The organism is Virgibacillus sediminis (genome assembly GCF_042643265.1).
In the GTDB taxonomy this organism is placed as follows: Bacteria; Bacillota; Bacilli; order Bacillales; family Amphibacillaceae; genus Virgibacillus_O; species Virgibacillus_O sediminis.
In genome coordinates this window covers 1-57,671 of the sequence record NZ_JBHRRZ010000005.1, presented here as the reverse complement: position 1 = coordinate 57,671, position 57,671 = coordinate 1, and the positions used below count along the sequence as shown (strand labels likewise).

Annotated in this window: 50 protein-coding genes, 1 rRNA gene and 2 riboswitches (1 of these 53 running past the window's edge); of the genes, 12 read left to right on the top strand and 39 right to left on the bottom strand. The window is 44.9% G+C overall.

Translation table 11 applies throughout. The features are described from left to right. The 3 genes from ACFODW_RS03355 to ACFODW_RS03345 all read right to left on the bottom strand — a co-directional run. Nucleotides 1-937, bottom strand: partial view of a carbon starvation CstA family protein gene (locus tag ACFODW_RS03355; protein WP_390302978.1) — the 5' portion only. Its footprint begins 806 nt before the window's first position; 937 of the gene's 1,743 nt are visible here — the first part of the coding sequence; the start codon lies at nucleotides 935-937; its stop codon lies beyond the left edge, outside the window. A 208-nt stretch (nucleotides 938-1,145) separates the two neighbouring features. After that, nucleotides 1,146-2,528, bottom strand: coding sequence for a Glu/Leu/Phe/Val family dehydrogenase (locus tag ACFODW_RS03350; RefSeq protein ID WP_390302975.1), 1,383 nt, complete (start codon nucleotides 2,526-2,528; stop codon nucleotides 1,146-1,148). 89 nt (nucleotides 2,529-2,617) lie between these two features. Then, nucleotides 2,618-4,036 carry a hypothetical protein gene (locus ACFODW_RS03345; RefSeq protein ID WP_390302972.1) on the bottom strand — a complete coding sequence of 473 codons (1,419 nt, stop codon included), beginning with the start codon at nucleotides 4,034-4,036 and terminating at the stop codon, nucleotides 2,618-2,620. Between the two features lie 130 nt (nucleotides 4,037-4,166). On the opposite strand from ACFODW_RS03345, the gene ACFODW_RS03340 reads away from it, so the two are divergent. Continuing rightward, nucleotides 4,167-4,517: a general stress protein gene (locus ACFODW_RS03340; RefSeq protein WP_390302969.1), complete on the top strand. Its 351-nt coding sequence runs from the start codon at nucleotides 4,167-4,169 to the stop codon at nucleotides 4,515-4,517. A gap of 164 nt (nucleotides 4,518-4,681) precedes the next feature. Here ACFODW_RS03340 and ACFODW_RS03335 read toward each other — a convergent pair whose 3' ends face one another. Together ACFODW_RS03335 and thiT are read right to left on the bottom strand one after the other, a co-directional pair. Beyond that, nucleotides 4,682-4,807, bottom strand: a complete 126-nt coding sequence (locus ACFODW_RS03335; RefSeq protein ID WP_390302966.1) for a hypothetical protein — start codon at nucleotides 4,805-4,807, stop codon at nucleotides 4,682-4,684. Between the two features lie 93 nt (nucleotides 4,808-4,900). Then, nucleotides 4,901-5,473: an energy-coupled thiamine transporter ThiT gene (gene thiT / locus ACFODW_RS03330; protein WP_390302963.1), complete on the bottom strand. Its 573-nt coding sequence runs from the start codon at nucleotides 5,471-5,473 to the stop codon at nucleotides 4,901-4,903. Between the two features lie 96 nt (nucleotides 5,474-5,569). Further along, a riboswitch (TPP riboswitch) is annotated at nucleotides 5,570-5,669 on the bottom strand. 363 nt (nucleotides 5,670-6,032) lie between these two features. Between thiT and ACFODW_RS03325 the strand changes: the two genes are divergently transcribed. Both ACFODW_RS03325 and ACFODW_RS03320 read left to right on the top strand, forming a co-directional pair. Next, nucleotides 6,033-6,569 (top strand): YceI family protein, encoded by a 537-nt coding sequence (locus ACFODW_RS03325; RefSeq protein ID WP_390302960.1) that lies wholly within the window; start codon nucleotides 6,033-6,035, stop codon nucleotides 6,567-6,569. 216 nt (nucleotides 6,570-6,785) lie between these two features. Beyond that, entirely contained in the window at nucleotides 6,786-8,729 is a 1,944-nt protein-coding gene (locus ACFODW_RS03320; protein WP_390302957.1) for an aconitate hydratase, read from the top strand. A gap of 197 nt (nucleotides 8,730-8,926) precedes the next feature. On the opposite strand, the gene ACFODW_RS03315 is transcribed toward ACFODW_RS03320, so the two are convergent. The 3 genes from ACFODW_RS03315 to ACFODW_RS03305 are packed head-to-tail and all read right to left on the bottom strand — an operon-like array spanning nucleotide 8,927 to nucleotide 12,542. Beyond that, entirely contained in the window at nucleotides 8,927-10,945 is a 2,019-nt protein-coding gene (locus ACFODW_RS03315) for an iron ABC transporter permease (protein ID WP_390302954.1), read from the bottom strand. A gap of 6 nt (nucleotides 10,946-10,951) precedes the next feature. Next, nucleotides 10,952-11,947 carry an ABC transporter substrate-binding protein gene (locus ACFODW_RS03310; RefSeq protein WP_390302951.1) on the bottom strand — a complete coding sequence of 332 codons (996 nt, stop codon included), beginning with the start codon at nucleotides 11,945-11,947 and terminating at the stop codon, nucleotides 10,952-10,954. A gap of 19 nt (nucleotides 11,948-11,966) precedes the next feature. Then, on the bottom strand, nucleotides 11,967-12,542 hold the full coding sequence (locus ACFODW_RS03305; RefSeq protein ID WP_390303008.1) for a nitroreductase family protein: 576 nt from the start codon (nucleotides 12,540-12,542) through the stop codon (nucleotides 11,967-11,969). Between the two features lie 153 nt (nucleotides 12,543-12,695). Here ACFODW_RS03305 and ACFODW_RS03300 point away from each other — a divergent pair, with 153 nt between their 5' ends. Beyond that, entirely contained in the window at nucleotides 12,696-13,058 is a 363-nt protein-coding gene (locus tag ACFODW_RS03300; RefSeq protein WP_390302948.1) for a thiol-disulfide oxidoreductase DCC family protein, read from the top strand. Here ACFODW_RS03300 and ACFODW_RS03295 read toward each other — a convergent pair. The 5 genes from ACFODW_RS03295 to ACFODW_RS03275 form a co-directional block, all read right to left on the bottom strand. After that, a complete protein-coding gene (locus ACFODW_RS03295; RefSeq protein WP_390302945.1) occupies nucleotides 13,055-13,927 on the bottom strand; it encodes a VanW family protein in 873 nt (290 codons plus the stop codon). The genes ACFODW_RS03300 and ACFODW_RS03295 overlap by 4 nt on opposite strands. Nucleotides 13,928-14,002: 75 nt before the next feature. Next, a complete protein-coding gene (locus ACFODW_RS03290; RefSeq protein ID WP_390302942.1) occupies nucleotides 14,003-14,833 on the bottom strand; it encodes an ABC transporter ATP-binding protein in 831 nt (276 codons plus the stop codon). 118 nt (nucleotides 14,834-14,951) lie between these two features. Further along, nucleotides 14,952-15,203, bottom strand: coding sequence for a hypothetical protein (locus ACFODW_RS03285; RefSeq protein WP_390302939.1), 252 nt, complete (start codon nucleotides 15,201-15,203; stop codon nucleotides 14,952-14,954). A gap of 487 nt (nucleotides 15,204-15,690) precedes the next feature. Further along, nucleotides 15,691-16,899, bottom strand: a complete 1,209-nt coding sequence (locus ACFODW_RS03280) for an NAD(P)/FAD-dependent oxidoreductase (protein ID WP_390302936.1) — start codon at nucleotides 16,897-16,899, stop codon at nucleotides 15,691-15,693. Between the two features lie 197 nt (nucleotides 16,900-17,096). Further along, entirely contained in the window at nucleotides 17,097-17,807 is a 711-nt protein-coding gene (locus ACFODW_RS03275) for an SDR family oxidoreductase (protein ID WP_390302933.1), read from the bottom strand. A 247-nt stretch (nucleotides 17,808-18,054) separates the two neighbouring features. Between ACFODW_RS03275 and ACFODW_RS03270 the strand changes: the two genes are divergently transcribed. Beyond that, nucleotides 18,055-18,564: a class I adenylate-forming enzyme family protein gene (locus tag ACFODW_RS03270; protein WP_390302930.1), complete on the top strand. Its 510-nt coding sequence runs from the start codon at nucleotides 18,055-18,057 to the stop codon at nucleotides 18,562-18,564. Nucleotides 18,565-18,748: 184 nt separating this feature from the next. On the opposite strand, the gene ACFODW_RS03265 is transcribed toward ACFODW_RS03270, so the two are convergent. The 5 genes from ACFODW_RS03265 to dacB all read right to left on the bottom strand — a co-directional run bounded on the left by ACFODW_RS03265 (nucleotide 18,749) and on the right by dacB (nucleotide 26,537). Next, nucleotides 18,749-20,905, bottom strand: coding sequence for a type IA DNA topoisomerase (locus ACFODW_RS03265; RefSeq protein ID WP_390302927.1), 2,157 nt, complete (start codon nucleotides 20,903-20,905; stop codon nucleotides 18,749-18,751). 154 nt (nucleotides 20,906-21,059) lie between these two features. Continuing rightward, on the bottom strand, nucleotides 21,060-22,244 hold the full coding sequence (locus ACFODW_RS03260) for a cation:proton antiporter (RefSeq protein ID WP_390302924.1): 1,185 nt from the start codon (nucleotides 22,242-22,244) through the stop codon (nucleotides 21,060-21,062). Nucleotides 22,245-22,265: 21 nt separating this feature from the next. Further along, the gene (locus ACFODW_RS03255; RefSeq protein ID WP_390302921.1) at nucleotides 22,266-23,669 is read right to left on the bottom strand and encodes a sodium/glutamate symporter; all 1,404 of its coding nucleotides are present in this window, start codon (nucleotides 23,667-23,669) and stop codon (nucleotides 22,266-22,268) included. A gap of 391 nt (nucleotides 23,670-24,060) precedes the next feature. Next, on the bottom strand, nucleotides 24,061-24,921 hold the full coding sequence (locus ACFODW_RS03250) for a manganese catalase family protein (protein ID WP_390302918.1): 861 nt from the start codon (nucleotides 24,919-24,921) through the stop codon (nucleotides 24,061-24,063). Between the two features lie 209 nt (nucleotides 24,922-25,130). Beyond that, a complete protein-coding gene (dacB, locus tag ACFODW_RS03245; RefSeq protein WP_390302915.1) occupies nucleotides 25,131-26,537 on the bottom strand; it encodes a D-alanyl-D-alanine carboxypeptidase/D-alanyl-D-alanine endopeptidase in 1,407 nt (468 codons plus the stop codon). A 294-nt stretch (nucleotides 26,538-26,831) separates the two neighbouring features. Here dacB and ACFODW_RS03240 point away from each other — a divergent pair, with 294 nt between their 5' ends. Both ACFODW_RS03240 and ACFODW_RS03235 read left to right on the top strand, forming a co-directional pair. Next, on the top strand, nucleotides 26,832-27,095 hold the full coding sequence (locus ACFODW_RS03240) for a hypothetical protein (RefSeq protein WP_390302912.1): 264 nt from the start codon (nucleotides 26,832-26,834) through the stop codon (nucleotides 27,093-27,095). 152 nt (nucleotides 27,096-27,247) lie between these two features. Beyond that, nucleotides 27,248-28,501, top strand: coding sequence for a DNA polymerase IV (locus tag ACFODW_RS03235; protein ID WP_390302909.1), 1,254 nt, complete (start codon nucleotides 27,248-27,250; stop codon nucleotides 28,499-28,501). A gap of 45 nt (nucleotides 28,502-28,546) precedes the next feature. Here the strand turns inward: ACFODW_RS03235 and ACFODW_RS03230 are convergent, their stop codons facing one another. The 5 genes from ACFODW_RS03230 to ACFODW_RS03210 all read right to left on the bottom strand — a co-directional run bounded on the left by ACFODW_RS03230 (nucleotide 28,547) and on the right by ACFODW_RS03210 (nucleotide 32,727). Beyond that, the gene (locus ACFODW_RS03230; protein WP_390302906.1) at nucleotides 28,547-29,350 is read right to left on the bottom strand and encodes a hypothetical protein; all 804 of its coding nucleotides are present in this window, start codon (nucleotides 29,348-29,350) and stop codon (nucleotides 28,547-28,549) included. A 222-nt stretch (nucleotides 29,351-29,572) separates the two neighbouring features. After that, a complete protein-coding gene (locus ACFODW_RS03225) occupies nucleotides 29,573-29,929 on the bottom strand; it encodes a hypothetical protein (RefSeq protein ID WP_390302903.1) in 357 nt (118 codons plus the stop codon). A gap of 136 nt (nucleotides 29,930-30,065) precedes the next feature. After that, complete coding sequence (locus tag ACFODW_RS03220; protein ID WP_390302900.1) at nucleotides 30,066-30,446, bottom strand: hypothetical protein; 381 nt, start codon at nucleotides 30,444-30,446, stop codon at nucleotides 30,066-30,068. A gap of 190 nt (nucleotides 30,447-30,636) precedes the next feature. Then, a complete protein-coding gene (locus ACFODW_RS03215) occupies nucleotides 30,637-31,608 on the bottom strand; it encodes a glycosyltransferase family 2 protein (protein WP_390302897.1) in 972 nt (323 codons plus the stop codon). Between the two features lie 36 nt (nucleotides 31,609-31,644). Next, nucleotides 31,645-32,727 (bottom strand): tetratricopeptide repeat-containing glycosyltransferase family 2 protein, encoded by a 1,083-nt coding sequence (locus tag ACFODW_RS03210; RefSeq protein ID WP_390302894.1) that lies wholly within the window; start codon nucleotides 32,725-32,727, stop codon nucleotides 31,645-31,647. A gap of 196 nt (nucleotides 32,728-32,923) precedes the next feature. On the opposite strand from ACFODW_RS03210, the gene galU reads away from it, so the two are divergent. Beyond that, on the top strand, nucleotides 32,924-33,799 hold the full coding sequence (gene galU, locus ACFODW_RS03205; RefSeq protein WP_390302892.1) for a UTP--glucose-1-phosphate uridylyltransferase GalU: 876 nt from the start codon (nucleotides 32,924-32,926) through the stop codon (nucleotides 33,797-33,799). A 313-nt stretch (nucleotides 33,800-34,112) separates the two neighbouring features. On the opposite strand, the gene ACFODW_RS03200 is transcribed toward galU, so the two are convergent. Beyond that, a complete protein-coding gene (locus ACFODW_RS03200) occupies nucleotides 34,113-34,478 on the bottom strand; it encodes a hypothetical protein (RefSeq protein ID WP_390302889.1) in 366 nt (121 codons plus the stop codon). Between the two features lie 138 nt (nucleotides 34,479-34,616). Between ACFODW_RS03200 and ACFODW_RS03195 the strand changes: the two genes are divergently transcribed. The 3 genes from ACFODW_RS03195 to ACFODW_RS03185 all read left to right on the top strand — a co-directional run bounded on the left by ACFODW_RS03195 (nucleotide 34,617) and on the right by ACFODW_RS03185 (nucleotide 39,121). After that, on the top strand, nucleotides 34,617-36,338 hold the full coding sequence (locus ACFODW_RS03195) for a putative bifunctional diguanylate cyclase/phosphodiesterase (protein WP_390302886.1): 1,722 nt from the start codon (nucleotides 34,617-34,619) through the stop codon (nucleotides 36,336-36,338). Nucleotides 36,339-36,743: 405 nt separating this feature from the next. After that, on the top strand, nucleotides 36,744-38,147 hold the full coding sequence (locus tag ACFODW_RS03190; RefSeq protein ID WP_390302883.1) for an FAD-binding oxidoreductase: 1,404 nt from the start codon (nucleotides 36,744-36,746) through the stop codon (nucleotides 38,145-38,147). Next, a complete protein-coding gene (locus ACFODW_RS03185; RefSeq protein ID WP_390302880.1) occupies nucleotides 38,144-39,121 on the top strand; it encodes a bile acid:sodium symporter family protein in 978 nt (325 codons plus the stop codon). The genes ACFODW_RS03190 and ACFODW_RS03185 overlap by 4 nt, the downstream gene beginning before the upstream one ends. A gap of 92 nt (nucleotides 39,122-39,213) precedes the next feature. On the opposite strand, the gene cysC is transcribed toward ACFODW_RS03185, so the two are convergent. The 14 genes from cysC to ACFODW_RS03115 all read right to left on the bottom strand — a co-directional run bounded on the left by cysC (nucleotide 39,214) and on the right by ACFODW_RS03115 (nucleotide 54,156). Next, complete coding sequence (gene cysC, locus ACFODW_RS03180) at nucleotides 39,214-39,813, bottom strand: adenylyl-sulfate kinase (protein ID WP_390302877.1); 600 nt, start codon at nucleotides 39,811-39,813, stop codon at nucleotides 39,214-39,216. 10 nt (nucleotides 39,814-39,823) lie between these two features. Further along, nucleotides 39,824-41,602 carry an SLC13 family permease gene (locus ACFODW_RS03175; protein WP_390302874.1) on the bottom strand — a complete coding sequence of 593 codons (1,779 nt, stop codon included), beginning with the start codon at nucleotides 41,600-41,602 and terminating at the stop codon, nucleotides 39,824-39,826. A 17-nt stretch (nucleotides 41,603-41,619) separates the two neighbouring features. After that, nucleotides 41,620-42,798, bottom strand: coding sequence for a sulfate adenylyltransferase (sat, locus tag ACFODW_RS03170; RefSeq protein WP_390302871.1), 1,179 nt, complete (start codon nucleotides 42,796-42,798; stop codon nucleotides 41,620-41,622). Between the two features lie 54 nt (nucleotides 42,799-42,852). Continuing rightward, on the bottom strand, nucleotides 42,853-43,674 hold the full coding sequence (locus ACFODW_RS03165; protein ID WP_390302868.1) for a uroporphyrinogen-III synthase: 822 nt from the start codon (nucleotides 43,672-43,674) through the stop codon (nucleotides 42,853-42,855). After that, a complete protein-coding gene (locus tag ACFODW_RS03160) occupies nucleotides 43,671-44,300 on the bottom strand; it encodes an NAD(P)-binding protein (protein ID WP_390302865.1) in 630 nt (209 codons plus the stop codon). Before ACFODW_RS03160 ends, ACFODW_RS03165 begins: the two co-directional genes overlap by 4 nt. 24 nt (nucleotides 44,301-44,324) lie before the next feature. Then, nucleotides 44,325-45,074: a sirohydrochlorin chelatase gene (locus ACFODW_RS03155; protein WP_390302862.1), complete on the bottom strand. Its 750-nt coding sequence runs from the start codon at nucleotides 45,072-45,074 to the stop codon at nucleotides 44,325-44,327. A 12-nt stretch (nucleotides 45,075-45,086) separates the two neighbouring features. Next, entirely contained in the window at nucleotides 45,087-45,863 is a 777-nt protein-coding gene (gene cobA / locus ACFODW_RS03150) for a uroporphyrinogen-III C-methyltransferase (RefSeq protein WP_390302859.1), read from the bottom strand. A 32-nt stretch (nucleotides 45,864-45,895) separates the two neighbouring features. Beyond that, a complete protein-coding gene (cysI, locus tag ACFODW_RS03145; protein ID WP_390302856.1) occupies nucleotides 45,896-47,632 on the bottom strand; it encodes an assimilatory sulfite reductase (NADPH) hemoprotein subunit in 1,737 nt (578 codons plus the stop codon). Between the two features lie 30 nt (nucleotides 47,633-47,662). Then, nucleotides 47,663-49,513 (bottom strand): assimilatory sulfite reductase (NADPH) flavoprotein subunit, encoded by a 1,851-nt coding sequence (locus ACFODW_RS03140; protein ID WP_390302854.1) that lies wholly within the window; start codon nucleotides 49,511-49,513, stop codon nucleotides 47,663-47,665. Between the two features lie 286 nt (nucleotides 49,514-49,799). Further along, complete coding sequence (locus ACFODW_RS03135) at nucleotides 49,800-50,525, bottom strand: phosphoadenylyl-sulfate reductase (protein WP_390302851.1); 726 nt, start codon at nucleotides 50,523-50,525, stop codon at nucleotides 49,800-49,802. A gap of 97 nt (nucleotides 50,526-50,622) precedes the next feature. Then, nucleotides 50,623-50,731, bottom strand: a riboswitch (SAM riboswitch). 222 nt (nucleotides 50,732-50,953) lie between these two features. After that, complete coding sequence (locus ACFODW_RS03130; RefSeq protein ID WP_390302849.1) at nucleotides 50,954-51,343, bottom strand: ectoine synthase; 390 nt, start codon at nucleotides 51,341-51,343, stop codon at nucleotides 50,954-50,956. A 76-nt stretch (nucleotides 51,344-51,419) separates the two neighbouring features. Next, entirely contained in the window at nucleotides 51,420-52,697 is a 1,278-nt protein-coding gene (gene ectB / locus ACFODW_RS03125; protein WP_390302846.1) for a diaminobutyrate--2-oxoglutarate transaminase, read from the bottom strand. Then, complete coding sequence (gene ectA, locus ACFODW_RS03120; RefSeq protein ID WP_390302843.1) at nucleotides 52,697-53,224, bottom strand: diaminobutyrate acetyltransferase; 528 nt, start codon at nucleotides 53,222-53,224, stop codon at nucleotides 52,697-52,699. Before ectA ends, ectB begins: the two co-directional genes overlap by 1 nt. A 494-nt stretch (nucleotides 53,225-53,718) precedes the next feature. Beyond that, entirely contained in the window at nucleotides 53,719-54,156 is a 438-nt protein-coding gene (locus ACFODW_RS03115; protein WP_390302840.1) for a CBS domain-containing protein, read from the bottom strand. A gap of 1,383 nt (nucleotides 54,157-55,539) precedes the next feature. Between ACFODW_RS03115 and ACFODW_RS03110 the strand changes: the two genes are divergently transcribed. Next, nucleotides 55,540-56,841, top strand: a complete 1,302-nt coding sequence (locus tag ACFODW_RS03110; RefSeq protein WP_390302837.1) for a S8 family serine peptidase — start codon at nucleotides 55,540-55,542, stop codon at nucleotides 56,839-56,841. Between the two features lie 564 nt (nucleotides 56,842-57,405). On the opposite strand, the gene rrf is transcribed toward ACFODW_RS03110, so the two are convergent. Then, nucleotides 57,406-57,521, bottom strand: a 5S ribosomal RNA gene (gene rrf / locus ACFODW_RS03105). Nucleotides 57,522-57,671: the final 150 nt, after the last annotated feature.

Sequence of the window (57,671 nt, the reverse complement as noted above, 5' to 3'; positions counted from 1 at the left end):
CTCCACAGGCGATGGTAATGAACAATAACGGCAGCCACGGAGTATCGGCATTCGCATTGGTGACTGGCGCGGTAATCTCGGGATTGGTAAAAAGCAAACCAAGATACAGAATTGCCAGTCCTACTACCAATTGATGAGAATTAATGAAGTCCCGGGGCTGCAACAGCTTCCAAACTGGAAGAGTAGATGCAATATAAACGTAAGCCATCAGGATGACAATCCAAATGAGAAATGCCGTTGATACAGCACCAAGCCCGAATAAGCCGGTACCGTCTTCGCCACCCATATATCTAACTAGATCAATCTGCAGAAATTCTGTTCCACTTGCCACAATCGCTGTAAAATACATGACAGCAAGTGCAATCAGTGATGGTACAAGCATTTTCATATTGCGTTTATATGCCGCATATCCAATCCAAATGGCCAATGGAATTTGAATAAACACAGGCAGTACACTAGCCGGATATGTGATAAATAGATTGGAAATAACCCAGGCAAATACAGCATTTACCATTAATACAAGAATAAGAATAATGAACAAAAACAGGATTTTCCCCCGTTGGCCAATCAGTTTATCCGCTATTGTACCTACCGACTGACCTTTATTCCGTACCGACAGGGCAAGTGTACCAAAGTCATGGACACCCGCAGCGAACACTGTTCCGAGTATTACCCAAAGAAAGGCCGGCAGCCATCCCCAATAGACAGCTATCGCAGGACCGAGTATAGGAGCCGCCCCTGCCACAGAAGTAAAATGATGCCCCCAAAGTACAAATTTATTTGTCGGGACAAAATCTACCCCGTCCTTATATTTATGGGCCGGTGTAACGTAATTCGGATCAAGCCTGAAAATCTTTTCGGCAACAAACTTGGAATAATAACGGTAGCCTAATGCAAAAATAACCAAACCAATTATTGCGACCGCGATACCTGGCATTTCTCTTCCTCCCCCCATTTTTTGAAGACCATTTTCCTGTATGTCTGGCCAATTATGGCCGATAGCTGGATAAGGTCCTGTTAAACGCTATGTGAAAGCGCTCTTATCTAGTACAATTATATTATAATTTGACAATTATTCAATAATTTAGAACTATAAAGCCCAAAAAATAAGAGGCTGCTCCATGGAAGGAACACCCTCTTATTTTTTAGTAATACAACTTTCCCTGCCGGTAGATAATCGTAGATAATTTCATCACAGCGTGGATATAGCAATTTTTTCGAAGAGAATGGCGGTCACCGAAGTACTGAGGAAAAATGGTATCAAACGTCTTCCTCATCTTATTAGTAAGATTCCGGAACACATCTTCCTCTTCAAGAAATTGGGTTTCCCTCCCTTGGAGCCATTCCAGATAAGAGACGATTACTCCACCTGCATTGGCCAAAAGATCCGGCAAGATAATGACACCTTGTTCATTCAAATATTCATCCGCTCTCTCCGTAATTGGAGCATTTGCACCTTCTACTAAAATTTTCGCCTTTATTGTATCCATATTGCCTTCATGGACCTGGCCGCCCAGTGCTGCAAAAATGAGTACATCACAGTCCAGCTTCAACAACTCATCCCGGCCCAGAATGTCTGCCTTGATATTTGCTTCTTTCAGCTCATCATCGTTGACTGGCAGATTGTTTTGATTGGAGGAACTGAACCGGATCAAATCAGGAATATCAATACCGTCCGGATTATACAGGGTTACATTTTTATCACTTACTGCCACTACCTTATTATTAAGGTGACTACATTGATAGGCTTCCAATGCGGCTACAGATCCCACATTGCCAAAACCCTGTACCGCTATATCCAATGTGCGGTCCTGATACTCCAATGCTGTTTTCGCATACATGCTTTCCCGTTCCCCAAGCCAATCTCTATTTTCCTGGACAAAGTCATGAAGCAGATAGCGCAGGGTGAAATAGACACCCTTTCCGGTTGCTTCCCTTCTGCCGAGAGAGCCGCCATTGAGAACACTTTTTCCCGTAAAGCTCTCCCTGTATTTCTGGCCTGGGTGAATGCTTTTGTATTCACCCATCATCCAATCCATTTCCCGTTCACTGGTACCTACATCGGGGGCCGGGATATCCTTTTCCGGTCCAAGGATTTCACTAAAGTACTGGACGTATTTCTTGGATATCGTATATAGCTCCTTCTCGCTGAAATCAGATGGGTTAATGACCACTCCTCCCTTTGCTCCCCCAAAAGGCACTTCATGCAACGCATTCTTCAGTGTCATCAGTGAGGCGAGATCTTCTACCTCGGATTCTTCCACTGATTGATGATAACGGATTCCTCCTTTATAGGGGCCGAGCATATTATTGTGCTGCACCCGAAAAGAGGGAATCCGCTCTACACGATTATCCTCCAGGCGAACTCTTAAATAGGATTTATGGACATGGTTGGGGGTGGAAATGATGGAAGCCAGAGAAGTAAAAGCCTTCTCCCTGGATTCCCCCTCAAGGTCCGGAAGAAATGTCGGATCCTCCCTCAATGCTGCCAACGACTCCTGAACAATCTCTTTTGAACTATCTGGCACAATTATCCCTCCTGTTCAAGTATTCATATATCTCTATACCCGACTGAAGAGAAATCAAAAGCTCTATTCGATCAGAAGCTGGCTTGTTATTAAATAAAGACTGCTGCAAGGGTTGCAATAAATAGGCCGGCCATCACAGGGAGAAAATTCTTCCGTACCAATTCCATAACAGATACACCACAAAAGCCGGCAATCGCGATGAGAGAAGACCATGCCACAATCGTACCGCCGCCGGTCCAAATCGCCCCAAGCTGTCCGAGCGCCGCCAATGTAGGAGCATCTATTGCCCCTGTCTCGAGGGAAGCAGCTAGTGCACCCGTAAGAGGGAGTCCGGAGAAGCCAGAACCGTCCAGCCCGGTTATTATACCAATCACCAGTATGCTCAAGGCCGCGAGCAAAGCACTCTGAGGAAGGTATTCCTGGGTCGCATTGACCAAGTCGAACAGTAGTGCAGGTGCATCTTCATCCACTCGCAGAATCGTACCGGAAAATTCGGAGCTTCCCAAAAAGAAAAATCCAGCAATCGGTATGACCGGCCCCATCGCCTTGAAAGCAAATACGAAGCCATCTGTAATATGATTTGTAATATAATCTAGTGCATGCTGTCTACCGAAGGCCAGTGTGGAAAGCAGCAGCAGAATGACGGCAACTCCACCGACAAAAGCCGCCCCATCTCCACCTATCAATCCTGTACTTCCTGAATGAAGCTTACTGTACATCATAAATATGACTACCGCAAGAAGCGATAATGGAACGAGGACTGCAAAAACCTTACTCCACGCAGAGAGATGCTTTGTCTGTGCCTTATTCCTCTCACTCTTCGTTGTTGACTGCAGCTTTTGGAACTCCTCCTCATTCCGAACGTCTTGGGGCGCACGGATTTCCTTGCGGTACAGCAAATAGGCAAAAAGGATAGCCGTCACACCAGCAAACAGCGACAGCAATAAAGCTTTATCAGCAATCAAACCGGCGTTCAGTCCAGTGGAAGAAGCAGACAGACTCGGGGCCACTTGAACAATATAGTCTGAAGAAAGGGCCATTCCTTGACCTGCAAGCGCAATAGCCACAGCAGCTGTCATTACGGGCAGTCCGGCTTTAACAGCTGCTGGAACCAACAAGGCACAGATCAGAGGAACAGCAGGTGTCGGCCAAAAAAACAGAGAAATAAGATACGTGACACCCACTAAAACAAAGAAGGACACATGACCATTGACCATCATTCTCTGAATCGGCTGGATCATTTTTCGATCGGCACCTAGGTCATGTAAAGAATTCAGCAATGCCAGCATGAAAGTAATAATGAGAAAAATACTGAATAGCTCCTGTGCGGCTACCAAATTGGCATTGAAAATTGCAGTGAAGCCATCAAGCAAACTGCCCTTGTATACCCAGGCGATGACAAACGTTCCCAATAATGTGGGAAATACTACCCCTTTACGGAAGATCATCACCACAATAATAGCGAGCGTAAATAAACCATATAACCAATGGGAGACTTCCAAGCCCATATAGACCACGCCTCTCCTCAAGAATTAGTTATACAGCCTATGCAGTAAGCTTCTAAAACGCTACTGCTATGTTTAGCAATTAACTCCAGGGGAATAAAAACAATAAATCTACTATGAAGGAGGATGCTGAATGAAACCATTTATAAAAGGATATACAAACGATGAACAGCTGAAAACTGATGTAAGTGTACTGAAAGATAAAGGGGTAAATAAAGATGATGTATATATCATTTCCCATGATGAAGATCGTACGGAACGTGTAGCCGGCGGGGCTGATGCCAACACAATTGGTACGGACGAAATGGGCTTCTCCGACGCTGTAGGTACCGTATTCAAGAGCCAGGGAGATGAATTGCGGACGAAACTAAAAGATATCGGCTTCTCCCAAGAAGAAGCGGAGCAATATGAAGAAGAGATGGACGAAGGGAAAATTTTCCTGATTGTTACCAACTATGAAAATATAAACAGTTATTTACTCTAAAGCAAAAAGAACACGAGCTGGCGAATCCCAGCTCGTGTTCTTTTTGCTTTTACTCCTTCATGGGCAGGAACAGCATCAATCAGCCTAGACCCTCAGCAAATTGCCCGCCTGTCTCCTCGGGTATTCGCCAATCCGTCTTAACGGATCCAACCGCCATGCATCCTCTAGTCCTCCAAGCCGGCACATTCATGGCAGTACAAATCCCCATCCTTCTGCTCTCCGTCAAAAAAACCATTTTCACAATAAATCTCTTTCCCACAGACAGTGCAGCTTCCCACTAATTCCCGCAAGATGGTTCACCCTCCTTCTACATATTTCTATTCTATTAAAAAAGCAACCTCCTGTGCCATAGAGGTTGCTTTTCTGTGAGCGAAACTGGCAAGCTATGAAGCTCTCAATAGAATTCTGGGCTGCTTATGGAATAAGAAGAATATGATCAGGGTGCTCAGGATAAAAGATGGCAGCATATAGGAACCATTATAGAGAAGGGAATATAACCATGCTGGCTGCCCCTCCACTGCGGAACCGAAAAATACGATTCCCGCAATATAATGTGCCAGAAAACGAAGTGCCGATCCGATAAAAGCCCCTGCCGTAATATAAGATAGATAGGTTTTGGTATGGCCTTCTTTCACTGCCTGCTGGATTCTGCGGGCAAATATACCCGCAAACCCAATCACCGTAAAGGCAACCAGGTAATCCAACAGCCCCTGTATAGGATGAAGAATATAAGCGGTCCCTGTTGCCACCTGAAGAATACCCCATAGGAAGCCGGATAAAAGACCGCCCTTCAGCCCCCAGCGGAAGGCCACAACAAACACGGGAATCATAGCAAAAGACACAGAGCCTCCCATCGCCCAAACCTTAAATGACAGGAAGGGCAGTATATCCAACAATAGTGCTAATGCAGTAAATACAGCTACTTCTATCAGAAATAATGTCTTGCCGGACTTCATATAATAACCTCCCCAGCAGTTTTTCTGCACACAAAAAAAGCAATGCCAAGGGGAAGACTTCCTGATGGGAACAGTTCCGCTCACATTGCTTTTTACCATCAAGAAAGCCACCATCCCTGCGCTAGTACTAACTAACAGGTTCAAAGGGTCTGAACATTTGTCCACTCTCAGCCACATGGCTCCCCCTGCAGGCTTTCCATTCACTTTTTTTGCTACTAGTATTGTATACTACCTGTCCTATCAATTCAACAAAAAGTCCAGCCGGCTGGAGAGCTGACGTTCAAGCAAGAAGATAGATTCATGGACAGCCCAGCTATTCCACACATTGATCCAATAGTCAGCTTATATAGGCCCCTGCCTCCCAGTCTCTTCTCATTTTTTCCAGTGGTCCCACCTGCGTTCGGGTCTCCACCTCACCGTTGGAAATATAGAATTTCTAGGCCATGTGAAATAATCACTTGAATTAAAGATGTTTTGCCTTGACATTCGTTATTTATAAACTTATACTTAGTAACATAAAGTAACTAACGCAAGATACTATAATTTGGAGGGATAATGAATGGCTAAAACAACTTGGAACGTAGATACCGCACATAGTGAAGTTGGCTTCACAGTAAAACATATGATGATTTCTAAAGTAAAGGGAACTTTCAACGATTTTTCTGCGGTAATTGAGGCAGACGTAGAAGACTTGACGGACTCAAATGTAGAGGTAACTATTGACGCAGCAAGTATTGATACAAGACAGGAAGGCCGTGATGACCACCTTCGCGGCGAGGATTTCTTCGATGTGGAGAAATACCCGAAGATTACCTTTGTTGCTACGGATATCAAAAAGAAATCAGGCAACAATTATGATGTAACTGGGGATCTTACTATTAAAGGTACAACCAAACCGGTCACTGTCGATGTAGTCTATGAAGGGCAAAGCAAGGATCCTATGAGCGGCAATATCGTGGCAGGTTTCAGCGCGGACACCACCATCAACCGGAAAGAATTCGGACTGACATGGAACGCACCTGTAGAAACAGGCGGTGTCCTCGTCGGTGAGGACATCAAAGTTCATGCAGAGATTGAAGCACATAAAGCGGAATAATACCAAGCATCAAGGAAGAGCATAATTGCCTGAATAGCTATGTACTTACCATGCTCAACACACGAGGTTAAGACGGCGTGACTCCGTCAACAAAGAAAAAGAGGCAGAATCATCTTTTCGATGAGACTGCCTCTTTTATTGCATTCCCTTCTCTCTGCATTGTTTGAAGTTAACTTCCTTGAGGTAAACTATCTATAAAAAGGAGGAATGGGATTTATGGGTTTAAATGTAGCACAAAAGCTGATCAAAGATCATTTAGTGTCTGGAGAAATGAAACCAGGCGAAGAGATCGGACTGAAAATTGACCAGACCCTCACCCAAGATGCAACCGGTACCATGGTCATGCTGGAGTTGGAAGCGATGGGTTTGGATTATGCCAAGACAGAGGTCTCTGCTCAATATGTCGACCATAACCTTATCCAGGTAGACAGTAAGAATCCGGATGACCATCTATTTCTTGAAAGCGCTGCAAAGCGGTTTGGCATCTACTACAGCAGACCTGGCAATGGTGTCAGCCACCCTGTCCATATGCAGCGACTGGCCGTTCCAGGCAAGACACTGCTGGGCTCCGACAGCCATACATGTGCAAACGGCTGTATGGGTATGCTCGCCATGGGAGCAGGCGGCATCGATGTGGCCATGGCCATTGCGGGAGAACCAATATACATTACCATGCCAAAAATATTTGGAGTGAAGCTGACAGGCGAACTGCCGGATTGGGTAAGTGCTAAAGATGTCATCCTTGAACTTCTGAGACGTTACGATGTTAAAGGCGGTGTCGGCAAAATCATCGAATTCTATGGACCTGGACTGGATAACCTCAGTGCCATGGATCGCCACGTCATAGCAAACATGGGAGCTGAACTAGGGGCAACTACTACCGTATTCCCTTCTGATCAAGAGGTGAAGAAATTCCTCCGCATCCAGCATAGGGAGGATGACTGGGTAGAAGTAGTTGCAGATAAAGATGCCACCTACGACATAGACGATGAAATCAACCTTTCTGAGCTGGAGCCATTGGTTGCCAAGCCGTCGAGTCCCGGAAATGTTGTTCCAGTAACAGAAGTAGCTGGAACACCTATCTATCAGTCTTATATAGGATCCTCGGCAAACCCGGGATTTCGGGATTTTGCTATGGCAGCGGAAATCGTCAAGAATAAAACCATTGCTCCAGGCCTGTCCTTTGATATTAATCCGACATCCAGGCAAATGCTGACCAACCTGGTGGATGACCTTCATATCGCCAGTCTGCTCAGTGCAGGTGCCAGACTGCACCAGGCAGGATGCAACGGCTGTATCGGTATGGGGCAGGCTCCAGCAACAGGAAGAAACAGTTTGCGGACAACACCTAGGAATTTCCCAGGCAGGTCAGGTACCCGCGAGGACAGTGTATATTTATGTGGCCCGGAAGTGGCGGCTGCTTCCGCATTAACTGGTGAAATCACCGACCCTCGCACCCTGGATATGGACTATCCGGATGTTTCTGAATCAGAAAATGTCAATGTTGATGATCGTCTATTGGACGCACCTCTCCCTGAAGAGAAAGCTAAACAGACCGATCTTGTCAAGGGTCCGAATATCGTTTCCATTCCAGAAATGGATGAATTGCCAGATACACTGGAACTTCCAGTACTGTTAAAAGTTGGCGATAATATTTCTACGGACGAAATCCTTGCCGGAGGTGCTCGTGTCCTTCCATACCGGAGCAACCTTCCGGGCATCAGCAAATTCACCTATGAGCAGGTAGATTCCACCTATGCAGAGCGCGCAGTCAATACGAAAGAATCCGGCGGGCATGCCATTGTCGGCGGTTTTAACTACGGCCAAGGTTCCAGCCGGGAGCATGCTGCATTGGCACCAAGATACCTTGGACTCCGTGCTGTCCTCGTGAAGGACTTTGCACGTATCCACTGGCAGAATTTAATCAATTTCGGCATTCTTCCACTGCTGTTCGATCATGAGGAGGACTATGAAAAATTGGAGCAAGGTGAAGTGATCACGTTTAAAGACTTAAGGAACCAGGTGAAGACTGGTTCTAGTCTAACCGCCACTTTGCAGGACAAAGGAGAGGAGATCCAAGTAAATCATAATCTGACAAATCGTCAGAAGGATATCATTCTCCATGGCGGTCTGATCAACTGGACAAAAGCAAGACATTAACCGACTTGTTGAAATAAAAAAAGCTGCCCGGGTATATCGTCCTGGGCAGCTTTTTTTATTTATTTAATCCTCTAGCTGAGCCGCCCGTGGAAAGCTCAGTATATTTTCGAACCAGCTATTTCCACCAAACATGATTTCTAGCTAGTTCGGCTTCTTGTCTTAATTAAACACTTTTGTCCCAACCTCTCCTATAGCTGTCATACACTTCTTTTCTTCATCAGCCAAAGGAAGTAAGGCGCACCTACAATAGCAACAAGAATGCCTGCAGGAATTTCATTCGGCGCAAGCACTGTACGGCTTAGCAGGTCAGCGATTACCAGCAATAGGCCTCCCACTAGTACTGTTACCGGCAACAGCCTCTGATTAGAAGGGCCTACCAGCAGTCTTGAAAAATGAGGAGCAATTAAACCGACAAATCCAATGGCGCCGACTGCTGCAACACTGAAGGCGGCCAAAATAGTTGCAAGAAAGGCCAACTGAAACCTTGCCGACATTACCTTGATTCCTAGGCCTTTGGCGGTATCATCGCCAAGTGCCAATGTATCAAGCACGCGAATGCCGAGATATAGAAAAGGCAGCAGTAAGATAGGCCAAATCAGATAGTAAAGCAGTTCCTTCCAGCCCGTTGCATAGGTTGAACCGGACAGCCAGGTAAGTGCAGAGGCAACTCCCATATCAGCTTGAACGACGAGAATTTGTATGATTGCAGAGCCAAATGCGGAGACACCTATCCCTAATAATGCCAATGTGGTTGGCTGAAAACGGGCCCGCATAGCAAGCAGCATAACGACTGTAAAAAACACCAAGGAACCGGCCATTGCTCCAACCGGCACCCACAAAGCCGCCCCTCCGACAACATACATCATTACCAACGCTCCGACTCCTGCGCCTGAAGTAATCCCTATGACGGAAGGATCTGCCAAAGGGTTTCTTAGCACTCCTTGAAACAACAGTCCGCTGGCCGCAAGCACCATACCGCTGAGCAGCGCTACAAGAGCGCGAGGCAGCCGCAGGTCGACGATAAGACCCTGCATGAAATCATTGTCTCCAAATAGAGCCCGGAAGGTCATCACCGGTTCAAAGCCGTAGTTGCCGCTGGCCATACTGACTGAGATTGCCAGAATAATGGCACCCAAAAGGGAGGGAATAATTATTTTTAGCGGGATGCCCTTTGTCGACTTGCCCGCCGTAACCGATGCCGTCTCTTCCCCATCCCGCTCTTTTTTCATTCGCATTACTAAGTAGATCAGCCACGGGGCACCTATCAAAGCAGTTATCGCACCAACCGGAAGCTCAGCAAAAGTCGGATCAATAACCCTTGCCAAGATATCTGCAAGCAACAGTACCACCCCTCCCCATATAAAGGAGGCAAGGATGAGCGGCAGATGTTTCCGGTATCCAATCAGCTTAATGATATGAGGAGCAACCAATCCTACAAAACCGATGGGGCCTACGACACTTACTGTCACGGATGTCAGCATGACGGCCGAAAGAATGGCTGTGAACTTTATTCCATTTACACGCTGTCCCAGCGATACGGCAACATCGTCCCCTAAGGTCAGTGTGTCCAGCTTAAAACTCATCACCAGAAGGACTGCCAAAGCAGCCAGTGTAATAGGCAGAGAAAAACGGACACCTTCCCAATCATTTTGTACAAGCGTCCCCGACCCCCACAGGAACAGGCCTGCCGTTTCGTTCTCATAGAAAATTTGCAGAACACTGGTAAGAGACGAGAACAGCAGGGTGACAACCATACCGGAAAGCACCATTCTTACTGGCGCGGCCCTGCTTCCTCCGGCTAAGACAAATACAGCTGCAAACGTGGCAATACCACCTGCAAAAGCAGGAATCATCCCATTTCCCAGCACTGCTGCCGGAAAAAAGATGGTAGTAAAAACAACAGCAAAATATGTCCCCGAGTGGATACCCAGCGTACTCGCGGATGCTAGCGGATTCCTGGTAACAGTCTGCAAAATCACCCCTGCAACTGCAAGAGCTCCCCCCGCAATGATCCCCATTACCGCACGAGGCATTCTTAATATCCGGACGGTATGGTGCTCAATTATATCCTCCGGTGAGAAGATAGCGGCCATTATTTCATGCAAGGGAATGAAAACATTCCCTTGGTTAATATGGATAAAGGTTAAAAGACATAAAAGTGCGGTTCCCCCTCCAAAGGTAAGAACCGCCTTCATGGAATTTTTAAATACTGTCATCTTCTATCACTCATTCACCATGGCATCAACCAGTTGTTCGGTCAGTACTTCCGTTGATAACACTCCTCCAAAGGTCCATGTATCCCCTGGCAATGCATGAGTATTGCCTTCCTGTACGAACGTAAGGTTCTCCCATACAGGATTTCCAGCCAGCTGGTTCTCAAAGATATTATCCTCTTCCTGAACGATATAAAGGAATTGGAGGTCTTCTTCCTGGAAATTCTGTAATGCTTCCACCGTAACCTCGCTGTAACCGTACGGCTCTACATTTTCGGATTGATAGGCGTTCTCAAAACCTAATCTGTCCATCACCTGGGCAACAATCGAATTCTCGGTAAACAATCGCAGTGTTGGTGTGTTTTGTGCTGAAAAAGCTTGGGTGACGATATAATCGGAACCTTCCAACCCTGCTTCTTCAACCCTTGATTTCTGTTCAGCAATGAAGTTCTCCAGCCCTTCAATTTCCTTCTGCGCTTCTTCTTCTTTGTCTACAATTTTAGCAACGGTCTGGAATTCTTCGAGCATATTTTGGTAATGATTCTGAATTGCTTCTTCTCCATATGGGGCAAAAGTAACCACTGGAGCAATATCTTCCAAACTGTCCAGATATTGTTCATGCCTGAAATCTACTGCGATAATCAAGTCGGGATTCAGCCGGGCTATTGCTTCTAGGTTTGGCTCCTGCCTTGTCCCCACGTCTTGTACACTTTCGTCAAACGATTTATCTATGTTCACCCATTCATGAAAGCCATCCATATCAGCTACACCGGCAGGCTGGATGCCTAGAGAAAGTAAATGCTCGGCATAAGACCATTCAAGCACCACAATATTTTCCGGCGTGCCTTCAATTGTCTGTTCACCTCTGGCATCTTCCACGGTAACGGTTCTCTCGGCGGTCTCCTGCTGATTCTCCGCTTCATTTGACTCTTCAGTACCGCCCCCACAGGCGGCTAAAAATAAAATAATGGATAATGCCACAGTATATGTAATCAATTTCTTCATAATTATCTCTCCTGTCTGATTATATTTCCTTACTCCTGAACCATCCAATATGGTCCCCTAGCGGTGTCCGCTTTTTTGGCTTTGGTATCTTATTAGGATAGCCAACTTGAACAACAGCCACTAATTTATGCTTCTCCGGAGATAGGCCGATTTCGTTGATGAAGACATCATCTCTGAGCGTTTCCTTTGCCGTCCACATCGTACCAATCCCTTTTTCCCATGCCAACAACTGGAAGTTTTGTATAAAAGCACAGACAGCGGCAAAGTTTTCATCGTCAAGATAACCGCCATCATCTTCCTTTTCCATATAAAAAAGCAAATGATGTGGAATAGAGGTGAAAAATTGATCATAAGACTGACGGGCCTTTGCAAGCTTTTGTTCATCAGAAGTCTTCAGTAAACCCAGCCTGATATAGCTGTCGACAATCTTTTCTCCGAATGAGGACCTTGCATCCTCTTCATAAACTCTGATTTTCCACGGCTCTTTCATATGGTGGTTCGGCGCATATGCTGCATGGTCGAATAATTCGACCAACAGCGACTTGTCTATCTTCTGCGGCTTGTAATCAAGGATTGTCCTTCTACCTCGTACTATTTCGGTAAGATTGATATCTCCACCCCCCCCTAATTGAAAACGATTATCATTTTCAGATTTATCTTAAAGGAAAGCATCCTAGCTGTCAACTATATTGGAGAGCTGTTTTAAAAGAATGAAGGATGGTAATATATGTGATAAGGAGGGATTCGAATGATCGTCTATTATGACAGTTACTGCAAGCTATGTACAACATCCTCCAATATATGGAAAAAGCTTGACTGGCGAGACAAATTAATATTCCGCTCGTTCCGCACACTGGAGAATTACCCGAAGGAAATGGAGGAGAGTCTGCATGTGCAGCATAAGGGCAAGTGGTGGAATGGATATGATGCAATTATTAATATTGCCAAACTCCTGCCTGCCCTGTGGATATTGCTGCCATTTCTATACTTGTTCAAATGGGTTGGATTAGGGAACTATATCTATGGGAAGATTGCTGCCAACAGGAAGCTTGTCCCTGTAAACCATTGCCAGGGGGATACATGCAGAATAGATAAAAGTCCGGAACACTAATCGTCTCCCGTGAAATATTCGGCCGTCTCCGAAGACATTATCTTGACAATCATATTCCCATCCCGGACGAGTGCCCGAATAAGAATAGGCTCATTATAGAGGTTTTTAAATACAAAATCAGGGCCCCACCAGCTGACTGTGGCGTCCCGTCCTGGTGGAACATAAGGGACACGCCGGCTGTGGGCATAGCGTTCTACAATCTTTACCCCTTTCAAGTCGACAGCGTTGAACAAGGTGGATGATACTTGGCAGATACCTCCACCTATATCTTCTGTGAGTTCTCCCCTTACAATCACTGGAGCCCGTTCATAGCCCTTTTCCTCTGTACGCTCCCCTACCACTTCATTGAAAGAAAAAGTCTCTCCCGGAAAAAGGACATGGTTATTGATTGCCTCAGCAGCCAGTTCGATGTTATGGGAACGTTCAACATTGCTTTTTCTGAAGCTGGTCGTGTAACTGCCCAATTCTTTTTTACTTATCTCTGTCATCATCGCTTTATCTACTCTTGGATAAATCGGTCTCTTTGGCACTTTCATATGGGCTATCTTTTTATTATAAAAGGCTTTCCGAAACAAGAGATCGAATTTGTTGCGGTCTATCGTTTCACCGGGTTTTCCTTCCACTATCTGTCCATTATCGTCCAAGTAAGCATTTTGCGGTTCTTTATATACCTTTTTTTCAATCATGTCCATCAGACCATTCAACTTGGTATTATCCACGAAAGTTCCGCCTGTATAGCTTAATTCATATTGTTCAATCTCGGCCCTTTTCAAGGTGACAGGCTCATCTTCTTCTGAGGTTTTGGCAAGCGACTGAAATGGGACCATCAGCAGCCAGATACACAAGATGAAAGAAGTTATCTTTCTCATGATTACACCTCCTCCCCATTATTGTGTGGGAAAAGGCTAAAAAAATACCCGCCTTGATGGCAGGCGGGTATTACATCATCCTATATTAGCTGATGCTGGATTCGGCCTATTAGCAAATATGCAGCGGCCTTTCCCATGCGGGATACACATCGGTGTACCGAACATGGGGTCAAAGGTGACATCACATTTCATTTGAAAGACGTCTTGCACCAGATTGCAAGTAATAATCTCTTCAGGCTTTCCCTGGGCAAATACTTTTTTTCCTTTAATTGCAGCAATATGATGGGCATAACGGCAGGCAAGATTCAAATCATGGAGCACCATCACAATTGTACGCCCTTCTCTTTCATTAAGATCAAACAATAAATCCAACACATCAATCTGATGGGTCATATCCAGATAGGTCGTAGGCTCATCCAGTAAAATGGTATCCGTTTCCTGGGCCAAGGTCATAGCAATCCATGCGCGCTGTCGTTGTCCACCGGAAAGAGAGTCAACAAACCGGTCCTTCAATTCCAGCATATTTGTGGACTCAAGTGCATGGTTGACGGCTTCCTCGTCTTTACCCGACCATTTTTTTAGCAGTTTCCGATGCGGATTTCTCCCCTGTTTAACAAGCTCATAAACGGTTAAGCCTTCCGGGCTCACCGGGCTCTGGGGAAGAATGGATAATTTCTTGGCAACTTCTTTTGTCGCCATTTTTGCAATATCCTCTCCGTCCAGGACTACATCCCCGTTCTTCGGTTTGAGCAGACGGGCCATTGACCGAAGCAGCGTGGATTTTCCACAGCCGTTCGCCCCGATCAATACAGTGATTTCACCCTTTGGGATAGTAATGTCCAATTCATCTATAATAATGCTGTCACCATAACCAAGTGTCAGGCCATTCGCTGATAGTGTCTTCATGGAATCCGCTCCCCTTATATTACGACTTGCTCCTATTTAATCGTCGTCATTATCTTACCTTTAGTTTATTGGTTGATGGCGATTTAGTCAATGATAATTGTTTTCAATTAGCGCTGATTTAAAAAAGATACAGACCGAATGCCACTAGAGATATGACGATAGTTATGGTATAAATCCAAATTTGCAGGGGCACGTTGGACTTTAGTGAACTTTTTTCATATTCCAAGGATCGTCTCATTTCATCCTCTGGTGTATGCCCTTCCTCTTCATACTTCTTCATTTTCTTTTCTTCCTGTTTGAAGGCAAAAAAAGTACCTCCTATTGCAGCTATAAACAATACAATCAATAAAATAATAAGTTCAATCGACACAATATCCCTCCTGACTTCATTCTACTCCATTCATGAACATGTGTCAGTGACATACCGCACACAGCTCCCGTCGAAACGAAAGAGCGTGTCGCCCAGCCAATGAATACGGGCTTTCAGGCAGGCTGGTCTCATAATCATAGATGGATTCCGACATAGGCACATAAGGTAGACCCCGGCCAATCGCAAGGAAAGGCGGCCCCCCTCTGAAATGGCCGGGCTGGACGTCGCTAACCTCGTTTACAAACCTAATAAGTACTAAATATATTTCCCGTTGATTTAAAAAAACACGGCCTCCGGTACAGTACCGAGGGCCATGCTTTTTATAATTAACGGAAATCTCTTGTCTCCTCGATGAAATCACTTGCCATTCTGTATCCGATAACGGAAGCAATTACAAGTAAAATCCCGTATAAAGTCCCTTTTTTCATTTGAAACCTACCTCCTCAAATTTTACGTTTCTCCCCGTATAATGGATCGGCATGAAATATTAGAAAGGACGTACTTTCCCTTTTTTCAGCAGAAGTTTCGGTCCGCCGATGAGGAATAAGGAACGGTTGTCGACTACTTTCTTCATGGCGGCAGCTGCCTTGCCTTGAAGCTTGCGGCCATCGAGTACGTTTCCGATTCCATCGGTTGTACCAAGAGAAGCTACAGTGCCCTTGCTCTTGAAAACAAAATCTTCCAGAGGCTGGTTGTAAATCAATGCCTTGATGTTTCTTGCTGTGACATTTGCTTCCTGCATGGCAAGCTGGGCTGTCGGTGGGTATGGACGATCTTCTTCCTTGTTCCATACCCAAGAACAATCACCAAGAACAAAGAGATTATCTTCACCAGGCATACGAAGGTCTGCGTCCACATTTACTTTGCCTTTTGTCAATTCAAACCCGGATGCTTCCAATACACTGCTTCCTTTGACGCCGCCGGTCCATACTACTGTACCAGCTTTGATCAGCTCATCATCATCACCGACAATGAAGCCTTCCGATGTACATTCTGAGATCGGGGCGCCTATACGGAACTCAACACCGCGGTCTTCCAGCGATTTCTTGCCATACTCCACCAAATCCTTATCAAACATCGGGAGAATGGACGGGGCCGCTTCCACATTGATGATGCGGGCCTTACTGCGGTCGATGTCATATTTTTTGCAAAGCTCCGGCACTTTTTCCGCAAGCTCTCCTACAAATTCTACCCCAGTGAATCCGGCACCGCCTACTAGTATATGCAAGCTGTTTTCATCTGGGTTTTCCTCTGTTTTATATTTTGCAAACTGATACTCGATATGCTCGCTGATCAATCGGCTGGAATCTATGTCCTCAATAGCGAATGCATGTTCATCCATTCCTTTAATGCCGAAATCATTGGATTCAAAGCCTAGGGCGAACACAAGATAATCATAGCTGATTTCACTGTTTTCCAGTACGACGATATTTTCGTCCTTTTTCACTTTTACAACATTATCATAAATAAGCCGTACCCGTTTTGGGTTCACTACATCGCTAATCATGACACGGGCCTGATTAGGGTTGATGGTGCCGGCTGCAACTTCATGGAGCCATGTAGTTTCATAATGGTAGTTGTGTTTGTTGACCAATACAATCTCCGCTTCTTCTGGGCTCAATTGCTGTGTCAGACGCTTAGTAGTTGTCAGTCCTGCGTACCCTGCTCCCAGAACGACGATCTTTGGTTTAGTCATTGAACTTTCCCCTTTCTTTTTCCAGCTGATTCATATGGTTGGAAGTATCCTAAGCGTTTGGACAAATTAATTATTTCACAAAGCCATACCTATTATTTCCAATACGCTTACAAACGGATTGCTTAGAATATCATAACCATAATAGCAAAGTTCTTTAGATTACGCTAATAATTTCTTTATCCCTTCCAAACCAAAACTTACACCGGCCTGACAATAATTTCATTCACATTTACATAATCAGGCTGGGTAACGGCATAGACAACAGCACCGGCTACATCTTCTGGTTGCAACGGCTTGCGTTCCGGGTCGTCTCCGAGTTTTTTCAGCACTCTTTCGGTATTCACCCGTCCTGGAGAAATATTGCTGACTTTTACTCCGGTACGGGCAAGTTCCTTCTCCAGGCTTTCGGAGATAGCACGGACCGCATACTTAGTCGCTGCATATACGGCGCTCGATTTATTCACTTCATGGCCGGAAACAGAGTCGATATTTACAATATGCCCCGAGGCCTTCTCCAGCATATGTGGCAGAACGGAATCTATTCCATATAGTACTCCTTTGATATTGACGTCCACCATTTTATCCCATTCGCCTACTTCCCTGTCGGTTATTGCAGATGAAAGGACTAGACCAGCGTTATTAACATAAATGTCCACTGTTCCAAAACTATCAATGGCTCTGTTATAAAGCTCATCAACAGCAGACTTATCCGTTACGTCTGTCGGCACATCCAGAGCTTTTCCTCCTGTTTTTTGATTGATTTTCTCCGCTAGATCCTTCAGTTTGCCGGTACTCCTAGCGGCCAGCACTACATTAGATCCTTCCGCAGCCAATTGCTCGGCTATCGCTTGGCCGATCCCCGCACTTGCACCAGTTATAATTGCCGTTTTCCCTTTTAGTTTCATCACCAATCAGGCCTCCTTCGCAATATGTCAGAGAGCATTTTCTCATCCATTCTTTCTTTATTGACTGATTCCCTTTTCCATTCTATTGTAAGCATTTCTCTTGCCCTTTTTCAATTAGCTCTACTTACTCAAGTGATTCCATTTTCATATCGTCCTACTCACCAAGTTAAAGTTAAACGCTTACATTGAAAGTGTGTTATAATATTCTCAATAAACAGGATAAATACATCATTAACTATAGAAGGTGGGGATGAAATTGGTTGATACACAAGTACGTGTCGTGGGTAAAGATGGCAAAGATGTTACTCCCAACGGCAAAGAAGTCGGCGAAATTATTGTCAAAGGGAACGGCGTGACCCCAATCAGCGAAGCAGGGCAGGAGCTTCCAGATGGCTGGCTGCGCACGGGAGATATGGGAACCATTGATGAAGAAGGCCGTATTCATGTGGTAGAGCGGAATAGAGATACTATTCATGATGGAGAGGAATTGTCTCCGCTGGAAATAGAAAGAGTCTTATATCAGCATCCGGAAGTCGAGGAAGTGGCTGTATTAGTGCTGCCTGATGCAGAATTAGGGGAGGTTACCCACGCCTTTGTCGTTCCATATGAAGACTCCCAATTAACGGAGCAACAGCTGATCGACTATGCTGCTGAGCGGTTGGATCCGCCTGCTTGCCCTAAGCAATTCACGTTTATGGAGGAGCTTCCGAAAACGGCCAGCGGAAAAATACTCAAAATCCAATTGCGTGATATTATTTAAAAATCCTATCGGAACAAACGATGCAGGATACCCGGGTCAACGGTATATAAAGTCGGATAGCCATCACCTCAACATTCCTTAACAGCGATAAAGCCGGGAGCATGCCCGGCTTTTCCTATGCGATAAAATCGCAGATATCGTTTTCTTCCTCAAAATCCATTGCAGCAAAGGAAGGCCCCTCAAACTATTTCTTGTTCTTAAATGCCATCTCCCAACTGTAGTAGCCCTTGTCTTCATTCTTTTTATAGGATAGATAGGCACTGAACTTCTTACCTTTTTTGCTCGTCAATCCTTTAACATGGGCCTGCCCGCTTTTTAGCAGAGATTTTACCATTGTCTTGGTCGGCCTTTTCCTCATGGCAGCAAGGTATCTATCATTTTTCCAAACCATGAACTGGCACTTCTTCCCATATCCGTTGCACCCAAATCCTTTAAAGCCTTCCTTCACTTCACCGCCGCATTCTGGACATGTACCAAGCACCTCCTTGGCTGCCGGTTTGCTGCCAAGCTGGCGAATAATCACTTCTTCCCCATTTTTGATGATATCAACGGATTCATTAATGAAATGGAAAATCATCTGCAGAAATGCCTGCTTCTCTGCCTTCCCTTTCTGTATATCAGAAAGCCCCTTCTCCAGTCTTCCTGTGAACCCGAGATCAAACAGATTTTTGACAGGAAATGTTTCAACCATTTTCCTTCCCAGTGTAGTACAGTTCAAATTCTTTCCTTTGGCCTCTATATAGCCAACTTCTTTGAGCTTTTTTATCGTCTCCGCTCTAGTTGCCGCTGTGCCGATGCTAAAGCCTGCAAGGATGCTCCCCACTTCCTCTTCGTTTTCCTCATCTTGATAATTTTTCCCGCATGTCTCCATCACTTTTAACAATGTTCGTTCCGTATGTTTTTTTGGTGGCTTTGTAACATGGGAGGAAATTTCGGCGTCCGAAATGGCTGCCTTCTCATTTACTTCTACAATTGGCAGGAGCGTTTGCTTGGATTGGATATCTTCTACCTTCTTCCACCCCTCAACGAGTTGGACCCGGCCTTTCGAGATGAAGGTCCCCTGGACTGTTTCCACCTCTGTCTGCAACCTGGTTTCTTCATATTCGGCAACCGGCATAAACTGCGCAATGAACCGGTTAAGGATGGCTTGGTAGACGATCTGTTCATCCGAGCTGAGACGTTTCGGCTTCAAATAAGTTGGAATGATTGCGCTATGGCTTTCAACCTTCGCATTATTGAAAACTCGCCTGCTTTTCAAAAACTTTATCTCTTCCTTGAACCGAGAGGCTTCCGCATGAACCTTCAGAACATGTGCCGTCTTTCCTGCCAGGCTTTCGTCCAAGGCGGTACTGGATGTTCTCGGGTAAGTGATCAACTTCTTTTCATAGAGGGACTGGGCTGCTTTCAGCACTTTATCGGAAGTCCATCCATTATACCGGTTGGTGATATAGCCTTGCAGGTTTGACAGGTTGAACAAAAATGGCGGAAATTCCTTTTTCTTTTCCACCTGCCTGTCTGTTACGATGCCCATCTTATTACGCATCGCTTCCTTGACCACCTGGAGCTTCTCCTGGTCCTTGAACTTTTCGTCCTTCCCCTCCTGGTAGATTCCTTGATAGGCTGCACCTCGTTCTGTTTCAAAGTCAGCTGTCAATTTGAAATAATTCTCCGGCTTGAATTCGGCTATTTCCTTATCCCGGTCATAAATAATCTTTAGAGTCGGAAGCAGGACACGCCCGATATTGAGCGCCTTTCCCTTTCCTTCTTGATATTTCAGGGTGGCGACAGAGGTGAGATTAATGCCGATTACCCAGTCGGCCCACTGCCTGCTGATCCCTGCATCCCGAAGGCTTTTCATGCTGTCATTCGGCTGGATATTCTCCAGTCCTCTAATAACTTCTTTCTTTGTCCATTCATTGAGCAAAAGACGGTAGACTTGTTTTTTCTGCTTTCCACCGCGATAGATAATACTGTCACCGATCAGCTGGCCTTCCCTGTCATAATCACACGCTGAAATGATCGCTTCCACATCTGCTCTGTTTATCAGCGTTTGAATGGTCTTCAGTTGTTTGGCTGCACCTGTATCCGTCTGACTCCTGTCCCGTGGATTGCTTTTCACTTTATATTGGAAGTTTTGCGGAATAAAAGGGAAATTATCCATTTTCCAACGTGCCAGTTTGCTGTCATAATCCTTGGCATCATACAATTCGACCAAATGACCAAATGCCCATGTAATCAGGTAGCCGTTTCCCTCAAAGTAACCGTCCCGCTTTGTGTGGATTTCTAATGCGTCTGCAATGTTTTTTGCTACGGAGGGTTTCTCTGCAAGTATTAACTTCATATCATCACCTATTTCGTCTGTAAATTGGAGGAGAATGTTCAGAGGAATTTTTTAGCAGCTATTATTCTATTATACTATCATAATGCATGGCGAACAAACAATCGCCCTGGAAAAGGAAAAATCTTCAATGGAATAGTTCCATTGAAGATTCTAACTAGCCCTTCAGTTTTTTTGTGAGTGGATAGACGCCTGCGCTCTGGATAACAAGGGAAAGTACAATAGCTGCGAATGACAGCGACACCAACAAATCATCACTTTCTGCCGCCGCTTCAAACCCCATCAATAGGGCAACAGACATGGCGCCTTTAATACCCGACCAGGATATTAATACTGTATCCTTCCAAGAGAATAGGTGTTTCCACTTTGCCACTGTCAATGTCAGGCCGGCAAGTACCGTCCAGCGGACCAGGAGTGACAGAAGAAAGATGATTACTGCTAATGTCCAGCCGGAAAAAATCAAGTAATCTGCCGCCTGTATTCCGATTAAAAGAAATAACAAAGCAAGTATCGATGGCTCCACCACATCCCAGAACCCATCCAACGATTCTCGGAAATGATCCTCTTTAATATTCCGGCCAAACTCGAAAGAAAGCATTAGGCCTGCTGTCACTGTTGCAAGCACACCCGACACCCCTATCAATTCCCCGAGGTAAAAGCTTCCGTAGGCAATAATGATGCTCAGCATCACCTGATAGGTCCGGTGGTGCGAGTAATGGACAGCTTTGCTCATCAGCCAGCCAAAAACCAATCCCAGTACCACACCACCAACGGAGACAAGCAGAAATTCACCTATAAATCCACCGATGGAAAAACCCTTATCACTGAGGAACATGCCTAGGAAGATCGTAAACAGGACAATACTGGTTCCATCATTCAGCATCGATTCCCCTTCAACGATATCGGCAATCTTTTCATTGTCGGTAGACTGCTTTAAAATCGATACAACCGAAACCGGATCAGTCGGGGCCAATATGGATGCTACTAAGAGAGCTCCTGTCAGCGATACGGCAACAAACAGATTGGCCGCCGCATAGATTGCTGCCCCCAGCAATAGAACTGTCAGCATCAGCCCGCCTGTTCCAAGGGTGATAATAATCCATCTGTTTTTCTTCAAAGCATCCAAAGGAAAGCTGTATGCCGAGACAAACAGTAAAGCAGGAAGAAAAACATTGAATATCATCTTCTGGCTGATGGTAACTTCATCGAAATATGGGACGAAGGATAAAACCAGTCCGATCAGGACAAGTACTACCGGTACAGGGAAATTCTTCTGTTTTTTATCAATCGAATAGACAATATATCCAATTAGAAGCAATAACAATATATGATGAGAGGTCAACTGCAACGACTCCTTTTTTCTCTATTTCCTGCCAAAGTGGAGCAATCCCACGAGCAGTCCGATCAAGCACATAACCGCAGCAAAAATCAAGAATGTCATGGCACCCAGTTGATAGATCAGCGGTACGGACAATGCCGTGACCAAACCGCCGCCAAGGAACGGCTCGAATACCAATTGTTTATAGCCGAACCCTTCAAAAGCAGGCGACTTTGCTTCCGGATCGACTACACGCATTAGCAGTAACCCTGTTGCTGTAATCCCCATCGATTGGCCGAAATCGCCAATCCCGCGTTCAAACCAGTAAGTGGGAATAATGCGTGGTGCCAGAATTAGAAATCCGAATACATTCCAGGCAATACCCGCTGCTGCCAGCAACAGGAATGGTACAATATGTTGGCCGATCACATCGAGGGATACGGTAGCAATGGCAGTGAGTATCAGTAGATCCAGGGCAAACCCTTGGATCCGATTGATCATCGGACGGTCCAGCAATTTAGCATTGTCCACTTTATGGAAGAAAGCCTGTACCAAAATACCGCCGATCATGGCCAGCGGGAATAACGGGATATATGTCATAAAGTCGGAGCCTGTCCAGGCACCCCAAGTAACACTCTCCAGCCATATGAGAAATTGCAGGAGCAGATATCCCGTCAAAATAGCTAGCGCTACTACAGAAAAATGCAGGGAAAGCGGTTCGATCGATTCGGGACGGACCGTCATTTTTGCTGCCGGGTCCCTGTTTTCAAATTCCATAATGCCGGCCTTCCTTAGGGTGGAAAAATCCCGTACATCCTTGATGACATTTGTTTTATCCCGTCGGACACCCCAGTTGACGAGGATGATTCCCACAATCACTCCGGATAGAATACCGACAGTGGCTAACCCGATAGCCAAGTCATAAGCATCTGCAAAGCCCATCTCCTCAAAGGTGGACTGCAGCCCGGCCGCGGTGCCGTGTCCTCCCTCGAACCCTATTTCAATGAGCGCTCCCGCCATTGGTGGCAATCCGAATACAGGGGATAACACCAACACGGTAAGAAGAATACCGATGACATACTGCCCCCAGCCCAATGTCCAGCCAAAGGCCAGCTGCGGCCCCCCGACATTCCATATTTTTGAAAGACTCGGTAGTGTAGCCCCTAAAAATAAGGTGGCGAACACGACATTGATCAGCAGGCCTGGGATTTCTTCCCATACCTGCACCACTTCCGGGGAAAGAATTCCAGTGGCCCAGAATGACTCTTCGCCTACCGGAAGCATGCTGCCGAGTACTTGAGGCCCTAAAAGCAATGCTAGAAATCCGCCAATCACAGATGATGGCAGGAATAAATTCTGCAGCCATTTCACCCTAATACGTATCCATTTACCAATAAGAAGAAATACTCCTAAGTATAATAAAGCAAAACCTATTTGCTCAGGGGACAAGGCTGAACCCTCCTTTTTTATGATATTGATAGATTTATTCCCCTGATTATTTCCCTTGAAACTGGAAAGGGTAAAATTATCCTTCTGACTAAACCATGCCCTGAGCCACTTGTCGGCCACACAGCTGATGCTATAAAGATACGAGGTTGGGACAAAATTGTTTAATCAAAAGAAAAACCGAACTAGCTAGAAATCTAGTGAAATGGCGCTGCGGAAATTTACTTCGCTTTTCCACGGGCGGCTGCTGAGCCTCCGAGTGCTATCGCACTTCGGGGTCTCACCTAGGCCTCTCCTCCCGTTGGAGTCTACGTATATTTCCTTCGCTAATTCAGTTCATTGTTCAACTTTTGAGTAAAGCAATTTAATTTTGTTCCAACCTCGGTAGACATGTTTATTTCATATCCGGGTCCGGCAAATCGTCCGACTTTCTCATTGCCCAAGGAGGTGTATCAAATATATACGGAGGGGCAGGCTTCAAATGTGGTACTTCTCCATATGCCACCGGCTTATCGACGTAATTAAACACACCGCACCCATCCATGCTCGGACCGTGCGCCCATCTTCCCTCTGCGCTTTCATGCCCTTTTGAATAGTTGAATAACGTATAGGCTACTTCCTGTTTTTCCAGTTCCCTCGGAAATGTGCTAGGTACTACAATGTTTTCCTTCTCTTCCAGCTCCCTTATTGCAGCATACCACTGATTCTGATGCATAGTATCACGAGCCAGCAGCCAGGATAGCATATCTTTCACACCACGGTCGTTGGTCATCTCATAAAGTCTCGCTACTTGAAGGCGGCCCTGTGATTCCGCATTCAAGTTCGCCCGGAAATCGGCGAGAAGATTTCCGCTTGCAATAATGTAATCGGCCGTCCAGCGGTTGCCTACACTGTCTGATGGCATGGCCCCCAACCCAGAAACAATTTTATGCTGTGGATTTTCCCCTGAAAGGATAGCCGCTACCACCGGATTTTTGGCTGCATCCTCAAACTCTACATCTAGTGCACCATCCAAAAGTCTGGCAATCATTGTTGCGAGCATCTCTATATGTGCCATCTCTTCCGCACCAGTATCCATCAAAAGATCACGGTATTTACCATCGCCTCTTGTGTTCCAGCCCTGGAAAAGATACTGCATTGCTACAGATATTTCACCAAACTGGCCGCCCAATATCTCCTGCAGCTTCTTTGCATAAATCGGATCGGGACGTTCCGGTTTGGCATGGTATTGTAACTCTTTCACATGGTAGAACAATTTGCTCACTTCCTTTTTTTGGTTAAAACGGGTAAATACCTACCCCTATATATTAGGTATTCATCCCGGTCTTTCCGTGTGAAAGGTTTATTCCAAGCGGCTACCAAAACAAAGGTGATAAATACGGGTTCTCTGTTCATGAAAGAGCGCTTTCCCACTTCATTAAAAAAACGCATCACCCTTTTGAGTGATGCGTCTGCCGATTTTCTTCAGTCTAAAATATTCAGCGAAGTCGAGTCCGCCTGCTGATCCCATCTGGACTTTGTCATTATATCCAGGAGGTCATCCTCTATCGATTTCCCTTCCTCTTCATCCAGCAAATTATTAATCATGATGGAAAAGATGACTCTTTCCCCAGCTGGATCATCCATATAGCCGGACAATGTGCTGACACCGTGGATGGTTCCCGTTTTGGCCTGAACGGAAAGACCCTTCATTCTATCCCTCAACGTTCCACCGATTCTTCGTTCCTCATGCCCGGCAATCGGCAAGGAATGGAAAAATGCGGGAAACCACTCCTCTTTCTGTACTTCATACAGCAGCTGGGTGATCTCATTGGCAGGAATCAGATTGAAATGGGAAAGGCCGGAACCATCACGTATAGATATCGTACTCTGTTTGACCCCCAGTTTCGGCAGTTCGGACTTGAGCACCTCCAGCCCTCTCTCCCAGCTGCCTTCTCCATAGGCTATTTTCCCCATTTCTTTTACCATGATCTCCCCATGGCCATTATTGCTAAATTTCATGAATGGCACCAGCAGCTCTGCAAGTGGGATAGAACGATCGGTATATAATACAGTCATATCCTCCGGCGCTTTTCCTATGTTCAAATCACCGTGCCAGCTGATCCCCTGCTCCTTAAGCGCTTGGCTGAACAGATGCACCGCATAGCGGGTCGGATCCCAGACGGACATCCATTCTTTTTCCTTCTCCCCGCCAAGCGAAATGGTTCCTTGCACGACGATTGTGTTCTCGGCATGTTTCCGCTCCACTATCACCTCGGACTCTTCCTCCCCTGAAACAGTCCGCGCTTCATTGATCACTCTCACATAATCCGTTTCGGGAAAAATGCGGATTTCCGGCCTGTCGCCAACAGCCATGCCCGGCTCCACCTCCACGATGAGGGAACCGGCATCATAATCCTCATCAGGGGCCACCGTCAGTGCGGATACCTGTGCCCCATAATAATACTGCTCATCACTCCAATTGAGATCGGGGGAAAGGCGGACATCATCATGCCATGTATCATCACCTATCACATCTCCTTCAATCCGTTCCACTCCATTCTCCCTGAGCTTTTCCGCAAAACGACGGAGATCTGCCGGCATCAGAGTCGGATCTCCTTTTCCCCGTAAAAACAAATTCCCGGTTAAGGTTTTTCCCTCCACGCGGCCGTCTGTACCAAGATCTGTTGAAAAAGTGTAGCCAGCTCCAAGTACCGTAAGTGCCGCTGCTGAGGTCAGCAATTTCAAATTGGAGGCAGGGCGGAAACGTATATCCCCCATATGGGCAAACAGCTTCTCCCCTGTCTTCGCCGATCTGATGCTGACTCCCACCAGGGCACCTTTTAATCTTGGATCACTTTTCAGAAACTTCTTCAGTTGTTTCTCCACCATCTACCGCTCCCCTATTTTCCTTTTCTTCAGCATACCATTTATTTAGTGGAGAACCACGCAAAAAACACCTATTTTTCCTTATGTTTAAAATATACAGCCAATATATAGCTAGTCCATAAAAAGGGTTTTTTTAACGGCAGCAGGAATAGCTTGCAGATCATTAGAAGCCAAAATCAGGAAGAAACGCTTAGCCGCCGAACGGGGCGCATTTCCTATACATAGGACCGTAAAGTTATGGAAAATCTAAACAAAGAGCCTGTATCAGCTCAAACAAAAATCCGGAGGTGCGAGAAAATGGCAGAACAGAATCCACAACAAGAACTGTATGAAACAACACAGCAAATCCAACAAGCAATGGAACAGGCACAGACGAGTTCCGATCCAGCTCAGATTCAGGAAGCACAGCGCCTGCTGCAGCAGGCAGAACAGGGATTGCGTACAGCCCAGACCCAAATGGGAACACAGGTAGATAACAACCCTCAATTCCAGCAAGCACAGAAGCAGTTGCAGCAGGCACAACAACAGCTGCAGCAGAAATCCGGAAGAAATACACTGTAATAGCTGCAGGAAGCTTCATCAGAGGCTTCCTGTTTTTTAATACACATCCTTTCTCATTTGGAACATATGAGGCTTGCAATTTATTTCCATTGATTATGGACGGTTAAATAGATACAATAAGAACAAATGTTCTTGTTAGGTGGTGAAGATACATGGATTATTATTCATCCTACCCTCGTCATGATGTGCTGTGTATTGATATGCGTTCATTCTACGCAAGCGTGGAAGCGGTGAAACTGGGGCTCGATCCAATGAAGACAATGCTTGCTGTGGTGGGGGATCCGAACCGTTCGGGAAGCATTGTACTGGCCGCCTCGCCTGAATTAAAAAAAAGATACGGCATCAGCAATGTCAGCCGCTTTTTCGAACTTCCAGATGATCCGGACATCCATATCGTACCCGCACATATGGCAGATTATCTGCAGGTATCGGTGGAAATCACCAAACTGATCAACCAATACGTCCCTAAAGAGGCCATCCATCAATATTCCGTGGATGAAGTGTGGGTCACCGTGAATGGGATTGAAAGATTGTTTGGCAGCCGGTGGGAAGCTGCCCGCAAAATCAAGCAGGATATTATGGAAAGCTTCGGGATTACCGCCTCCATTGGGATAGGGGATAATAAATTCCTGGCAAAGATTGTCATGGATCTGCACGCCAAGAAGGAAGGCATTGCGGAATGCCGCTATGAGGATGTGGAGGAGAAGCTGTGGCCCTTCCCTGTCGAAGATATCTGGGGAATCGGCAGCAGGATGAAACGCAACCTCAACCGGATGGGCATCATCACCCTCGAACAGCTTGCCAGATTCGATCCCGACCGGCTGAAAAAGCGGTTCGGCATCATGGGAGAGCAGCTGTACTGGCATGCCTGGGGAATTGATCTGAGTCCTGTCTTTGGTGACTTCACCAGACAGGAGCAGAAAGGCTTCGGACATGGCATTTCCCTGTTAAGGGACTATTCCCCGGAGGAAACATCCGTCTGCATCCTCGACCTCTGTGAGGAGGTATGCCGCCGGGCCCGGACAGCCGGGAAATCCGGAAAAACCATCCACCTAGGCATCGGCTATTCCCAGGAAACGGGCGGCGGCTTTTCCCGCTCCAGATCGATTGACTTGCCCACCAATGTCACGATGGATGTCTATCATGTCTGCCAGCAATTGTTCTATGAATTCTATGATCGAAAAAGCAGCATCCGACGGGTTTACGTGACCCTTGATAACCTGTTCGACAAACAGGAAACCCAATTGGACCTGTTTGAGGACAGAACCAAGAAAAATGATATCGGCTATGTAATGGATGACATCCGTGATAGATATGGCTCCACCGCCATCCTGCGAGCCTCCAGCTATACGGATGCTGGGATCACTCTGGAACGGAGCGGGAAAATCGGTGGGCATTATGCTTGATAAAGAATAGCCTCACCTAGTATGAGGTGAGGCTTTTGGTATTGACTATCCATTTGCGTTGCCGGCTATTTCTGCTGCTGTCAGAGTACCGCCAAGGATAGTTACTGTTTGGTTTCCTGAAAGATCAGGAGCTTCAGCAACAAGCGTATAAGTTGTAGGTCCCTCGGTCGGCATCTCATCACAGCAAGTAAGGGTAGTAGTATGCCCCACACCTGCTTGAGTAGAGGTATCCGTGGTAGTACAGATTACTTCCCCATCATCGCGGACGATACTAAATTGAACGGTTTCATTCCCCGCGGAGGAAGTCCAGTTGGCAAAAGCAGTCAGCCATACTGTGTTATTAGGGTCATCAACATTTATAGTTACTGTTGCAAGATCTGCCTCTGGGTCTGTAGCAGTCAGAACAATTGGAGGGGTTGCATCCACTTCGGTACAGTCAAATTCAATAAATACCCCTGGGGCGCCTGGTTCGCCTGTTGGCCCTGTCGGACCGGTTGGCCCCGTTGGTCCTGTCGGGCCGGTTGGGCCACGCTTCCCTTTTGGGCCCCTATCTCCTTTCGGCCCTTTCTTACCTTTCGGTCCAGGCGGGCAAACACAGCAGCACTCCTTCTTTTTACAGTGTTTACAATGATGATCTTTCCAATGGTGGTCATGACAATCGCAATCATGGTGATGTTTCTTTTTATGGTGGTCATGACAATCACAATCATGATGGTGTTTCTTCTTATGGTGGTTATGACCGTCGCAATCATGGTGGTGCTTCTCTTTATGGGAGCCCGCTTTGGCATGTTCTTTGATTTCCTTCATTTCGTCCTGAATGATTCGTTTAAACTCATCTTTGAAAGACATTAAACATTCACCTCCTGTAATAGTTTCTATACATCATATGCCAGATTCTTAAATACGGATGGATAGATGCATAGACTTGCTAACATTTAGGCTAATATTCGCTGGAATACTATTTCTGGGCAGCACATTTTTTTCTGTGGTGAATATCTTTTAAAAAAGGGACTTAGTTTGAACTGAAAAGGAAGCAGCAGAGAATGCAACTCTCTGCTGCCCTCTAGATAACTAGGCACTGCCTAGTAGTTCCTCCAACAAGTCGATCAGTTCTTGAATGAGGTCGGAATCACCCCCTGCCAAGGACAAAGCCGCTATAATTGCAGCTAGACTGGCTGGAACAGAATCTTCATTATTAACAACGATATTATTCTCTGGGTTTCCGATATTCTCATAGCTGGTGAAGTCAAAGTCAGCCTGACGTTGTCTCTGATCTTGGTCCTGCTCCTGGTCTTGTTCCTGCAATTGGGCCTGGCGCTGGAGTTGAGCCAAAAGATTATCCAGTCTACCTTCCACACCTCTCACATCTCTTCTGTCTTTGTGGGAATCATCTTCATGATGTCTTCTATGCTTGTTACAGCATCCCATATCTGCACCCCCTTTCCTTTACTAGTACTATATGAAACCCTGTTGGACATGAAAGGGTTCCTGCCTTGTTTCAATTAAAATAATCAAAACGCCTCCTGCTTACAGCTTTAAATGTTTTTACATAGGACAGGACTAATTAGCTGTTGGTGACCGTAGTGGTACCACTCGTTTCACGAAGCAAATTGATCAGTTCAACAATGGTTGCTTGACTAGCAGAATCATTGCCATTTCCTAATAAAGACAAGGCCACCAAGATTGCAGCAAGGAAGCCTAATCCATTTGCTTCATTATTTATGACAATTTTGTTGGAAGGATTACCAATGTTTTCAAAATTGCTCGCGTCAAAGTCAAACTGGCGTTGTCTTTGGTCTTGGTCCTGTTCTTGATCTTGGTCCTGCCATTGGGCCTGCCGTTGCAGCTGGAATAAGATGTTATCCAGCTTCTCTTCCAATCTTCTAACCTCGTCCTCTCTTCTGCAGTAATCATCCTCATAATATCTTCTACGTCCGCACCCCATGGCTGTGCACCTCCTTTCTTACTTGTAATATATGAACGGTTTTTCTTAGTGCTAGGGTATCTGTCTCCCTATGTTCTAAATTAAGTCATCCAACCTATCCATAAGCATATAAATAACCCGGATAATGTCCTATCCGGGCCTGGTATGAATGAAGCTTGATATATTTATAGACACTTGAAACCCTTCCCTATTAAGAAAGGATTCCTTCAGGAGGGAGATAATCCTTCAGCCTTCTTAGCGCATTTTTATAATTATAGAAGTCCGACCATGGCGGGTGAATCGCCATCAACACCAGCTCAGGATCAGAAGTTCCGTGCATTCTATAGATCATCTTCAGGTTTTCCACATTTCCATCTTCCCCTCGAAAACTGACGGGATGTTCCTGATGGTAGCCGATTGTTTTATCCATACTAATAAACGAAACTCCCAACCTATGAAGGCGATAGCCGAGTTCCCAATCTTCTAGCCCATACTTGATAAACCCCTCGTAAAAACCTCCTGCTTGGTCAAAATGCTTCTTCTCCATCGACACACATCTGGTGATACACAATAGCCATGGGGCGACATCCGTCCTTCTGCATTCATTTCTTACCTCTTGGCTCATCGACCAGGCAACCATTTCTTCCACTTTTTCGATATTTTCCCGGATATCCTGAGGTGTGAGAATATCGACAACTTGACTACTATTCAGATAAGAATCATCCCATAGCTTCTTTTGGCTTAAAAAATAAGAAATAGTTGTTTTCTCATAGTCTGTAAATTCCGGGTAAAAATGTGTGTAGATTCCTTTCCAGGATTCCGGTACCCCAGAAATTACGGTATCTTTATATATTCGATGGTAAGAATCTATCACTTCAATAAAGGAAGGAAGCACCAGAAAATCGGCATCGCAGAAGATAAGGTATTTACCTTTCGCCTGTTTAGCTCCAATGTTTCTTGTCTTGGATCTTCCCTGCTGAGAACGATTAGAAATATAATGGAAGTTATAAGAAGGGCGGTAAGAGTCCAATACATCCCCGGTATCATCGTTAGAACCATCATTCACCACGATTACTTCAAATTCGCTGTCTGGAAAGGTTTGATTTTCAAAAGAAGTCAGCGTAAGCAGCAATTGATGGGAACGATTGTAAGTGGGTATAACTACACTATATGTCACAGACATATTTATTCACTTCCTTCACAGAATAGGTCCTCTCTATCATCTGCAGTCATCCGGGAAGTTCGTTTCAAAGAATTCTTTATTACTAAGGATGGTCCGATCATTCGGCCGGTATTTCCTCGCGACCTCATTATGCTCATAAGCCCGTTTATGCTCACCCAGATGATAATAACAGATACATAACTGAAGATGAGGCAGCCAAGTCCAGCAGTCATTTAATAAGAAACCCATATTCTTTTCCGGCTTTTCCATAGAAGCAGCAAGCTCATACCAAAAAGCAGCCTTCTTATACTCCTGGTTATTCAGAAATTGATATCCGAGTCTGCAGCAGAATTCCGCCCTCGGACTGTCGTAAAGGAATGACTGGAAAACAGTCTCTCTTTCTCTGTCTGTTTCCCCCAAGTGATAATAGCAATCAGCAAGTTTATCACAAGCAGAAATCTTATCCTCTACCCAGCCATCTTCCCTGTCCAGGAACTTCTGGTAATAATCAACCGCCTTTTCGTATTGCCGGTGATCCCTTAATTCATTTGCATAATAAAATAAATCCCGAGCACTGAATGTCTCTCCTCTCTCCAGTCGCTTTTCATAAATGGCAAGGTTCCTTCCGGATGCATGATGGATCCTCTTATGAGTCACAACAATATCCGAGTGAACAATAGGGCCATCTACCGCTATATACTCGTGAACGGGATCATGCCATTTAAAGCCGGCTTTTCTCCTGACTAGTCGGTTTCTCCGGAAGCTGAGGGTCACATTTCCATACTCATCAAAGGCATAGTGGTAAATCATAGAAACTGCATTTACAGACGGGTCCAATTTATTCTTTAAATTTATTAATTTTTTGCGATCTTCTTCCCGTAATATATCATCTGCATCCAGCCACAGTATATAATCCTTGGTGGCATGCTTGAATGAAAAATTGCGTGCAGCTGAAAAATCATCAATCCATTCAAAATCATGGACATGGTTTGTGTATTGATGGGCAATCTCCTTCGTTCTGTCTGAAGAACCCGTGTCCACCACTACAATCTCGTCGACACAATCTTTTATAGAATCCAGGCAGTTTGGAAGTGTATCTTCCTCATCTTTCACAATCATGCACAAGCTGATGGTAATCAAACACTCACCCCCTTTACCGTCAGTCTGCATATTCTATGAAAAAACCCCTTACTTTGTGTAACTATCTACATATAGATTATTTACAAGCTAATGACCTTAGGCCATACCTTTTTCCTCTGTATAGGCTACAAACGTTCCAGATCTTTTTGCAGAGCATAGAAAATAACAAGGCAGTCTGGAGAAAGGAGGCCCGTGTATGACTATCCGAAAAGCCATCATTCCAGCTGCAGGACTGGGCACCCGCTTTTTACCCGCTACGAAGGCTCAGCCAAAGGAAATGCTCCCCATTTTAGATAAGCCGGCAATCCAATATATCGTTGAAGAAGCTGCCGCTTCAGGTATTGAAGAAATTGCCATTATCATAGGAAGGGGGAAAAATGCTATCCAGGACCACTTTGACAAATCTTACGAGCTGGAAGAAACATTACAACAAAAAAACCGCCTTTCCTCTTTAAAGGAAATACAAGATATTTCCAGCCTGGCCAATATCTATTATATCCGTCAAAAAGATCCGAGAGGTTTGGGGGATGCCATTCTTTATGCCAAAAACTTTATTGCCAATGAACCATTTGCCGTTCTGCTAGGTGATGATGTTGTAATGGCCGAATATCCATGCCTCCGGCAGCTGATTGACATGTTCAATCACTACAACAGTTCTATTGTAGCCACACAGCAAGTATCTGATATAGATGTTAGTAAGTACGGGATTATTAAGATGGGAGGCACTACAAGTCATCCGAATCTTCACCAGATAGAGGCTTTAATTGAGAAACCTAAAATGGAGAAGTCGCCTTCCAACCATGCCATTATAGGAAGATATATATTGCGGCCTGAAATATTTGATATTCTTGCTGATCTTCCAATTGGTAGGGGGAATGAACTGCAGCTGACAGACGCCATCAATGAACTTTGCAGACAACAGGCGGTATTCGCTTATAGCTTTGAAGGACAGCGCTACGATATTGGAGAAAAGGTCGGGTTCGTAAAAGCAACCATCGATACTGCTTTGAAAAGAAAGAATATGAGGGAAGAAATACTTTCATATATTAAGGATATAAATACAAGATCATGAGGAACAAAAGTGACATTATACCAGATAGTCGAGAGAATATCAGCTGAGAATTGCCCATATAGCAACAATGTCCTTCCATACCCTCCCAAAGATTTGAAAAGGTGGTAAGTCTGTGACATAACGGCATTATTCCTCACTGCTAGGAGGAGTAACCTGTATGATTAACAAAAACTTGCAAGCTAACAAAAGAACAAAGGATAAAGCGTGAAATAATCATCGTTAACCCGAATCCTCACACATTGAAGGATCCAAAAACCGGATCTTATCCATGTGTGAGGCGTTTTTTGCCTTCTCTATGGTTTCGGTATTTCTCCTACCGCCACCTCAGTGCTATCGAAATATGACAGCAGTCTTCCCCCTCTATCTTGGAGCTGAATTCCAGCCTTATATTATCCGGGTTGAACGTAATCTCTACAGCTGAGCTGATACCGGCGCTCTCAATTAGCCGCTCCACCTCTTCCTGATCGGCCACCTGTGCGGCGTGCATGACTTGCTCATCAAATTCCTTAGAATCTGCCAATTTATCCAATACAAGACTGACATCCTGCATAAGCTTTTTCATCTCATTTGCAGACTGATGGAAAAAATCCGGATCCACCGGAGGATATTGACGTACAGATGGATATACAGGCCCATAATAGCAGCCGGGACAATAGTATGGGTAATACCAATAGTACATAAGAAGCTCCCTCCTTTGATTATTAATTATATGCCCCTCTCCCCTCGCACTGTGTCTTACAAGCAGTGACCCAATATCCAAAATTTCCCTTATGTAGTATAATGGAACTATGCCTTAAGACAGAGATGAGGTCCTATCATGAATAACGACGCAAACCTATTGCTAGAGACACAGCAAAAGCTGAAAGATATAGAAACAGCCCTGAATGAGTCATCGATAATCGCCATTACCGACAGCCGGGGAACCATACAATTTGCCAATAATAAATTCTGTGAAATATCAAAGTATCCGCGAGAAGAACTGATCGGTAGCAATCAACGTATAGTAAACTCGGGCCATCACCCAAGATCTTTCTTCAAAGAGATGTGGAAGTGCATAGGGACTGGTAAAGTATGGAGAGGGGAAATCAAAAACCGGGCCAAGGATGGAAGCTATTATTGGGTGGACACGACCATTGTACCTTTCCTGAATGACCAGGGAAAACCATATCAGTATATTTCTATCCGGCATGACATTACGAAACGGAAGGAATATGAAGACCATATCAAGGCGATGGCCTATACCGATCCGCTGACAGGGCTTCCCAACCGGCATCAGCTGAACAGATGGATGGCCGGCCATACTGCAGGAGAGGAGCACCCTTATACCGTTCTCTTTGTAGACCTTGACCGTTTCAAATCGATTAATGACAATTTTGGCCACAGTTTGGGCGACCTTCTTCTTCAAGAAGTAGCCAACCGATTGAACGACTGCCTCGACACGGAGGATTTTCTCACCAGGCAGGGCGGAGATGAATTCATCATCATCTTGAATAAACAGGAACGCCAGGCTATCATCCCCGTGGTGGAAAGAATTCTTACCAGAATTGCCGAGCCTTATTGTGTAAATAACAATCAAATCATTCTATCGGCGAGCATCGGCATCAGCCAGGGAGTTCTCGGAACCAGAGAGACATATTTTGAAGGTTTTGTTGAAACATTGATCAGCAAGGCTGACACAGCTATGTATCATGCCAAAACTCAGGGCGGCAATCAATTTTGCTTTAACACGCCGAATCAGAATATGGAAATACAGCGAATCTATCAATTGGAGATGAAACTGAGAAAGGCCCTGGAGAATCGTGAATTTTCCGTAGTCTATCAGCCGTTAATTAACTTGACAACCAATCAGATGGTAGGCATTGAGGCTCTGTTGCGCTGGAATAATCCGGAGCTTGGTACGGTGCCTCCTAATGAATTCATCCCTATGCTGGAGAATTTGGGTCTGATTATCCCTGTTGGCAAATGGGTGCTTTATGAAGTATGCAGCCAGATGAAGTCCTGGCAGGAGCAGGGAATCATTATGGAACGCGCCTCAGTGAACGTTTCACCGATTCAGCTGAGGGATAAAAGCTTTGCCTGGGAACTGAAAGAAATCCTCGCTGAAACACAGCTGGATGCTTCTTATCTCGAATTGGAGATAACAGAAGGCACCATCCTGCAGATCAAAGATTCTTCGGACACGCTGAGCAGTCTGAAGGAAATCGGGGTGAAAGTGTCCATCGATGATTTTGGCACAGGGTATTCCTCCTTGAGCTATTTAAAGAAACTGCCCATTGACACCCTAAAAATTGATAAATCATTCATCGACGACTTGGATGCTGATGGGGAGTTTCTGGTAAACACCATCATCCATATAGGAAAAAATCTAAAATTCAAAGTGCTCGCCGAAGGTATAGAAAGTATAAATCAGCTACTCTATTTAAGGGAGCAGAAATGCAATGAAGGACAAGGATATTTCTTTAGTAAACCTGTCAACCAAGAAGAAATAGCTTTAATCTATCAACAAATCAACCGCTCGGACCTACCGCCGAGAAAGTAGAGACAAATTTTGAATAAAACTAAGTTGCTTTACTAAAAACAGTAGCTTTAAGCTCTAGTTAGCGAAGGGAATATACGCATACTACTACGGAAAAAAAGGCCTAGGCGAGACGCCGAAGTGCAAGAGCACTCGGTGGCTCAGCAGCCGCCCGTGGAAAATGCGAAATATATTCCCGGAGCGGCTATACCCACTAAACAAAATTTCCAGCCATTTCATTTGATTAACACTTTCCCCCATCCTCTTCTATTCTACTAGGGTGAACACCCTCTCACTCTGTTAGTTAATATCCAACATTCATATAGACTTATAAAAACCCGTCCGATATACTAGATGGTAAAGTCGGAAAGTTCTAATATGATGTAGTTTTTAAATTACATAGAAAACAAAAAAGACGGCAAAGGAGAGATGGAATTGGTAGCAGCAATACAAGAAGCTGTCACGGAATTGAGAGCATTACTGAAAGAAGACCAAATCAGTGAGAACCCCACCGTACTGGAAAGGCATAGCCATGATGAATCCTATCATACTCCAGTACCACCTGATGTGGTAGTGTTCCCTGCAGATAAAGACGAAGTAAGCAGCATCATGCGGATTGCAGACCGTTATGAGGTGGCGGTAACCCCATTTGGCCTCGGTTCCAGCCTGGAAGGTCATGTGGTCCCTGTGGAACACGGAATCAGCATCGATTTTTCCCTGATGAACAAAGTGATTGAAATCAAAGAGAAAGATTTCCTCGTCACCGTACAACCGGGAGTAACAAGAACCCAACTGAATAAGGAATTGAAAAAATATGGATTGTTCTTTCCTGTCGATCCAGGCGCAGATGCCACTATTGGAGGCATGGCAGCCACCAATGCCAGCGGTACCTTGTCTGTGAGGTACGGAATTATGCGGGAGAATGTCCGTGATATGGAGGTAGTGCTTGCAGACGGATCAATCATTCATTCCGGAAGCCTTGCAGCAAAATCATCATCAGGCTACCACCTCAACGGCCTGTTCGTCGGATCGGAGGGAACCTTAGGATGCTTCACTGAACTCACGCTTAAAGTCTATGGCATTCCGGAGCACATTACCGCAGCACGTGCTGCTTTTCCTTCTGTGGACCAAGCAGTCGAAGCGGTAACAGCTGTACTGCAGGCAGGGGTGCCGGTCGCCAGGATAGAAATCGTTGATGAACCTTCAATGAAGCAAGTGAATAACTATAGCGAACTGAATTACCAGGAGGTCCCTACCCTTTTTATGGAGTTCCATGGCAATGAAGCAGGCTTGAGCCAGGATGTCGACTTTACTAAAGAGATACTTCAGGATTTCGGCAGCCTGGATCTTCAATTCGAAACAGAAACAAAGGCTCGCAACCAGCTGTGGGAAGCACGTCATAATTTAGCTTATGCCTATGTCCATGGATACCCGGGACGCAAATTGATGGTTACCGACGTATGCCTGCCGATTACCGAAATGGCCGGCGCCATCCATCATGCCAGGGAGGCACTTGGGAATCTCGGACTGCCAGGCGGTATCACTGGCCATGTCGGTGACGGCAATTACCATGTACTTCTGATGATTGATATGGACAATAAGGAAGAAGTGGAAAAGGCACAAGAGCTGAATGCCCGGATTGTTGAATATGCTCTTTCTCGCGGCGGTACTTGTACCGGTGAGCATGGAGTAGGTATCGGCAAACGGAAATATCAGCTCAAAGAACATGAGAACGCACTAAAGGTTATGGATAAAATTAAGCAAGCACTTGATCCGAAAGGCGTATTGAACCCAGGTAAACTCTCATACGAAGAACAGGAGGCAATGAAATGAACTTTTTAAATACGATCAGTAAGCTAGCAGGAAAATACTTTGCCGTGTTGGTCATCGTTGTGGCGGCCATTGCCTTTTTCTCCCCCGACCAGTTCAGCTGGCTCGGCGCCTATGTCAGCATCCTGCTTGGGATTGTCATGTTCGGCATGGGGCTCACCCTGAAAGCAGTGGACTTCAAGCTGATACTGACCAAACCGGTCCCGGTTTTGATTGGTGTAGCAGCACAGTTTATCATCATGCCGCTGGCAGCCTTCTCCATCGCTTATCTGCTGGATCTGCCGCCAGCTGTTGCGGCCGGTCTGGTGCTTCTCGGGTCTGTCCCCGGAGGAACCTCTTCTAATGTGATGGTGTATCTCGCCAAAGGGGATGTAGCCCTGTCGATTGCGATGACTTCATTTTCAACACTGTTGGCTCCTGTGGCCACTCCATTCATCCTGCTAATGCTTGCAGGCCAATGGATGCCCGTAGATCCGGCTGCGATGTTCCTTTCCATTTTCCAAGTAATCATTGTGCCTATTGTACTTGGCCTATTGATTAAACGCATGTTTCCGACAGCGGTGGAAAAAAGCATCGACGTGGTGCCACTCATATCGGTAACAGCAATCATCATCATTGTAGCAGCTGTTGTTTCCGGCAATGTGGAAAGCATCGCTTCCTCCGGCCTGTTGGTGTTTGCGTCTGTAGTGATTCATAATGCATTTGGCGTACTGCTCGGTTATCTGGCAGCCCTTGCTATGAGATTGGATGAGACAAAGCGGAGAGCGATCTCCCTGGAAGTCGGCATGCAGAATTCCGGGCTTGGTGTATCGCTTGCCACCGTGCATTTTGAACCTCTGGCTGCCTTGCCAAGCGCCGCAGCAGCGGTTTGGCATAATATCACCGGCTCTCTATTAGCTTCCTTTTGGTCCAAGAGAAAAGTTGGCAAAGAAGAAGGGATTGACTCGGAGATACAGCCTACAGGAAAGGCACAGTAGATTTTTTGTGAAGAGGATGTCGGGGATTCTCCTGCAGTAATCCTCTCCATACTAAATGAAAGGCCAGACGATTGCAGCGTCTGGCCTTTCTATTAAATATAATTATTCTCTTTTAAATAAGAAATGACTGCCTCAACCGATTCCTCCAACGACTGGTTCTCCGTATCAATGGTCAGCTCTGGATCAGCAGGTTCTTCATATGGTGCATCAATTCCTGTGAACTGTTTGATCTCCCCTGCTCTGGCTTTCTTGTAAAGCCCTTTTGGATCACGTGATTCACATTCCTCCACACTGCATTTTGCGTAGACTTCAATAAACTCCCCTTCATCCAGCAACTCCCTCACATTATCCCTGTCTTCCCTATAAGGGGAAATGAAGGCTGTCAACGTAAGCAGGCCTGCGTCTGTCATAAGCTTCGCCACTTCCCCGATTCTACGGATATTTTCCGTACGATCCTCCGGGCTGAACCCCAGATTTTTATTTAGCCCGTGGCGTACATTATCCCCATCCAGACGATATGTGCGGATGCCTCTTAGGTGAAGTTCTTTCTCAAGTGCTGTAGATATCGTGGATTTTCCTGAGCCTGATAAGCCGGTAAACCACAATACGGCACTTTTATGATTATTCAGTTTTTGCCTTTCTTCTTTGGTGACAATTGATTCATGCCACACGATATTGGTAGATGTACCCATATTATACCTCCTAGAACCACCAGCAATAAGCAATCGTAACAGTGATAAACATGACGAGAATGCTGAGTGGAATGCCTACTTTTATATAATCTGTAAATTTATATCCTCCCGGCCCATAGACGATGAGATTTGTCTGGTAACCGATTGGGGTGATGAAGCTTGCAGAAGACGCAATGGCAATAGTGGCTGCGAAACCGATCGGGTCCAGCTGAAGATTTGCAGCCATCTCGAATCCGATAGGCACCATCAATACTGCTGCTGCACTATTGGTGATTAATTCCGTGAATATATTGGTCATCAGATACATTAACAGCAGAATCGCAAACAGTCCCATTGGTTCCCCCACTGCGAGAAGCCCCTCGGCAATCCATTGAGCAAGACCTGTTTTTGACATGGCAAGCCCGATGCCGAATGAACTGGCTATCAACAGCAGAACATGAAAATGAATATATTTTTTTGCATCCCCCGCTGTGATGATGTTCGTTGCAAACAGCAAGACAACAGCCAGTGCCATGGCCTCAAACATGCTCAGCAAGCCGATGGTGACAAGCAAAATCATTACAGCGAAAATAATAATGGAAAACCAACCCTTTACCGGGTCACGAGTCAAAGACTCTGGAGAATCCAAGGGAGCTAACACATAAAAATCCTCGGACCTCTCATACTTCTCTACGAAATCCCTGCCTGTCAGCAGGAGGAGGGTGTCCCCGGGCTTTAAGACAATATCTCCCACCTTGCTTTCAATCCGTTCATTTTTCCGATGCACGGCAATGACGCCGGCATCATACGTCGAACGGAATTTGGATTGCTTGATCGACTTGGACTGCAAGGAAGATTGATGCGATACTACAGCTTCCACAATCGCAGTATTGCCATTCTTCAATTCATCCAGCTCCAGATCTGTCCCTGTTCTTAAGGTGAGTCCCTTTGTCATCTGAACATCTTTCAAGGTGGAAATAAGCCCCGAAAAGATCAAACGGTCATCCGCCTGTATGACTGTACTGGCACGGACCGGAGAAATACGTTCCTTGCCCCGGATGATTTCTATTAAATAGAGCCCAGGGAAATCTTTCAAACCTGCCTGCTCCACACTTTTATTCATATAAGGAAAAGAAGGTTCCACGATCAACTCTGCGATATACTCCCTGGAATCTTCTTTGACCTGCTGCTGGAACCCTTTATATTCCGGCAGCAGACGGTATCCGACAGTAAATAAATAAATCAACCCCACAATAGTAATCGGAACTCCTATCACCGCCAATTGAAAAAGTGTAAAACCCTCAAATCCATAATCCACCAGCATAGTGTGGACGATAAGATTGGTAGACGTTCCGATTACCGTGATCGTCCCACCGAGGATGGTGGCATACGATAGCGGGATTAAGAATTTCGAAGGTGCAACACCATGTTCTTCGCACCAATTTTTGAGTAAGGGTGTAAAAGTGACAACGATCGGTGTATTATTCAGAAACCCGGAAAAAAGTGAGACCGGGATAAAAAAGCGTACCATAGAAACAATCATGCTGCGGCTTCCGGCAAGCCAAGATTTCATCAGCCGCTCCAGAATGCCGCTCTTCTGGATAGCACCAGCTATGACAAACAATAGCCCGATGGTCAGCATTCCTTCATTTGAAAAGCCGCTCAAGGCTTCTTTCGGAGTCAGGATACCGGTGATCATAAAGATGGTAAGCACTGAAAAAACAACCATCGCCGGGCTCCCCAATTCAAAGAGTAGTGCGCCCAACATGATGATGACCATAATTAGTACAAAAATCATATCAGGCGTCACTGGAACCATCCCTTTGGTTAATTTTCTTTCATTCCTTTAATCAGGACTGCCGCAACCTCCGGACGGGAAAATTCCCTTGGGAGTTCTTCCCCATTGCGAAGCTTTTCACGCACTTTGGTGCCGCTTAAATGAACATGGTTTTCTTTATCATGTGGACATGTTTTCTGTGTTGCCATGTTCTCACACTTCGTGCAATAGAAGGCATGCTCGAATTTAAAGATTTGAATTCCCAGTTCATCCTCGTATTGAGAGATTAATTCTTGAGCTTCATACGTTCCGTAGTAATCACCGACACCGGCATGATCCCTGCCCACTATGAAGTGGGTGCAACCATAGTTCTTACGGACAATTGCATGCAGGATAGCCTCTTTCGGTCCGGCATAGCGCATAGCTGCCGGATAGATAACTAATCGGGTCCGTTCTTCAGGATAATAGTTTTTAAGAATCACTTGATAGCTCTCCATACGGATTTCTGCTGATATGTCATCCGATTTGGTCTCCCCTACAAGTGGGTTCAACAACAGACCGTCCACTGATTCGAGAGCACTTTTCTGAATGTATTCATGCGCCCGGTGGACCGGATTGCGCGTTTGGAAACCGACCACTGTTTTCCAATTCAGATCGGCAAACATTTGACGTGTCTCAGTAGGCACTAGATAAAAATCTTCGAACCCTCCGTGGCCCGGCCGGTTCAACAGATAAATCGGCCCTGCCAGGTATACTTCACCTTTGCTAAAGATTTTTTTGACCCCAGGATGGGCCTCTTCTGTAGTACCGTAGACTTGACGGGCTTCTTTTTCTTTGTCATAGGTATATTTCTCTTGCAGTTCCAATACACCATAAAAGACATCATCTTCGTCGACCAAGGCAATAGTGGAACCTATTTCATACCTGTCTGCTTCTTTTTTGTCAGCAGGAAGCGTAATCGGTACACTCCAGATCGTGCCATCCTTCAAGCGCATCTCTTCAATGACTCGGTTATAATCTTCTTCTCCCATAAAACCGGTCAATGGGCTGAACCCTCCGATACCGATCAGCTCCAGGTCTGATAAGCTCCAAGCATCCAGTCTGTGCTGTGGCAGAGAATCCAATTGGTTCAGGTATGCTTCTCTTTCAGCACCATCCAGCTCACGCTGCACTAATTCCCCCCCATGCGGTTGAATAGTTTCCTCTTGTTTCCGCTCGGTCAATGTCATGTTAAACCCTCCATTGAATATATTTATCTGACAGTCGATCAACGTTATGATGGGTCAGGGACGACTAGCTTCATTTCGCTTAACATCATAAAAATTCGCAAGTTCAACAACCATTCTTCCCATCTTTGGATCGGTAGGCTGGAATACATTGGATACTCCATATGATTCCAGTCTTTTTGCTGTTACTTTACCGACCGCCACCGCTAGAACGTCTTCATTAAATGCCTCCATTAATTCCTTCTGTGCAGTAGATCCTTCCAAAAACAGGTTCTGCACCTGCGTTTTACTGGTAAAGATTACTGCATCCAGCGTGCGGTTCGTAATCTGTTTTTGTAGACTATTCAAGGTCTCTCTATCCGGGTTCCGGTATTGATAAGGCTTAGATAAATACACAGTGTAGCCGAGCTCTTCCAACTTTCCCTTCAAGGAAGCATCATCTTCATTGTATGCCTGCAAAAACACCTGTTTCCCTCCGTTCGATTCTTCGGAGAGTTTATTCAACAGGTTTTCCATGGTACCATCCTCAGCCTCAATGGAAGTGGTTAATGAATGCTGTTTCAGCCATTTCAGTGTCTTGCTTCCACGGATAGCCAATTTAGTATGTCCCAGCTTATCGATAAAGTCGGGAACGAGGCCCAGTTGCTCTGCTGCCTGTTCCAATGTTTTCGCCCCGATACCGGTGGTCAGCAATACATAATCAAATGGACGGGACAGCAGCTCGGATATATTACTCCTGCTTATTTCTTCATTTAAGAGTTGTTCTCCCTGAATGGAAAATACTTTCGGGCTGCCACCATTATTTATAATTAAACTGCTGATCGCATCAGCACTTCGAGCAGCTGCCACTCCAACCTGTTTTCCTTCCAGCTTTTTCATCCTGCTTCCCCCTCCTTTGCCAGCTTCCGGAACCACACCATTGCAGATAGCTGTTTATTTTCATCAAAAAAGCTTTCAGAGAGCAGTTCCTTCAAAAGTAACTGCTGATAATGAGGATCCAGGCGGGAACGCTTGATCAGCTTCCGGCTTTCAGCAAGAAAATCTAGATATCCTTCATAATTTTCACTGTAGATCCCCTGGAGATCTTTTTTTATCTTGGCTGAAAGCTGGGGACTCGCTCCATTCGTAGAAACACTGATGGACAGCTTTCCCCGTCGAAAAAAGGACGGAAATACCACGTTCCCCTGTTCAGCCTCTCCTGCTGCATTAACCAGCATATTGGGGGAAGCAGCGTTGATTACCGATTCATTCACCTTTGGATTGTCGGTTGCCACAATGACTATGAAAGCATCGTAAATATCTGTGGCCTCAAATAGCTTCTGCTTCCATAGTATCTGCCCTTTTTCCCATTCCCTCTGAAGTCCGTTGCTGAGATGCGGACTGATAACTGTTACAAAGGCACCGCCCGCCAATAGTGTTGCAGCCCTCCGTTCGGCAACTCGACCGCCTCCAACAATAACGGCATGCTGTTCTGTTAGGTCAATCATAAGGGGTGTTACCGCCATACTTAACATTCCTTTAGCTTCAATTTACTGGTGATTTTTCAACGTTCTTCCAATGGACTCATAGACTCTTTCCTTCAATGCTTCCTGCATGATCCGATGGCACCCCAGCTGATGACAAAGAGTGACATTATAGCTTTGTTCCCGGGCTTCGGCAACCTTTGCTTCCAGGTCTCGCATCAGTATTCCGGTAAACCATAAGTATGGAACGACAAAAATTTGCGAATGGCCTTCTGCCAAGAGAGATTCAAAACTTTCCTCAAAGGATGGCTCACATGCTGCCAGAAAGCCTACTTCCGTCCGAATCCCAACTCTATCCTGCAAATGTTCCCTGATTTGCTTAATGTCCTTCTTCGTTTGGGGCTTTCGGCTTCCCCTCCCTACAAGCAGGATTCTTGCTTCCGGCTGAGGCAGGGCACCTGCCTCTTTCAGACGGTCTGCCAGTACATCCGTAATGCGCGGCTGAACGCCAAGAGGCTCGCCATAACTAAAGGTGATTTCAGGATATTTTGCCTTTGCGTCCTGGATTTCACCGGGGATATCCTCATAATAATGTCCGGCACTAAGCAGCAGAACAGGTACTATGGAAATCTTTGTTGCCCCCTGATTGACCAGGCTGGCCATGCCTTGCTCGATCGTCGGTTCGGCGAGTTCCAAAAAACAAGTTTCCTGCAGCGGAATTTCCACCTCATCCATGACATCCGATATACAAGCTTTGGCTTCCTCTGTTGCTTCAGGGACCCTGCTCCCATGACTGACATATAGAATTCCCTGCATCCGTGCCACCCCCTAGCCAACAATTGCCTCTTGCGGAAATAATTCTTGTGGCGGTGTTTCTTCAAACCATTTAAGCTGGTCCCTCAGCCGAACTACTTCCCCAATGACAATCATGGAAGGATTTTGGATAAGATGGGATTTCTCTTGGATATCGATCAATGTTCCGGTTACTGTCTGCTGGCCCTTTGTAGTCCCCCAATGTACCAAAGCAATCGGAGTTTGCGGATCCCGCCCATAGCGGATCAGTTTGTCACAAATATCCGGCAGCTTTCTCACACCCATGTAGATGCATAGGGTGTCAGGACCTTTTGCAAGATGCTCCCAATAGTTCTCCGCTGAGCCATCCTGCTTGCTTACTCCAGATACGAAGGCGACAGATGAACTGTAATCCCTATGTGTCAGTGGAATACCAGCATATGCGGGAGCGGCAGAACCGGAAGTGATACCGGGTACAATTTCATAGGAAATCCCATGCCGGCTTAATACTTCTGCTTCTTCTCCACCTCTGCCGAATATGAATGGGTCTCCCCCTTTCAGCCTTGTCACCACGTTTCCTTGCTCTGCATAATCACATAACAATGCATTAATTTGATCCTGTGTGAGAGAATGCTGGTCCGGCCGTTTCCCGCAGAAAACCAATTCCGCATACGGGGAAGCATGTTGCAGTAATTCTTCATTAATTAGACGGTCATATAAAATAACGTCTGCCTGCTGGATTGCCTTCAATCCTTTAACAGTGATCAGGTCTGGGTCCCCAGGCCCGGCACCTACTAAGTAAACTTTTCCCATTCTGTCACTTCCCTTCTGTCGCTCCCGCTTTATCAGTTCTTTACTCCATTTGTTGCATGAAAGTCCAGTCCTGATTGCACCTCTTCTATATATCCTCTGCGGATAACATAATCACCAAAATGTTCATTTTCCTGTCGTTCCTCCGCATACTCCAAAAGAAGCGGCCGCAAGATGCTCAAAATTTCTGCTTCATCAATATTTTCACGGTATAATTTATTCAATCGATTGCCAGTAAAGCCACCGCCAAGGTACATATTGTATTTGCCAGGCGCCTTCCCGATAAAAGCTATCTCAGCCAATGCCGGCCGTGCACAGCCATTCGGGCAGCCGGACATCCGAATCACTATTTCTTCTTCGCTTAATCCCGCTTCTGCCAGAATATCTTCCACTTTATCAATCAAGGATGGAAGGTATCTTTCTGCCTCGGCCATCGCAAGTCCGCAAGTTGGAAGTGCCACACAGGCCATGGAATTCCTCCGTAAAGCAGAGTGATGCTTGCCCTCTGTAAGCCCATATTGGGATGCAAGTTCTTCCACCTGCTTTTTGTTCTCGTCCGTTACATTGGCAATAACCAAGTTCTGGTTCGGCGTGAGCCGGAAATCTCCTGTATGGATTTTCGCTATTTCCCTGACACCGGTCATCATCTGATGTTCGTCGGTATCTTTCAAACGTCCGTTTTCGATAAACAGAGTCAAATGCCAGTTGTCCTGACCTTTCACCCAGCCATAACGGTCTCCATTATGATCAAATTGATATGGTTTCTCCTCTGCCAGTTCCCAGCCGAGCCTTTCATTCAGTTCCGTCTTGATCCAATCTAGACCTCTTGCATCAATGGTATATTTGAAACGGGCATTCTTCCGGTTAGACCGATTGCCATAATCACGCTGGATTGTAATGACTGTCTCTGCCACTTCGACGATTTTATCTGCTGGACAGTAGCCAATGACCCGTGCAACTTGGGGATATGTATTGGTGTCCCCGTGCGTGCTGCCCATTCCGCCTCCAACGGCTACATTGAAGCCCTTCAACTTTCCATCTTCCAAAATGGCAATGAAGCCTAAATCTTGGGAAAAGACATCAATATCGTTGGAAGGAGGGACAGCAATCCCGATTTTAAATTTTCTTGGAAGATAATAACGGCCGTACATCGGCTCTACTTCCTCTTCAGCTCTTCGACTATCTTCTACCTTTTCGCCATCCAGCCAGATCTCATGGTAGGCATTTGTGCGCGGTGATAAATGATCACTCAACTTCTTCGACCATTCATAAACTTCTGCATGTACTTCCGATTGGTATGGATTCGGATTACACATGACGTTCCGGTTCACATCCCCGCAAGCAGCCAGGGTATCCATTAACGAAGCATTTATATCCTGCATCGTTTGTTTTAAGTTGCGCTTTAGGACACCATGCATCTGGAAAGCCTGCCTGGTGGTCAACTTCAATGTCTGATCCGCGTAGTTCCGCGCAATCTCATCCATAGCAAGCCATTGGTCAGGTGTTGCTACACCGCCTGGTGCCCGGACGCGAATCATGAATTGATAGGACGGCTCCAGTTTTTTTCTTCTTCGTTCATTCCGCTCATCCCTATTATCCTGCTGGTAGCTGCCATGGAACTTCAGCAGTTTCGTATCGGAATCGGGAATGGCACCGGTAATGCGGTTCTCCAGTTCTTCTTCGATTGTACCCCTTAAATAGTTGCTGTTCTCTTTTATATCTTCCATTTCACTCGGTGGTCCATCCTGTACTGGAAATCTGTTGTCTGCCATGATTAAAGCTCCTTTCACTTGGTTCCTGCCTTAATATACATCACGCTGGTAGCGCTTCTGCTGACGCATTTCCTTAAGCAGATCGTTCGCCTGTTCGGCACTCATGTTTCCTTCTTTCTGGAAAATCTCAAGCAGTGTATCATGTACGTCCTGCGCCATTTTCTTCTCGTCGCCACAAACATACACATTGGCGCCTTCCTGAATCCATTGATAGAGTTCAGCACTACTTTCAAGCATCCGATGCTGGACATAGACCTTTTCTTCCGTATCACGGGAAAATGCGACATCCATTTTGGTCAGCACACCATTCTTCAGCCAATTCTGCCATTCTACTTGGTAAAGGAAGTCGGTGGTGAAATGCTGGTCGCCGTAAAACAGCCACGTTTTCCCTTCCACTTCGAGTTCCTCCAACTCTTCCAAGTAAGACCGGAACGGTGCTACGCCCGTACCAGGTCCCACCATGATCACTGGGGTGTCTCCATCTGTCGGAAACTTGAAGTTCTCATTCTTTTGAATATAGATTGGCAGGGTTTCTCCCGGCTCTACACGCTCTGCACATTGACCGGAACAGACACCGATGCGTTCACGCCCATTCGAATGATAGCTGACTCTTCCGATTGCCAAGTGGACTTCATCAGGATTTGCTTGATAACTGCTGCATATGGAATACAGACGTGCGGGCATTTTGCGTAATATGCCAATCAAGTCAGCCGGCTGGATTCCTTTCGGCGGATAGTCCTTTACCAGATCAAGTAAATCCCTGCCATCCATATAGGCTTTTTGATCCTCATCTTTTTCCGAGGCCAAAAATTCTTTTAAATCGTCGTTATTAAAAAGCTCAGCCGCTTTTTTCAATAACGGTTTGGTTATCCTGGTAATTTCAAAATTGGATAGGAGTGCTTCTCGGAGAGACCTTACTTCCCCCTGTTTGTTTATTGGTACACTTTCTTCAGCATCCCAGTCCAGTTCCCGAATCAATTCCTCTACTAAAGCAGGATCGTTTTTTGGGAAAATCCCGACACTGTCACCCGGCTCGTATTCCAGGTTCGACCCTTCAAGGGACAATTCGAGATGGTGGGTTTCCTTGTTCGAGCCTTCTGCATTCAAATTAATATTTTCCAATACTTCAGCATTGAACGGATTTGTTCTAGAGTAGATCGGCTGTCCTGCCGTCAAACTCGGATCCTGGTCTGACTGGCCGGCAGAAGCTGTTCCTGAACCTGCATCTGCATTATCTTTCTCCAGTTCGCCAATTACACCGTCTATCCACTCTGAAGCCGGTTCATCGAAATCGACATCACAGTCTACACGGTCATATAAACGTTCTCCGCCTAATTCTTCCAGGCGTTTATCAAATTCTTTTCCTGTCTGACAGAAGAATTCATAGGACTCATCTCCAAGGGAAAGCACGGAAAACCGGACGTCTTTCAGCTTAGGAGCTTTCCTGCTGTGCAGAAACTCATGGAAGGAAATCGCATTATCCGGCGGGTCCCCTTCCCCATGTGTAGCTGTCACAATCAAAAGATCTTGCACTTTCTTTAAATCCTTGGGTTTGAAATCATCCAGTGCAGCAACCTTTACCTTCCTGTCCTGTTTCTTCACTTTTTCTTCCAAATCCTTAGCGAGAGACTGGGCATTGCCTGTTTCCGATCCATATAAAATGGTAACTTCTCTTTGTTCCACCTGTGCTGCTTGCTGAGTCGACGGCTGTGATACCGGCGGGCTTTCCAATGTCGCCGCCACACCTGCATCTGCCTGTTTTGGAACTGCCAGGTATCCGCTTAACCAAATCCTTTGTGTCTCTGTTAAGGTTGGAAGAATTCGGTTAAGGTCTTCTGACTGCTCTTTACTAAAAGGACTATTGCTTACCTGTAATTGCAAAGATACTCACCCCACGAAAAACATATATTTTTTTATGCTAATTGCTTATCAATTGCCAGTTGTCTTTTTACATAAGCAATCAGCTCCTGTACTAACATATTAATATGCATGGTATACAAACCGAATTACTCGGGTTTAAGATATGATGCATCCATTCTATGCTTGATGATCAAGAACCACCTTTTAGTTGGTATGACGGGAAATACAAAATTCCCACCTGATCATAAAGTATGGTATTACTAGCAATATACTGGGTTTTAAATTAAAATAAAAAAGTTTTTAAATGCTATTTTCCTGTCGTGTGCAGTCCACATTCCGTTTTATTGAACCCAGCCCATCTTCCTGCACGGGAATCTTCTGAATCGGAAACACGTGAAGTACATGGTATGCATCCAATGCTCGGATAGCCGTTATCATGCAATTCATTATATGGAAGTTCGTTACTCCGGATATACTCCCAAACATCATCCCAGGTCCAATGAATGAGCGGGCAGACCTTGATAGATTTAAAACGATCATCCTTGTTCACAAAGTCCGTTTTGCTGCGGCTGGGTGATTGCTCTCTGCGCAGACCGGAAATCCATGCCGGGACACCGCTTAATGCATCTTCGAGAGGCTTGATTTTGCGAATGAAGCAGCATTGGTCCGGCTGGCGTTTCCATAATGCGGAGCCGTGCTCTGCTGATTGCTCCTCCAAAGTTAAGTCAGGCTTCTTCATATGAATACGCAATGTTGGATACTTCGCTTTCACTTCTTCAATGAGGTCGTATGTCTCCTGAAAATGGAGGTCCGTATCAAGGAAAACAATTTCTGCATCGTTTTTCACCTTGGAAATCAGGTCGATCAAAACCATCCCCTCGGCTCCAAAGCTGCATGCGTAGGTTACACCGTCTCCATAGGTATCATATGCCCATTGCAGCACTTCAGAGGCACCTTTCGTTTCATCCTGCGGCTGCCAATCCTTAAAGGGATCTCCACTGAAATCATTATAAGTAATTACTTCACTATTCACTCATCAACCCTCCATATGGATTCTTCTACACTCAAAAACTAAAAATCCTCTCCTTACCAGAATAAGAAGAGGATAATCTGATATATTGCTGATTCTCTTCTTATCTTGCAGATTCAACTTCTCTCTGCTGGAATTGGCACAGTTTGGTTCCCCCATCTGCTGCCGAGATTTCAAAGGGCCTCTCCCTCCACCTCTCTCGATAAGAATTTTTGAAATTGTTTAAGTGGTTGTTGTTAGTCATTTTATACCGTCATATTCATTAAGTCAATACACTTTTCAGAAAAAATGATTTTAATACTTATAGACGTTTGGCTCTGAAGCTAGTTCCGGACCCGCTTACCAATGGGAGAAGGCTTCGTGATTTTTATAATTTCTTACGCAATCAAAAAAGGATAGGACTAAATTAAAGTCCTATCCTTCCCCCAAAACTATTCAGTCAATAGTGGGTAATATCCCTCTTCGTTATGTGTTTCAGTTCCGACTAATGGCGGATTGAAGACACAAACCATACGCAATTGAGTTTTTGCATGAACTTTATGTTTATCATGGTCATTCAGAAGGTAAAGTGTACCCGGCTTCAAATCATGCATTTTACCGCCATTTTCCACTTCTTCAATCTGTCCTTCCCCTTCAATTACGTATACTGCTTCAATATGGTTTTTATACCAGAAGTAGTTTTCTGTACCAGCTGCAATAACAGTATCATTCATACTGAAACCAACACCGTCTTTATTCAGGATAAAACGACGGCTGGTCCAATTGCCATCAGATGTTTCGTCTTCTGTTCCAATAATATCTTCCAAGGATTTTACGATCATATCGAATTCCCCTTTCCCATTTATAAAGTCTGTTTTGTTTGTTTCTATATATATTAATAAAAATATATCACAAAAATTATTTAGAAATTGCTGCCTTGATGCTTTCTTCCAGAATTTTCAGCCCTTTTGCAAGACCTTCCTTATCAATAATCAACGGAGGAAGGAATTTCACCACTTCATCGCTAGGTCCGGATGTTTCCACAATCAAACCGCGATTAAATGCCTCTGCACATATTTCATTTGCGAGATCTTCTTTTTCTATGGCAATACCCTGCATCAGTCCACGTCCGCGAGCTTCTCCATTTAATTCTGGATACTTATTGATGATTTCTTTTATAGAATCACTCAGGAACTGGGCTTTCTCTTGGATTTCTTTTGAAAAGTCATTTGTTTCCCAGCGTTTCAGCGCTTCAGTTGCTGTAATGAATGCCAGGTTGTTTCCACGGAATGTACCGTTATGCTCACCTGGTCCCCACTGGTCATATTCAGGCTTGATCAGTGTGATAGCCATTGGCAAACCTACACCACCGATGGATTTGGACAGGCAGACAACATCCGGTTTAATTCCAGCCGGTTCAAAGCTGAAGTATGTGCCGGTACGTCCATTTCCTGCTTGGACATCATCGACAATTAGGAGGATGTCCCAACGGCGGCAGATATTCTCAATTTCCTTCAGCCATTCCATACTGGCCGCATTGATTCCGCCTTCGCCCTGTACAGTTTCCAGAATAATTGCTGCTGGAAGAGCAACACCACTTCCACTGTCCTCCAAGAAACGCTCTAGATATGCAATGGAATTCTGGCCATCCACATAATCGTCGAAAGGCATGGAAACGGAATGGTGCAACGGCACACCAGCCCCATGACGTTTAAAGGAGTTTCCAGTTACGGAAAGTGACCCAATTGTCATACCATGGAAAGCGTTGGTGAAACTAATTACTGTATCACGGCCTGTTACCTTCCTTGCAATCTTTAATGCGCTCTCCACTGTATTCGTTCCAGTTGGTCCCGGAAACATGATTTTATAGTCGAGATCGCGGGGCTCCAAGATTATTTCCTTATAACGCTCAAGGAATTCTTTCCGTGGAGTTGTTCCCATATCCAGGCTATGGATAATTCCATCATTCTTGATATATTCGATCATTTTTTCCTGCATAGTGTCATCATTATGCCCATAGTTCAGGGTACCTGCACCTGCAAAGAAATCAATATATTCATTTCCATCCGTATCCCACATCTTATATCCTTTTGCTTTTTCAAATACGGTCGGCCAGCCACGGCTGTAGCTTCTTACTGCCGATTCTATTTCTTCAAAGGTTTTCATTTTCTTATCGCTCAATACTGCCGTTGTCATTATATCAATCCCTTTACATTTTTATTTTCTTCCTGAAAAGGCCCTATTTTGAAAAGTGGTTCATCTTCATGCCCTTCCCCTGGAAAATCATCAGCTGTAAAATACGCATCTATTTCATAATTAGTGTCCAGCTTTTTTGCAAGACCTTTGAAAAGATTTTGGGACGGAGTATTTGATGGTGAGACAGTTGCTTCCACGTATGTAACATCTTTGGAAGCTTCCCGGTTCAATAGTTTAAACAGCATCTTTGTTCCTAGACCTCTGCCCCGTCCTTCCTCATGAACAGCCACTTGCCAGATGAACAATGTATTCGGCTGATCCGGGCGAATATACCCAGATATGAAACCGACAATTTGACCATCCTTTTCAGCGACCACTGATGTATCCGAGAAGATCTCACACCACATCAGATAACTGTAGGAAGAGTTAAGGTCTAGAACACCAGTATGTCTGATCAGTTCCCAGACCGATGCCCCATCATCCTTATTTGGCTTACGAAAATGAATGTCTGTCGCCAGCTCTTTCACTGACGTCCGTTCAATTGTTGCGTTCTTATTAATGCTTCCACCTCCGGAAAGATTTATTAAAAACACGGTACTATTAAAGGTTAAAGGGAATTTTCTAATTCGTCAAAACGGATTAATCTCGATTTAGCGGATTTAAACATGTACAAATCGGCTTAGACGCTTATATTTTGAAAAGGCTATAAATAACTAGCGTTTAATGCCAAATAAACCGAAATTTAAAGAATTAGCTAAATTTATTTGGAATTGCCGGTAAAAAAATTAATGAGTGCTGGTTTTTCGAATTACTCAAAGGTGTTTATAATAGTAACCATTGTTTTTAATATTGTATTGGCAGACATAGGAAGATTCTACTATTATAATTTAGTATTTACTGCTCATTTAATTTAGGCAAATAATGAACTCCGAATTCCATGCTTTCTATGTATATGTGTAATAAAAATAAAAAGCTGCCCCCATAAACTGGGGACAGCTTTTGTCGAATAGCATAAAATACTTTATTCCTGAGGAGCAGACGGTGTAGAGATGCTGGACAACGCTTCTTCTGCCTCATCGTCGAATTCTTGTTCCGTAGCCAAATCACCAAGAGCAACCATACCTACGATCTGTCCATTCTCCACTACTGGAAGGCGGCGAATTTGCTGCTGTGCCATCAACTGCGCCGCTTGGCTAATATCCATGTCAGGGGTTCCCTGTACAATTTGCTGAGCAGTCATGACTTTGGATACCGGCGTCTCCGCAGTTTCCCCCTGTGCAGTCGAACGGAGAGTTATGTCACGATCGGTGATAAACCCTGTCATCTGCCCTGAATTATTTACTACAGGAAGTGCGCCGATGTTATGTTCACTCATTATTGCAGCAGCTTCCCTAATTGATTGAGATTCATTTACCGTAAAAACTTCGGATGTCATGATATTACGTAATGGCTGGTTCATTTTAAAATCCCTCCCCTTCAATATGTATTCTTCTTTTAATTAGGTCTAAATATGAAAGGTATATTCTGTCTGTATTTATTAACGCATTTCAAACCAAAAGACCCCGGGAAGTNTACCGAATGTCTTAGCTTTTGCAGAAGCAATGCTTCTGCTTGTTTATAAGAAAAAACGAGTTGTTTCTTCTTGACATACTGGTTGTTTTGTTCAGTTTTCAAAGAGCAAAGTGTTTTAGTCGTTTTTTGAAGCGACCTGATTAATATATCATAACGAAAAGTTAATGTCAATAACTTTTTTATTTTGTTGTTTGCACTGTTAAACTTTCCGGTCCGCCTTCTTTATGGCGACTCTATTAATATATCACAGATAGAGTTCAGGGTCAACTATTTTCTTGCGTTGTCAGGAGAAATTCAAAAAGGATCACCAGAAATCTATCATTCATATTTCATCCTTTTTTCCCTTTACGCTATGAACGCCTTTCAAGGGCAGAATCAATAATACAATTATCAACCCGTAAAGTCAAGGGCATGTAATAGATTTCCCCCAAGAAGATAGTCCTATGCTTTATATAAGCTTTTCAGCGGTTGGTGTCATAGAGTAATTAGGCGGATAACTTTCAGAAGAGCGTAAAGCAACTCTAAAACACCTGAGTTTCTTCCATCATTTCCTTTGAAGAATTATTCCCGTCACTTCTGTTTCTTCATATAATATTGTTTGCCTAGAATTACCCTTACAACCACGAAGTATTTTAGTTATGTCGGCACGGTAAACATCTGATTTAATCTCGATTAATTTCCTTATAGGAAAGGGGACAAGTCATCAGCAGCCCTCCCCCATCTACCAAAAAGAAATTAATCGGGTCCCTCACTCCTAATACGCATCCGTATTGCCCTGGCTAATTCTTTTTTGTTCAACCAAATATTTATAGAAGTTCAATGCCGATTCATGAAACAGGTCATTCTGGCCTACATGATCAAGGCGTACAAACATAGGAGAAACCGGATCCTCTTCATCATTACAGAAAGATCAAGGACGACGCCTTAATGTGTTCACTTACATGTATACACTTCCAAGAAACAGACGGGAACTGCGAATTAGTTCCACCTCTTCAAGGCCTTCACCTACCACTATTTTACGAGCAGTAACCAGATCCATTTAAATTGACACATTTATGGTTTCCAAGCATAGATAAATGATTTAAAGTGAACACAGCAAATATCCCCACTAATATTTCCCCTTCAAAATCTCCAATTGTGAAAAAAGATTAAAACTGCCATTGTATTCACAAATCCCCTAAATTAGTACTGATGGTTCATTGTGACAAAGGAAAAGAGTTGGTATGATATATATAATTATTCTGAATCTTTAATTAGAGGGGGAAGTTAGATGAGCAAAAAGAACGGTTTATGGTTTGAGAATGCCGGCCGAAAACTCGACCCTGGTTTGATCGAACAACTAAAGGATAACCGCAAAGTTGACCCGCAAGAGACAAGCGATAATGAAATCCCTGTAATCGTCCATTTCAAAAAGGATTATAAGCCAGAAGCTAAATTTAACCTTCTCCAGACTTGCAATAGGCTTTCCCACAACAAACTAGATAAAGAACTTCCCTCAGTCAATGGCATGCGAGGTTATTTAACACCAGCGACCATCAAGCAAATTAAGGATGATGAATCAGTAGACCGTATATTCTATGACCGCAGGGTATCTGCATTTCTGGATGTTGCCTCTCACCATATAGGTGCTGACCATGTGAGGAAAAATCTGCAGCTGACGGGAAAAGATATAACAATTGCAGTCATTGATACGGGGGTATATCCCCATGAGGACCTGACGAACCCTGCTAATCGGATTGTAGCTTTTAAAGACCTGGTGGGAGATAAAAAAGAACCTTATGATGACAATGGCCATGGGACTCACTGTGCTGGGGATGCTGCCGGTAATGGCCATTTATCGGGAGGAGAATATGTCTCCCCTGCTCCAGAAGCTTCTATTGTAGGTATTAAAGCTTTAGACAAGGATGGTGGTGGGAGACTATCCACTATTATGGAAGGAATTGAATGGTGCATCGAACATAAAGAGGAATACAATATACGTATTATTTCTCTTTCTCTTGGTGCCCCAGCTTATGAATCTTTTCGTGACGATCCCCTATCACTGACTGTTCAAGAAGCTTGGCACAAAGGGATTGTTGTATGTGCGGCAGCGGGGAACAGTGGCCCTCAATCCTCGACAATTAGTACACCGGCCATTAATCCATTCGTCTTGACAGTCGGTTCAGCAGATGACCAGGATACTCTTGATAGAGAAGATGATGTAATTGCCGAATATTCGAGCCGCGGCCCAACGATCGATTCTTTCATTAAGCCGGATATCTATTCACCAGGGAGCAATATCATTTCCCTGTTGGCACCTGGCTCCGCTGTGGAAAAACAACTTCCTGAACAAGTAATCGATGAGGGGTATATTCAAATGTCAGGTACTTCAATGGCCACCCCGATTTGTGCCGGGGTTATAGCACTTATGCTAGAAGCCAACCAGGCTCTTAGTCCAAATGATATAAAAAGCATCCTGAAGGCCACGGCACGTCCAACTCTTAATGATACATGGGGATATCTAGATGCAGTAAGCGCTGTGAAAATGGCTGAAGACTATCGAAGTTGGAAAATGGGGATTACAAAAATTTAGCCAATTGAATAGTAAGGGGCGGGAACTCAATACCTGCCCCTTGCTTCTAATAAATGCCGGGCCTATTTACATTTTACTCTAATGGTACATACACGCGATTCCATGTACTTGTCTGCTTTTAAATGTCAAATTATATTTTCTTCCAGTAATCCAAGCAGATTTGACTCTTCTTACGCTTTAGATATAGAGAGGTAGGCCTCTTTTTTTCATGGTATACATGTGTATGATCTTCTCTTCTTTATTGTTTTTCATCATTCAAGTGTAAAGGGTAGAGAAGTCTGTATTTTCTTAGGTTCTAAGTCAAAGTTGGGGTGGGAGTTAAACTCCTACCCCTTTATCCTAATGAAATGCCATTTGATTTGAATTGATGATGTAATAAAACGCGATGTTTCATCTTCAAGATCCTTGTTTCTTCAATACCAGGTAATTTCATGTTAGAATACATATGCGTGTAAAGGATATAGGAGTCTACGTGTTTTTTTATGCTTAAGTTTTTGGAAACCCCAACAAAATTTTACACCAAAAAACCCGGGAAGCGAAAAATCACTTCCCGGGGTCTGCTTTGCCTGGCAGCGTCCTACTCTTGCAGGGACAAAGTCCCAACTACCATCGGCGCTGGAGAGCTTAACTTCTGTGTTCGGCATGGGAACAGGTGTGGCCTCTCCGCCATCGCCACCAGACAACTTGCATTATAGGGTTTGACTTGCACCCTGAAAACTAAATAAGAGTAAATACCGTGACATGGTAAAGAATGTAGTTAAGTCCTCGATCGATTAGTATTCGTCAGCTCCACGTGTCACCACGCTTCCACCTCGAACCTATCAACCTCA

Bases quoted from the DNA above. Each gene is read 5' to 3' on its own strand.
- ACFODW_RS03345 (WP_390302972.1), bottom strand. From the start codon at position 4,036: ATGGGCTTGGAAGTCTCCCATTGGTTATATGGTTTATTTACGCTCGCT.
- ACFODW_RS03340 (WP_390302969.1), top strand. From the start codon at position 4,167: ATGAAACCATTTATAAAAGGATATACAAACGATGAACAGCTGAAAACT.
- thiT (WP_390302963.1), bottom strand. From the start codon at position 5,473: ATGAAGTCCGGCAAGACATTATTTCTGATAGAAGTAGCTGTATTTACT.
- ACFODW_RS03325 (WP_390302960.1), top strand. From the start codon at position 6,033: ATGGCTAAAACAACTTGGAACGTAGATACCGCACATAGTGAAGTTGGC.
- ACFODW_RS03320 (WP_390302957.1), top strand. From the start codon at position 6,786: ATGGGTTTAAATGTAGCACAAAAGCTGATCAAAGATCATTTAGTGTCT.
- ACFODW_RS03315 (WP_390302954.1), bottom strand. From the start codon at position 10,945: ATGACAGTATTTAAAAATTCCATGAAGGCGGTTCTTACCTTTGGAGGG.
- ACFODW_RS03310 (WP_390302951.1), bottom strand. From the start codon at position 11,947: ATGAAGAAATTGATTACATATACTGTGGCATTATCCATTATTTTATTT.
- ACFODW_RS03300 (WP_390302948.1), top strand. From the start codon at position 12,696: ATGATCGTCTATTATGACAGTTACTGCAAGCTATGTACAACATCCTCC.
- ACFODW_RS03295 (WP_390302945.1), bottom strand. From the start codon at position 13,927: ATGAGAAAGATAACTTCTTTCATCTTGTGTATCTGGCTGCTGATGGTC.
- ACFODW_RS03290 (WP_390302942.1), bottom strand. From the start codon at position 14,833: ATGAAGACACTATCAGCGAATGGCCTGACACTTGGTTATGGTGACAGC.
- ACFODW_RS03280 (WP_390302936.1), bottom strand. From the start codon at position 16,899: ATGACTAAACCAAAGATCGTCGTTCTGGGAGCAGGGTACGCAGGACTG.
- ACFODW_RS03270 (WP_390302930.1), top strand. From the start codon at position 18,055: ATGAAATTGGTTGATACACAAGTACGTGTCGTGGGTAAAGATGGCAAA.
- ACFODW_RS03265 (WP_390302927.1), bottom strand. From the start codon at position 20,905: ATGAAGTTAATACTTGCAGAGAAACCCTCCGTAGCAAAAAACATTGCA.
- dacB (WP_390302915.1), bottom strand. From the start codon at position 26,537: ATGGTGGAGAAACAACTGAAGAAGTTTCTGAAAAGTGATCCAAGATTA.
- ACFODW_RS03240 (WP_390302912.1), top strand. From the start codon at position 26,832: ATGGCAGAACAGAATCCACAACAAGAACTGTATGAAACAACACAGCAA.
- ACFODW_RS03235 (WP_390302909.1), top strand. From the start codon at position 27,248: ATGGATTATTATTCATCCTACCCTCGTCATGATGTGCTGTGTATTGAT.
- ACFODW_RS03230 (WP_390302906.1), bottom strand. From the start codon at position 29,350: ATGTCTTTCAAAGATGAGTTTAAACGAATCATTCAGGACGAAATGAAG.
- ACFODW_RS03225 (WP_390302903.1), bottom strand. From the start codon at position 29,929: ATGGGATGCTGTAACAAGCATAGAAGACATCATGAAGATGATTCCCAC.
- ACFODW_RS03220 (WP_390302900.1), bottom strand. From the start codon at position 30,446: ATGGGGTGCGGACGTAGAAGATATTATGAGGATGATTACTGCAGAAGA.
- ACFODW_RS03215 (WP_390302897.1), bottom strand. From the start codon at position 31,608: ATGTCTGTGACATATAGTGTAGTTATACCCACTTACAATCGTTCCCAT.
- galU (WP_390302892.1), top strand. From the start codon at position 32,924: ATGACTATCCGAAAAGCCATCATTCCAGCTGCAGGACTGGGCACCCGC.
- ACFODW_RS03200 (WP_390302889.1), bottom strand. From the start codon at position 34,478: ATGTACTATTGGTATTACCCATACTATTGTCCCGGCTGCTATTATGGG.
- ACFODW_RS03195 (WP_390302886.1), top strand. From the start codon at position 34,617: ATGAATAACGACGCAAACCTATTGCTAGAGACACAGCAAAAGCTGAAA.
- ACFODW_RS03190 (WP_390302883.1), top strand. From the start codon at position 36,744: ATGGAATTGGTAGCAGCAATACAAGAAGCTGTCACGGAATTGAGAGCA.
- ACFODW_RS03185 (WP_390302880.1), top strand. From the start codon at position 38,144: ATGAACTTTTTAAATACGATCAGTAAGCTAGCAGGAAAATACTTTGCC.
- cysC (WP_390302877.1), bottom strand. From the start codon at position 39,813: ATGGGTACATCTACCAATATCGTGTGGCATGAATCAATTGTCACCAAA.
- sat (WP_390302871.1), bottom strand. From the start codon at position 42,798: ATGACATTGACCGAGCGGAAACAAGAGGAAACTATTCAACCGCATGGG.
- ACFODW_RS03165 (WP_390302868.1), bottom strand. From the start codon at position 43,674: ATGAAAAAGCTGGAAGGAAAACAGGTTGGAGTGGCAGCTGCTCGAAGT.
- ACFODW_RS03160 (WP_390302865.1), bottom strand. From the start codon at position 44,300: ATGGCGGTAACACCCCTTATGATTGACCTAACAGAACAGCATGCCGTT.
- ACFODW_RS03155 (WP_390302862.1), bottom strand. From the start codon at position 45,074: ATGCAGGGAATTCTATATGTCAGTCATGGGAGCAGGGTCCCTGAAGCA.
- cobA (WP_390302859.1), bottom strand. From the start codon at position 45,863: ATGGGAAAAGTTTACTTAGTAGGTGCCGGGCCTGGGGACCCAGACCTG.
- cysI (WP_390302856.1), bottom strand. From the start codon at position 47,632: ATGGCAGACAACAGATTTCCAGTACAGGATGGACCACCGAGTGAAATG.
- ACFODW_RS03130 (WP_390302849.1), bottom strand. From the start codon at position 51,343: ATGATCGTAAAATCCTTGGAAGATATTATTGGAACAGAAGACGAAACA.
- ectB (WP_390302846.1), bottom strand. From the start codon at position 52,697: ATGACAACGGCAGTATTGAGCGATAAGAAAATGAAAACCTTTGAAGAA.
- ACFODW_RS03115 (WP_390302840.1), bottom strand. From the start codon at position 54,156: ATGAACCAGCCATTACGTAATATCATGACATCCGAAGTTTTTACGGTA.
- ACFODW_RS03110 (WP_390302837.1), top strand. From the start codon at position 55,540: ATGAGCAAAAAGAACGGTTTATGGTTTGAGAATGCCGGCCGAAAACTC.